This window comes from Niveibacterium sp. COAC-50, assembly GCF_013184235.1.
Classification (GTDB): domain Bacteria; phylum Pseudomonadota; class Gammaproteobacteria; order Burkholderiales; family Rhodocyclaceae; genus Niveibacterium; species Niveibacterium microcysteis.
The window spans coordinates 114,104-171,774 of record NZ_JABCJM010000005.1 but is presented as its reverse complement, the minus strand read 5'-3'; the positions used below and the strand labels follow the sequence as shown (position 1 = coordinate 171,774).

48 protein-coding genes and 1 tRNA gene (2 of these 49 running past the window's edge) are annotated in these 57,671 nt (G+C 65.0%); 26 read left to right on the top strand and 23 right to left on the bottom strand.

The window, feature by feature from the left end:
• The 4 genes from HH302_RS17980 to HH302_RS17965 form a co-directional block, all read left to right on the top strand.
• Positions 1–515 carry the 3' portion of a class I SAM-dependent methyltransferase gene (locus HH302_RS17980; protein WP_172203641.1) on the top strand. 298 nt of this gene lie to the left of the window's left edge, so the window shows 515 of its 813 coding nt (coding positions 299–813); the start codon falls outside the window, past its left edge; it ends in the stop codon at positions 513–515.
• Positions 516–842: 327 nt separating this feature from the next.
• Positions 843–1,166: a hypothetical protein gene (locus tag HH302_RS17975; RefSeq protein ID WP_172203640.1), complete on the top strand. Its 324-nt coding sequence runs from the start codon at positions 843–845 to the stop codon at positions 1,164–1,166.
• A 97-nt stretch (positions 1,167–1,263) separates the two neighbouring features.
• A complete protein-coding gene (locus HH302_RS17970; protein WP_172203639.1) occupies positions 1,264–1,605 on the top strand; it encodes a YciI family protein in 342 nt (113 codons plus the stop codon).
• A 511-nt stretch (positions 1,606–2,116) separates the two neighbouring features.
• Positions 2,117–4,087 carry a phosphatase PAP2 family protein gene (locus tag HH302_RS17965; protein ID WP_172203638.1) on the top strand — a complete coding sequence of 657 codons (1,971 nt, stop codon included), beginning with the start codon at positions 2,117–2,119 and terminating at the stop codon, positions 4,085–4,087.
• Between the two features lie 271 nt (positions 4,088–4,358).
• On the opposite strand, the gene HH302_RS17960 is transcribed toward HH302_RS17965, so the two are convergent.
• Complete coding sequence (locus tag HH302_RS17960) at positions 4,359–5,231, bottom strand: LysR family transcriptional regulator (RefSeq protein WP_216661968.1); 873 nt, start codon at positions 5,229–5,231, stop codon at positions 4,359–4,361.
• A 112-nt stretch (positions 5,232–5,343) separates the two neighbouring features.
• On the opposite strand from HH302_RS17960, the gene HH302_RS17955 reads away from it, so the two are divergent.
• Positions 5,344–6,786, top strand: a complete 1,443-nt coding sequence (locus HH302_RS17955; RefSeq protein ID WP_172203637.1) for a glycoside hydrolase family 1 protein — start codon at positions 5,344–5,346, stop codon at positions 6,784–6,786.
• A gap of 58 nt (positions 6,787–6,844) precedes the next feature.
• Here HH302_RS17955 and HH302_RS17950 read toward each other — a convergent pair whose 3' ends face one another.
• Together HH302_RS17950 and HH302_RS17945 are read right to left on the bottom strand one after the other, a co-directional pair.
• Complete coding sequence (locus HH302_RS17950) at positions 6,845–9,649, bottom strand: hypothetical protein (protein WP_172203636.1); 2,805 nt, start codon at positions 9,647–9,649, stop codon at positions 6,845–6,847.
• A 100-nt stretch (positions 9,650–9,749) separates the two neighbouring features.
• Positions 9,750–11,585, bottom strand: a complete 1,836-nt coding sequence (locus HH302_RS17945) for an ABC transporter ATP-binding protein (RefSeq protein WP_371814731.1) — start codon at positions 11,583–11,585, stop codon at positions 9,750–9,752.
• A 103-nt stretch (positions 11,586–11,688) separates the two neighbouring features.
• On the opposite strand from HH302_RS17945, the gene HH302_RS17940 reads away from it, so the two are divergent.
• Positions 11,689–13,002, top strand: coding sequence for a hypothetical protein (locus tag HH302_RS17940; protein WP_172203634.1), 1,314 nt, complete (start codon positions 11,689–11,691; stop codon positions 13,000–13,002).
• Here HH302_RS17940 and HH302_RS17935 read toward each other — a convergent pair.
• Positions 12,999–14,429: a rhomboid family intramembrane serine protease gene (locus HH302_RS17935; protein ID WP_172203633.1), complete on the bottom strand. Its 1,431-nt coding sequence runs from the start codon at positions 14,427–14,429 to the stop codon at positions 12,999–13,001. The two genes, HH302_RS17940 and HH302_RS17935, sit on opposite strands and share 4 nt — an antisense overlap.
• Positions 14,430–14,565: 136 nt before the next feature.
• Between HH302_RS17935 and HH302_RS17930 the strand changes: the two genes are divergently transcribed.
• Entirely contained in the window at positions 14,566–15,948 is a 1,383-nt protein-coding gene (locus HH302_RS17930; protein ID WP_172203632.1) for a DUF805 domain-containing protein, read from the top strand.
• Between the two features lie 51 nt (positions 15,949–15,999).
• On the opposite strand, the gene HH302_RS17925 is transcribed toward HH302_RS17930, so the two are convergent.
• The 3 genes from HH302_RS17925 to HH302_RS17915 form a co-directional block, all read right to left on the bottom strand.
• Positions 16,000–16,656: a GntR family transcriptional regulator gene (locus HH302_RS17925; protein ID WP_172203631.1), complete on the bottom strand. Its 657-nt coding sequence runs from the start codon at positions 16,654–16,656 to the stop codon at positions 16,000–16,002.
• A gap of 95 nt (positions 16,657–16,751) precedes the next feature.
• Entirely contained in the window at positions 16,752–18,110 is a 1,359-nt protein-coding gene (locus HH302_RS17920; protein ID WP_172203630.1) for an aspartate aminotransferase family protein, read from the bottom strand.
• Positions 18,111–18,119: 9 nt separating this feature from the next.
• Positions 18,120–19,457 carry a glutamine synthetase family protein gene (locus HH302_RS17915; protein WP_172203629.1) on the bottom strand — a complete coding sequence of 446 codons (1,338 nt, stop codon included), beginning with the start codon at positions 19,455–19,457 and terminating at the stop codon, positions 18,120–18,122.
• A gap of 311 nt (positions 19,458–19,768) precedes the next feature.
• Between HH302_RS17915 and HH302_RS17910 the strand changes: the two genes are divergently transcribed.
• Positions 19,769–20,323, top strand: a complete 555-nt coding sequence (locus tag HH302_RS17910; protein WP_172203628.1) for a hypothetical protein — start codon at positions 19,769–19,771, stop codon at positions 20,321–20,323.
• Between the two features lie 57 nt (positions 20,324–20,380).
• Here the strand turns inward: HH302_RS17910 and HH302_RS17905 are convergent, their stop codons facing one another.
• Together HH302_RS17905 and HH302_RS17900 are read right to left on the bottom strand one after the other, a co-directional pair.
• Positions 20,381–20,911 carry a peroxiredoxin gene (locus tag HH302_RS17905; protein ID WP_172203627.1) on the bottom strand — a complete coding sequence of 177 codons (531 nt, stop codon included), beginning with the start codon at positions 20,909–20,911 and terminating at the stop codon, positions 20,381–20,383.
• A 1-nt stretch (position 20,912) separates the two neighbouring features.
• The gene (locus HH302_RS17900; protein WP_253946202.1) at positions 20,913–22,067 is read right to left on the bottom strand and encodes an MFS transporter; all 1,155 of its coding nucleotides are present in this window, start codon (positions 22,065–22,067) and stop codon (positions 20,913–20,915) included.
• A 71-nt stretch (positions 22,068–22,138) separates the two neighbouring features.
• Here HH302_RS17900 and HH302_RS17895 point away from each other — a divergent pair.
• From HH302_RS17895 to HH302_RS17885, 3 genes are all read left to right on the top strand, one after another.
• Positions 22,139–22,213, top strand: a tRNA-Arg gene (locus tag HH302_RS17895).
• Between the two features lie 15 nt (positions 22,214–22,228).
• The gene (locus HH302_RS17890; RefSeq protein WP_172203626.1) at positions 22,229–23,104 is read left to right on the top strand and encodes an ABC transporter substrate-binding protein; all 876 of its coding nucleotides are present in this window, start codon (positions 22,229–22,231) and stop codon (positions 23,102–23,104) included.
• A gap of 116 nt (positions 23,105–23,220) precedes the next feature.
• Positions 23,221–24,858, top strand: coding sequence for a methyl-accepting chemotaxis protein (locus HH302_RS17885; protein WP_172203625.1), 1,638 nt, complete (start codon positions 23,221–23,223; stop codon positions 24,856–24,858).
• 48 nt (positions 24,859–24,906) lie between these two features.
• Here the strand turns inward: HH302_RS17885 and HH302_RS17880 are convergent, their stop codons facing one another.
• The 6 genes from HH302_RS17880 to HH302_RS17855 form a co-directional block, all read right to left on the bottom strand.
• Entirely contained in the window at positions 24,907–25,359 is a 453-nt protein-coding gene (locus HH302_RS17880) for a ClpXP protease specificity-enhancing factor (protein WP_172203624.1), read from the bottom strand.
• A gap of 144 nt (positions 25,360–25,503) precedes the next feature.
• Positions 25,504–26,100, bottom strand: coding sequence for a glutathione S-transferase N-terminal domain-containing protein (locus HH302_RS17875; protein ID WP_172203623.1), 597 nt, complete (start codon positions 26,098–26,100; stop codon positions 25,504–25,506).
• 111 nt (positions 26,101–26,211) lie between these two features.
• Complete coding sequence (locus HH302_RS17870; RefSeq protein ID WP_172203622.1) at positions 26,212–26,967, bottom strand: cytochrome c1; 756 nt, start codon at positions 26,965–26,967, stop codon at positions 26,212–26,214.
• 8 nt (positions 26,968–26,975) lie between these two features.
• A complete protein-coding gene (locus HH302_RS17865) occupies positions 26,976–28,358 on the bottom strand; it encodes a cytochrome bc complex cytochrome b subunit (protein WP_172203621.1) in 1,383 nt (460 codons plus the stop codon).
• A 3-nt stretch (positions 28,359–28,361) separates the two neighbouring features.
• Positions 28,362–28,958, bottom strand: a complete 597-nt coding sequence (petA, locus tag HH302_RS17860) for a ubiquinol-cytochrome c reductase iron-sulfur subunit (protein ID WP_172203620.1) — start codon at positions 28,956–28,958, stop codon at positions 28,362–28,364.
• Positions 28,959–29,078: 120 nt separating this feature from the next.
• On the bottom strand, positions 29,079–30,272 hold the full coding sequence (locus HH302_RS17855; protein ID WP_172203619.1) for a CaiB/BaiF CoA-transferase family protein: 1,194 nt from the start codon (positions 30,270–30,272) through the stop codon (positions 29,079–29,081).
• Positions 30,273–30,450: 178 nt separating this feature from the next.
• Between HH302_RS17855 and HH302_RS17850 the strand changes: the two genes are divergently transcribed.
• Complete coding sequence (locus HH302_RS17850) at positions 30,451–31,362, top strand: LysR family transcriptional regulator (protein ID WP_172203618.1); 912 nt, start codon at positions 30,451–30,453, stop codon at positions 31,360–31,362.
• 33 nt (positions 31,363–31,395) lie between these two features.
• Here the strand turns inward: HH302_RS17850 and HH302_RS17845 are convergent, their stop codons facing one another.
• From HH302_RS17845 to HH302_RS17835, 3 genes are read right to left on the bottom strand one after another with little or no spacing between them, the layout of a single operon-like run.
• Positions 31,396–31,764, bottom strand: coding sequence for a hypothetical protein (locus tag HH302_RS17845; RefSeq protein WP_172203617.1), 369 nt, complete (start codon positions 31,762–31,764; stop codon positions 31,396–31,398).
• 13 nt (positions 31,765–31,777) lie between these two features.
• A complete protein-coding gene (locus HH302_RS17840; RefSeq protein WP_172203616.1) occupies positions 31,778–32,752 on the bottom strand; it encodes a quinone oxidoreductase in 975 nt (324 codons plus the stop codon).
• Between the two features lie 52 nt (positions 32,753–32,804).
• Positions 32,805–35,099 (bottom strand): NADP-dependent malic enzyme, encoded by a 2,295-nt coding sequence (locus HH302_RS17835; RefSeq protein WP_172203615.1) that lies wholly within the window; start codon positions 35,097–35,099, stop codon positions 32,805–32,807.
• Positions 35,100–35,409: 310 nt separating this feature from the next.
• Here HH302_RS17835 and HH302_RS17830 point away from each other — a divergent pair, with 310 nt between their 5' ends.
• A complete protein-coding gene (locus HH302_RS17830; RefSeq protein ID WP_172203614.1) occupies positions 35,410–35,859 on the top strand; it encodes a cache domain-containing protein in 450 nt (149 codons plus the stop codon).
• Positions 35,860–35,930: 71 nt separating this feature from the next.
• Here the strand turns inward: HH302_RS17830 and HH302_RS17825 are convergent, their stop codons facing one another.
• Positions 35,931–37,049: an ABC transporter substrate-binding protein gene (locus HH302_RS17825; protein ID WP_172203613.1), complete on the bottom strand. Its 1,119-nt coding sequence runs from the start codon at positions 37,047–37,049 to the stop codon at positions 35,931–35,933.
• Between the two features lie 242 nt (positions 37,050–37,291).
• Between HH302_RS17825 and HH302_RS17820 the strand changes: the two genes are divergently transcribed.
• Positions 37,292–38,074 (top strand): ParA family protein, encoded by a 783-nt coding sequence (locus HH302_RS17820; RefSeq protein WP_172203612.1) that lies wholly within the window; start codon positions 37,292–37,294, stop codon positions 38,072–38,074.
• 12 nt (positions 38,075–38,086) lie between these two features.
• Here HH302_RS17820 and HH302_RS17815 read toward each other — a convergent pair whose 3' ends face one another.
• The gene (locus tag HH302_RS17815) at positions 38,087–38,863 is read right to left on the bottom strand and encodes an alpha/beta fold hydrolase (RefSeq protein WP_172203611.1); all 777 of its coding nucleotides are present in this window, start codon (positions 38,861–38,863) and stop codon (positions 38,087–38,089) included.
• A gap of 262 nt (positions 38,864–39,125) precedes the next feature.
• Between HH302_RS17815 and adhE the strand changes: the two genes are divergently transcribed.
• On the top strand, positions 39,126–41,792 hold the full coding sequence (gene adhE, locus HH302_RS17810; RefSeq protein ID WP_172203610.1) for a bifunctional acetaldehyde-CoA/alcohol dehydrogenase: 2,667 nt from the start codon (positions 39,126–39,128) through the stop codon (positions 41,790–41,792).
• Between the two features lie 114 nt (positions 41,793–41,906).
• On the opposite strand, the gene fdhD is transcribed toward adhE, so the two are convergent.
• From fdhD to HH302_RS17795, 3 genes are all read right to left on the bottom strand, one after another.
• Complete coding sequence (gene fdhD, locus HH302_RS17805) at positions 41,907–42,737, bottom strand: formate dehydrogenase accessory sulfurtransferase FdhD (protein WP_172203609.1); 831 nt, start codon at positions 42,735–42,737, stop codon at positions 41,907–41,909.
• 62 nt (positions 42,738–42,799) lie between these two features.
• The gene (fdhF, locus tag HH302_RS17800; RefSeq protein WP_172203608.1) at positions 42,800–44,947 is read right to left on the bottom strand and encodes a formate dehydrogenase subunit alpha; all 2,148 of its coding nucleotides are present in this window, start codon (positions 44,945–44,947) and stop codon (positions 42,800–42,802) included.
• A 36-nt stretch (positions 44,948–44,983) separates the two neighbouring features.
• Complete coding sequence (locus HH302_RS17795; RefSeq protein ID WP_172203607.1) at positions 44,984–45,529, bottom strand: 4Fe-4S dicluster domain-containing protein; 546 nt, start codon at positions 45,527–45,529, stop codon at positions 44,984–44,986.
• 308 nt (positions 45,530–45,837) lie between these two features.
• On the opposite strand from HH302_RS17795, the gene hypA reads away from it, so the two are divergent.
• From hypA to hyfE, 11 genes are all read left to right on the top strand, one after another.
• Positions 45,838–46,212: a hydrogenase maturation nickel metallochaperone HypA gene (gene hypA / locus HH302_RS17790; protein ID WP_172203606.1), complete on the top strand. Its 375-nt coding sequence runs from the start codon at positions 45,838–45,840 to the stop codon at positions 46,210–46,212.
• 72 nt (positions 46,213–46,284) lie between these two features.
• A complete protein-coding gene (gene hypB, locus HH302_RS17785) occupies positions 46,285–47,130 on the top strand; it encodes a hydrogenase nickel incorporation protein HypB (protein ID WP_172203605.1) in 846 nt (281 codons plus the stop codon).
• Positions 47,130–49,487 carry a carbamoyltransferase HypF gene (gene hypF / locus HH302_RS17780; RefSeq protein WP_172203604.1) on the top strand — a complete coding sequence of 786 codons (2,358 nt, stop codon included), beginning with the start codon at positions 47,130–47,132 and terminating at the stop codon, positions 49,485–49,487. The genes hypB and hypF overlap by 1 nt, the downstream gene beginning before the upstream one ends.
• Before the next feature lie 155 nt (positions 49,488–49,642).
• Positions 49,643–49,897, top strand: coding sequence for a HypC/HybG/HupF family hydrogenase formation chaperone (locus HH302_RS17775; RefSeq protein WP_172203603.1), 255 nt, complete (start codon positions 49,643–49,645; stop codon positions 49,895–49,897).
• Positions 49,898–49,899: 2 nt separating this feature from the next.
• Complete coding sequence (hypD, locus tag HH302_RS17770) at positions 49,900–51,042, top strand: hydrogenase formation protein HypD (RefSeq protein WP_172203602.1); 1,143 nt, start codon at positions 49,900–49,902, stop codon at positions 51,040–51,042.
• A complete protein-coding gene (hypE, locus tag HH302_RS17765) occupies positions 51,039–52,079 on the top strand; it encodes a hydrogenase expression/formation protein HypE (RefSeq protein ID WP_172203601.1) in 1,041 nt (346 codons plus the stop codon). The genes hypD and hypE overlap by 4 nt, the downstream gene beginning before the upstream one ends.
• A 342-nt stretch (positions 52,080–52,421) precedes the next feature.
• Entirely contained in the window at positions 52,422–53,051 is a 630-nt protein-coding gene (locus tag HH302_RS17760) for a 4Fe-4S dicluster domain-containing protein (RefSeq protein ID WP_172203600.1), read from the top strand.
• Positions 53,048–55,069, top strand: coding sequence for a hydrogenase 4 subunit B (gene hyfB, locus HH302_RS17755; RefSeq protein WP_172203599.1), 2,022 nt, complete (start codon positions 53,048–53,050; stop codon positions 55,067–55,069). Before HH302_RS17760 ends, hyfB begins: the two co-directional genes overlap by 4 nt.
• Positions 55,070–55,078: 9 nt before the next feature.
• Positions 55,079–56,017, top strand: a complete 939-nt coding sequence (locus tag HH302_RS17750; RefSeq protein WP_172203598.1) for a respiratory chain complex I subunit 1 family protein — start codon at positions 55,079–55,081, stop codon at positions 56,015–56,017.
• Positions 56,018–56,025: 8 nt separating this feature from the next.
• A complete protein-coding gene (locus tag HH302_RS17745; RefSeq protein ID WP_172203597.1) occupies positions 56,026–57,465 on the top strand; it encodes a hydrogenase 4 subunit D in 1,440 nt (479 codons plus the stop codon).
• Positions 57,466–57,474: 9 nt separating this feature from the next.
• Positions 57,475–57,671, top strand: partial view of a hydrogenase 4 membrane subunit gene (hyfE, locus tag HH302_RS17740; protein ID WP_172203596.1) — the beginning only. 454 nt of this gene lie beyond the right edge of the window; 197 of the gene's 651 nt are visible here — the first part of the coding sequence; it begins with the start codon at positions 57,475–57,477; the stop codon falls past the right edge of the window.

Genomic DNA, 57,671 nt, shown 5'->3' with positions numbered 1-57,671 from the left:
ATCTGCCTTTCGACGACGCCACGTTCGACGTGGTGTGCTGCCAGTTCGGCGCGATGTTCTTTCCCGATCGGGTCGCCGGCTACACCGAAGCGCGCCGCGTGTTGAAGCCCGGCGGCCGTTTTGTCTTCTGCGTGTGGGACCGCATCGAAGAAAACGCCTTTGCCGACGAAGTCACCCAGGCGGTCGCCGCGGTGTTTCCGCACGACCCACCGCGATTCCTCGCCCGCACCCCGCACGGTTATCACGACGTCGCACGGATTCGTGACGATCTGCGCCGCGCCGGCTTCGCCGACATCAAGATCGAAACGCGCGAAGAGGTCAGCCGCGCGGCCTCTGCCCACGACGCCGCCACCGCATACTGCCAGGGCACGCCGCTGCGCAACGAAATCGAAACCTGCGACGCCAGCTTGCTTCAATACGCGACCGACCTTGCCGCAGCCGCGATCGCCAACCGGCATGGCAACGGACCGGTGGCAGGCAAGATCCAGGCGCATGTGATTGTGGCCGCCGGATAGCGGTACCGACCGCCACCGACGGCGGGTATTCGCTGTGCAGGGCCCTCAGCGCTCCACGCCGAAGGCTTGCACCTGACGAGCGATGCCTGCCGGCCAAATGCTTGATCGGCGCCAGCACGTTGCCCCCTCGGCGAGGGCACACCCAAACATTCTTGAGCCGCTTGCCGTGATCGGATGAGCCACTTCGCCTGCGGCCTCGATCGATCGCAGCCAGTCGGATAGCTGACGTGGACGGATCGGACCCGCAACAGGCGAGCCCCCAGACATCCCGCCGGGCGCTAGGATGGAGTTATTCACTGCACGCCCAATCGGTCGAAGCGCTATTCGATGCCGCGTCACCACCATCACGTCTACGTCATCGAACTCTCGCGGCGAGTGCTCGCCGAGCCGCGCTTTCTAAAAGCAAATCCCCATTACCTTGGCGATAAACCTTGCGTTTATGTCGGCATGACGGGCCAGTCGCCGGATACACGCTTTGACAAACACAAGGCAGGGTTGAAAGCGAACCGGTTTGTGAAGGAGTACGGCTTACGCCTGATGCCGGAGCTCTACGAATGCTTCAACCCGATGCCGTACGAGGCGGCACGGGAGATGGAAGTGGAGCTGGCGATCGGGCTACGCGAGGACGGGTACGCGGTATGGCAAGCATGAGTATCCGATCTGCGTGTCACGGTGTCGGCCCGGCTGCGAGCCAACAATGGAATCGGCGGGCTGCCGTGCCCGCTCGTCGTTAGAAAGGAGCAACGCCATGCCCCGTTACTTGATCTCGTTTGACGACGGCTCGATGGACCACATTCCCGAGGCGCACTTGCCCGCTGTAAGCGAGGCCGCGCACGCGGTACTCCGCGAAGCGAAGTCCGCCGGAGTCTGGATTTTCGGAGGTGGCCTCCAACGCCAGCAGTCGAGCATCGTGAATGCCGATGGAAGCGTCACCAACGGGCCCGTGCCGGAGACCAAAGCGGTCCTCGGCGGTTTCTCGATCATCGAGGTGCCCTCGCACGCCGATGCGCTCAGGTGGGCGGCAAAGATCGCCCAAGCGTGTCGGTGCGCCCAAGAAGTCCGCGAAATCATGTTTGATCCAGAGTCCTGATCGGCGGGTGGGTATGCGCCGCGATCGGGGCTTGATCAGCGACTGACTCGCTTGCGGCATCCGCTGACTGCGACGAGTCCCGTGTCTGCCGCGTCGGTCGGCGATTCGATTCGACACCGGGGTCGACTCATCGCAAGTGGCGCCGCGGTCTGATCGACAAGCACCGTCGCGCCGTCGCGTTAGGCAGGCGTCATGCGGCTGCGATGAGCCGGAATCTTCCGCCCATTTCCCTCGTGGCACGGCCCCTCGAACACGACTCGGCGAGTCGCCCGGCTTTGGCACGTGCTTCGTCGTGTTTGCCACAACGTTAGCAAGGTCCGCCAATTGAGTGGCCAGCCACACTGAGCATACGGAACCCGCGCCAAAAGCCGACCAAACGCCCCCGCACTCACCCAGTTCGTAGGGCATTCCCAGACCAAGGCCACTGCGAACGCCCGACCCTAAATACTTTCGTAACCCCGTCAAACTAAAGTGCGCGCTCCACAATATTCGTTACTGCCGGAGCAGCTGCATGCAGATCCCAACCCCTTTCCGTACAGCCGCGCTATTCGCCGCCATCGTTTCAGCCCTGAGCCTCGTCGCTTGCGGCGGCAACGACAGCGTTGACACGACTGCAGCCACACCAGCCACACCGTCAGCGCCAACTGCGCCGACGGGTCTTGGCAAGGAAGACACCGCCCCCGTCGCAAGCAACGTAGCGGCTTACGTTGACAACGGCGCAACCAACGTGCGCGGCGACGCCTGTCATGCCACCGTCGATACCAACGCCGGCGTACGGGTGGTGTCTGGCTTCCTGGATATCTGGACGCCGCGCAGCCTGCTCGTTGACGCAGGCCAGACGGCAGCTGCCAACGGCACGTGCGCTGCGATCACCGCGTCCGACTGGAGCGGCATCCCCGGCAGCGCGACCGACGGCGTGGTGAAGAACGCCACGGTGCACGCCGCCAACATCGCCTACGTCGAAACCGCGACCGCCGCCCGCACGGCCGACCAGGAACTCGCCGCCTATCTGGACGACCGTCGAGCAAAGGGTTACAGCGTCTCGGACGGCATGGGCCCCTTGACCAGCGCCTGGCGCACCGGTGCCCAGCAAACAACCACGATCACCAGCATCGCGGCCGATGCGAGCACCGTGAAATACGACGACAGCGGCAATAACCTGGGCGTCGGAAGCGCCAGCAACACGAATCTTGGCCTTGCCGTGGACTTCATCGCCGCCATGAGCGGTGACGGTTCCACCGAGCCCGCGAAGCGCTTCTTCAAGTACGGCCGTCCGTGGCGCTGGAGCAGCAAGGTCGTGGTCGCGCCGTCGCTGGTGCCGGCAAAAGGCACAACGCCGGCGACCGACGGCGGCTTCATCAGCGGCCACACGGCCGAAGGCTGGCGCGACGCGCTGGCGATGGCCTACCTGGTGCCGGAGCGCTATCAGGAAATGCTGACCCGCGCGATGGAACTGGGCGAGAACCGCATCCTCGCCGGCATGCACTCGCCGCTGGATGTCATCGGTGGCCGCATCCAGGGTACCGCCGTGGTGGCCTACAACCTCAACAAGGCGGCCAATGCCAGCCTCAAGACCACCGCGGTCACGCAGGCGCGCAGCTGGCTGCAGACCCAGGCCGGCGTGAACTCGGCAGCAGACCTCAATACCTATGCGCATGCCGCAACGACCAGCAGCGACCGTTTCGCGGACTACGCGACCAACAAGGCCAATTTCACCAAGCGCCTGACCTACGGCTTCCCGCAGATCGCCAGCGCGAACGCAGCCGCAGTCGTGCCCAAGGGGGCCGAAGTGCTGCTTGAAACCCGCCTGCCTTACCTCAGCGCCGAGCAGCGCCGCGTCGTGCTGATGACCACGGCGATCGCATCGGGCTACCCGGTCATGGATGACGCAGAGGGCTGGGGACGCCTGAACCTGTTCGCGGCGGCCGATGGCTACGGCGCCTTCAATGGCGATGTCACCGTGACGATGGATGCCAGCCAGGGCGGCTTCAACGCCGCCGACACCTGGAAGAACAACATCAGCGGCGCGGGTCTGCTGACCAAGAAGGGATCGGGCGCACTGGCCCTGGCCGGCGTCAACACCTGGACCGGCGGCAGCGTCGTTTCCGCCGGCACGCTGACCGGCGTATCCACCACCGCGTTCGGCAAGGGCGATGTCTATGTCAGTGGCGGCACCGTCAAGATCGCCGCGCCCAGCACCTTGACCATCGCAGGCAAGTACTCGCAACTGGCCAACGGTAACCTCGAACTGGCCTTGGGCAACGGGTCGCGGGGTCGCCTCGCGGTCAACGGCGCGATGACCCTCGTCGGCGGCGCGCTGAACATCAGCTTCGCCAATGGCTACCAACCTGCGTTGGGTGACACGATCAACCTCATCACTGCAGGCAGCGTCGCCGGCAAATTCAGCAGCGTCAGCATGCCGGGCTACAAGGTCACGCCGATCTACACCGCTACCTCGGTGCAACTGCGCATCGACGGCTAAGCGGCTTGCTCCCTGCCGCGCGGGGGCGTTGGTGCTTCGCGCGGCATTTCTTTGCCAGTTCATCTCAAAGCCAAAATCATCGGCACCGAAGGCGCCGGGCCAACGGCGCGCCCCCTGAGCGTTTCCCGGCGATTGCTGGCCCGGCACGCTGGCGCCCCTCTCCAGCTGTTGATCGCCCTAGGGCGAACGGGCCGGGTGGCGGATTCTCGCCGCCACCTCATCGGCGGTGCGCGGCCGATGAGGTGGAAGGGCAAGGGCCAAGTCGGCACGCTCAGCGAACACTGTCGCAAAGACGCTCCGCAACCTGCCAGAAGACCTTAACAAAGGGCCCCGGCTCGCCCGGAGGCCGCATCAGACCGACTTGCCAGCCAGCCTCGGCGGCAGAGAGCGGCTCGGCCCGCACCAACGGCTGATCAATCGCAGTCGACGAGGGCACGATGGCCCACGCCACGCCTGATGCCGCGAGAGCAACCGCTGAGGCAAAGTCCGACACGGTCTGCAGCTCACTCACTCGGACGCCGGTACCGGCGAAGTAGCTCATCAGGTGGTCGTAGAAGGCCGGTGCGCCGGCGCGCGCGACGGTGGCGAGTGGATGCCGCGCGAAGTCGGCGAGCGTGCCACCCACACCCCAGGCTTGCGGCACGACGGCGACGAAGCAGGCCTCGGCCACCGGCAGCACCGGCCAGCCTGACGGTGCGGGCAGGCGACAGAAGCCAAGGTCGAGCCGGCCAGACTGCAGCAGCTGGATCTGGCGGTGGGTAGAGAGGTCGAGCAGCTCGACCCGCACATCGGGCCGCAGTTCGCGGAAGCGTGCGATTGCGCGTGGCACGATGTCCTTGCTGGCGACACCGAAACCGATCCGCAGCACGCCGGCCACCCCCGCCACCACGTCGCGCGCTTTGCGGTCGAGGGTGCGGACATCGTCTAGCAGGCGCTCGGCGTCCGCCAGCAACGCCTCACCGAGCGGCGTCAGCCGCGTCGCCGCCGCGCTGCGCTCAAAGAGCGCGCCGCCCCAGGCGTCCTCCAACCGCCGGATCTGCTTGGACAGCGCAGACTGGGTGAGGTGCAGGCGCGTCGCGGCCTGGCCGAAGTGCAGCAGTTCGGCCAGGGTAACGAAAGCACGCAGGTCTCTCAGATCCATCATTCCCCGAAGGAATCGCTAGACAGAGCATTCATCATCGGCAGGAATTCTGCGCGCGAACCACACTGTTTGTCAGATAGCCCGCGAAAACGGGCCGCCCGCCCGGAGACCAACCATGCAACACCGTGAACGCAAACCCTTCCCCGCCGACTTCCTGTGGGGCGCCGCCTCAGCCGCCTACCAGGTGGAGGGCGCGTGGGACGCCGACGGAAAAGGGCCATCGGTGTGGGACATCTTCACCCGCGAACCCGGCCGCACCTTCCAGGGCAGCAACGGCGAGGTGGCGGTCGACCACTATCACCGCTTCGAGGAAGACGTGGCACTGATGGCCGAGATGGGGCTCAAGGCCTACCGCTTCTCGGTGAGCTGGCCGCGCATTTTCCCGACCGGGCGCGGCGCGCCTAACGAGGCCGGGCTGGCCTTCTACGAGCGCCTGATCGATGCGCTGCGTGCGCACGGCATCGAGCCGGTGCTGACGCTCTACCACTGGGACCTGCCGCAGGCGCTGCAGGACGAGTACGGCGGCTGGGAGAGCCGGCGCATCATCGCCGACTTCGCGCACTACTGCGTCACGCTATTCCAGCGCTTCGGCGGCAAGGTGAAGTGGTGGGTCTCGCTCAACGAGCAGAACTACAACCTCACCAACGCCTACCAGCTCGGCACGCACCCGCCCGCGGTGCAGGACCGCAAGCGCTTCTTCGCCGCCAACCACGTCGCCTTCCTCGCCAACGCTACAGTCATCGCCGCCTTCCGCCGCCACGTGCCGGACGGCCGCATCGGCCCGAGCTTCGCCTACTCGCCAGCCTACCCCGCGAGCTGCGACCCGGCGGACCTGCTCGCTTTCGAGAACGCCGAGGAATTCACCAACCACTGGTGGCTGGACACCTACTGCTTCGGGCGCTACCCACAAGGCGCGCTCGCCTCGCTGCGCGGAACCGGTGAGGCACCCGAGATCATGCCCGGCGACGAGGCCATCCTGCGCGCCGGCACGCCGGACTTCGTCGGCATCAACTACTACCAGACGCTGACCTACACGACCAACGCGCTCGACGGCGTGACGATGCAGCGCATCAACACCACCGGCGAGAAAGGCACCACACCCAGCAGCGGTGTACCGGGCCTCTACCGCACCATGCCCAACCCGCGCGTCGAGACCACCAACTGGGACTGGGCCATCGACCCGGTCGGCCTGCGCATCGGTCTGCGCCGCGTCGCGAGCCGCTACGCGCTGCCGATCCTGATCACCGAAAACGGCCTCGGCGAATTCGACACGCTGACCGAAGACGAGCGCGTGCACGACGACTACCGCATCGAATACCTGCGCCGCCACGTCGAAGCCTGCCGCGACGCGATCAGCGACGGCGTGCAACTACTCGGCTACTGCGCCTGGTCCTTCACCGACATCCTCAGCTGGCTCAACGGCTACCAGAAGCGCTACGGCTTCGTGTACGTAAACCGCGACGAACGCGACCCGCGCGATCTGCGCCGGGTGCGCAAGGACAGCTTCTACTGGTACCGGCGAGTGATCGCGAGCGGTGGGGAGGACGTCGGATTCTGACTCGCCCGGCTAGCGGCAGGCCTCCCGCGCAATGCCCGGAAGGCCGCCGACTCACCGCCTATCGAGGTGCCCGCATTCTCACGATCGCCGGCCCAAGTAGCCGTTGGCCGGATGCCGTTGATTGAGTCTTGCCACGAACCCGGGAAGCGACCTTTAGTTCTGGTGGCAGTACCGCAATTGCCACACCTCGCGGCCCCAGCACGAAAGCGTTGCGCGCAAGCGGATCGACGATGACGTGAGCGCGGTGATCACAAGTCTCTCCGCTGGCGCGCGGCAATCCGCATCCAGGAACGCCATCCAGACCGAGGGTTGCAATCACTAATGGCTTGTCGCCACCGGCCCAATTGAGACCACGCAGGTCAAGGACAGAAAGTGTTGGTTCACCGGCGACAGCGCCAGGTTCGGAGCCCGTCATCCGATACGAATAGATCAACGCGAAGTGTCCGTCTGCGGTCAGTCCGTACCCCGCAGCGGTATGCCCCGACGGTACCGCGCGCGTCAGGTCGTTGCTCAGCGTGCCGTCCAGTCTTGCGAAGCCGTCGTCCGTGATGGTTACTCGACCGTCGTCCGACACTGCAGACAGCGCACGGCGCGCCGGCGCTGAGAAGGTGAAGGAATGGCGGGTGATGCTCTCTGCAAGGTTCATCCACACAGAGAACACACCATCGCTACGCGCGGGGGTCGCCATGACCACACCGCGGCCAGCACTGCCAAGCATCTGGATTGCGCTTACCGAGCCAAACAGAATGCCGCGCGACGTATTCAGCGTTGTCGTGTAGGACGAATCCGAACCGCTGCCGGTGGCTAGCAAGGCGACGCTGTAGCCATCGATCGTGCCCCCCGTCGTGCGCACGACCTCGGCCCAGGTATTCCCATCATAGGTATGGAAGATCGACTTTGAATCGAACTGTCCCAATCCGCCGAAGGCGTAGCTCGCCCCGTATTCAATCTGCTGCAACGCGGCCGAAGACCGTTCGGTCAGATCTGCGGCGTCAAGCTCGGTGTATCGACCCAACGAGAGGGTTGCAACCCGCGCCTCTGATAGCAACGGGTCAACATCGATAACACCGGGAGCTGACACCGATTGAAGCGCCCATGTGCTACCTGTCAAACCCAAGCGGAAGACACGGTCAGCTGCAGCAAAGAAAAGGGCATCCGACCTCGCAGAAAACGACGGCGGCTTCGTTTGAGCAAACGCCTTCGCAACGAATCCCGACGGATATGCGGCCGAGTCCTTTACCGCGAGGGATTGGCGTGACGCGATCAAGGCGCCGTTATAAGCCACCTCAACCCTTCCCCCCGGTACGGCATCGCTGACATCCAGCTGAAGCACCCGTGTCTCACCAACATAGAACGAGTCACTGACCAGCTTCGCCGACTTGAGCGTTGCCCCCGTGACGCTGAGTTTGCCATCCGTCAGGATGCTCGAGGGCAAGACCCCATCGAGATAGATCCGCCCCGAAGACCCAATCAGGGCGCCGGGCCAGATGCGCTTGAGCACAGGTACGCTGATCGAAAGCGGTAGTCTGAATTCTTGTGACGGAACACCTGGACGATCGACCGAAACGGTCAGCTTCGCCTCTGCAGCAGACGCGAAGGCAGCTAGCTGCGGGTCAACCTCCAGCTCAATACTGTCCCTACCAGTTATTCCGCTCGCTCGCAGTAGACGCAACCACGGAACATTGGTCGTCACTGACCATGGAGTGGCAGCACCATCCGCCATGACAACTTGGGCCGTGCGCCGAAGATCCGAGGCCAGTACATCGCCGGATATGCCGAACGGTCTGATCTCTTGAACATTGAACGCGAGGCCCACATCGACGAGCATCGTGCTACTGACCGTGCCACCAAACTCGCCCGCAGAGAATTTGACGTCGCACAGGTACGATCCGACCGCGTGGCCGGCAGAGTCGAACGTCAGCTCCCAAGAATCCGAGCCCGTTGACAGCAATCGGAACGCCGGATCGCAGCTCGCTGCCAACTGTGGTGCGCTGAAATCATTGGTCCATGTCGGGCGGGTCACCACGATCCTCTGCAGCGCCTTTTGCCCCAACGGTACCGAGAAAGCCCGCCCCGGGAAGGTCTCGACAGCGAAGCTTTTCTCGCCACCCGGCGGCGGCAGTACATCGTAGCGAATCGCCCCCCTAGCGTGATATCGCGAGTCCCGGCCGGAGACATTGAGCATCGCAACGTAGCTGCCCGCGCGCACCGGATAAGTCTCCACGATGATGCGGCCACCCTCGACGAACGCTCGCATCGGAGTGCCGGCCTGATCAAGGCTGACAACAACGTCGCCCGCCTCAACAGGCAATTCGGCATCGAGCACATAACGTGGAGCAGGCTCCGCGCCCGACCGACTGATGCGTACCTCAGCAGGCAGATGGATGTTCGGCTTGACCGTCACGACGAGGTCGGTCGAGAACGGGCTGCCAGGATAAGGCTTTCGGCAAGCCTCATCCTCACAGATATGTAGTTTCAGGGTATCCCGATACGTTCCCGGCGCAAGCTTGTCGCTTACCGTGAGCGCCACCGTCAGATAAGGGTTGATTGTCCCGGTACTGAGTTCCGCGTTCAGCAGCAGCGCCTCACCCCCCTGGACGCCAACCCACACTTGAGTGCCCTCAGCCAACCCGGTGAGCCTACCTGTCACTCCCGTATAGGCAACGCTCCCCTCGACAGGCGCTACAGAGACAGACGGCTCTTCAAATGTGAAGGCAAAGCTAGTCGGCGGGGGCGTGTTGCCCGAGCCACCGGCCCCATCGCCGCCTCCGCCCCCGCCGCACGCAACGAGGAGAAAGGGCGCCAGCAGGAGCACCAGCCCAAAGGAAGCGATCCGTTTTTTCGCACCAAGCACGTCAAACATCTGCGAGCTTTCACTAATGAAGTCGCTCGGCAGGATATCTGCTCAGACCGCCAAACCATGTGACTTATCGCAGCACACCGCTCCAATCGGCGCAACGCGTTCACGCGTCAGCCTCTCCGCCCAGAAAACCCCCGCTCTGGTGCGCCCATAGCCGCGCATAGAGGCCGTTCTGCGCCAGCAGGCTGCGGTGGTCGCCTTCTTCGACGATGCGGCCGCGGTCGATCACGACGAGGCGGTCCATTGCTGCGATGGTGGACAGGCGGTGCGCGATCGCGACCACTGTCTTGCCTTCCATCAGCGCATAGAGGCTGCTCTGGATCGCGGCCTCGACTTCGGAATCCAGCGCGCTGGTGGCTTCGTCGAGCAGCAGGATCGGCGCGTCCTTGAGCATCACGCGTGCGATTGCGATGCGCTGGCGCTGCCCGCCCGAGAGCTTCACGCCGCGTTCGCCGACATGGGCGTCATAGGCCTGGCGCCCCTTCGGGTCGGTCAGCGTCTGGATGAAGTCGTGCGCCTCGGCGCGCTTGGCGGCGGCGATCATCTCGGCATCCGACGCATCGGGTCTGCCATAGAGGATGTTGTCGCGCACCGAGCGGTGCAGGAGCGAGGTGTCTTGCGTGACCATGCCGACCTGCGCGCGCAGGCTGTCCTGAGTGACCCGCGAGACGTCCTGCCCGTCGATCAGCACGCGCCCTTGCGGTACATCATAGAAGCGCAGCAGCAGGTTCACGATGGTCGACTTGCCTGCACCGGAACGCCCGACGAGGCCGATCTTCTCGCCCGGCCGAATCGTCAGCGAAAGGTGTTCGATCACGTTTCGTTCGCCGCCGTAGGCAAAGCAGACATCCTCGAAGCGGATCTCGCCGCGGGTCACGACAAGCGGTTTGGCGTCCGCCCGATCGACGATCGCGTGCGGGCGTGCGAGCGTGTTGATGCCGTCCTGCACCGTGCCGATGTGTTCGAACAGCGAGGCCATTTCCCACATGATCCAGTGCGAGATGCCGTTGAGCCGCAGCGCCATCGCTGTCGCAGCGGCAACGGCGCCGACACCCGCGAGATCTCGGCTCCACAGCCAGAGCGTCGCCCCGGTGGTTGCTACGATCAGCAGCATCGACAAGGTGTGGTTGACGATCTCGAAGCCGCTGACCAGGCGCATCTGCGCATGCGCCGTCTGCATGAAGTCCTGCATCGCGGCGCGCGCAAAGCCGGCCTCGCGCCTTGCGTGCGAAAACAGCTTCACGGTTGCGATATTGGTGTACGCATCAGTGATGCGCCCCGTCATCAGCGAACGGGCATCCGCCTGGGCCTGCCCGACCTTGCCAAGGCGTGGCACGAAGAACCATAGCGTGGCCAAATACAGCACCAGCCAGCCGAGAAACGGCAGCAGCAGGATCAGATGCAGATTGCCCACTACGGCCACCATCGTGACGAAATAGATCACGACGAAGACCAGGATATCGGTGACCACCAGCACGGTATCGCGCACCGCCAGCGCGGTCTGCATCACCTTGGTCGCGATGCGCCCGGCGAACTCGTCCTGGTAGAAGCTCATGCTCTGCCCGAGCATCAGCCGGTGGAAGTTCCAGCGCAGACGCATCGGGAAATTCGCCGCCAGCGCCTGGTGCTTGATCATCGTCTGCAGTGCGATCACCAGCGGGCTCGCCAGCAGGATCAGCGCGAGCAGTATCAGGTGGCGCCCCTCTACTTCCCACAGTCGCGCGCGGTCGACATGTGCCAGCCAGTCGACGATGCGCCCGAGCATGCTGAACAGCAGCGCCTCGAATGCACCGATAGCCGCGGTCAGCAAGGTCATGCCGAGGATGAAACGGCGCAGGCCGACCGTGCCTGCCCACAGGAATCCGAAGAAGCGTGCCGGCGGCGTGGCCGGCGGCGTATCGGGGTAGGGATGAACGAGTCGTTCGAAGAAGCTGAACACGCGGGGAGTCTCCACTGCCCGCGCAGAAGGCGCCCGCGCAGGACCCGCCAAGCGTAGACGATTTGCGTCCGACAGCGCGAAGTGCTGCCGCGCCGGCGCGGCCATGCAGCGCTATGCTGTCGCTTTGCCCCCAACGACCCACACGCCGCCGATGTCCGCCCCCCGTATCGCACCGTACTGGACGCGCTTTCCGTCCTTCTTTCTCTACCCGCTCAGCGGGGAACCGCTGCTTGCCTGTATCGGAATCGCGTTGATCGCGACCGCCGCGCAATTGCTGCCGCCTTTGCAGATCCTCGTTTTCGCCGGCAGCGTGCGTTACGGATTCCTGGTCCTGGAACGCACCGCCCGCGGCCATATCGACGACAGCATGGTGCTGTTCAATTCGCACCATGGCGGCAAGCATCTGCCGTGGAAACAGGTGGCCGTCGTACTGCTAGGCGCGATCGTGGTCGGCATGACTGCCGGCGTTGCGGGCCGCAATGCCGCGATGCTGGTGCTGGTGCTGCTCGGGCTGCTGTGGCCGGCGAACACGATGGTGCTGGCGGTCACCAACGACATGGGCGAATCGATCAACCCCGCACGGCTGTGGCAGGTCGCCTCGCGCATCGGCATGCCCTATCTGGGACTGTGCGGCTGCCTGCTGTTGCTGTTCTTCGGCAGCGGGCAGTTGCTCACCCACCTCGCACCCGTAGTGCCGCGCGCGCTGTTCCCGACCATCGCCGGCTTTGTCGGCACCGCGTTCACGATTGCGATGTATCGCATGATGGGCTACGTGCTGTACGAGTATCACGAAGAACTCGACATTGATGTTCAGGTGGGCTTTGAGCGGCAAGCCGAACGACTGCCCGAGCCCGACCAGAAGGCTGCGCGTGCAGCGCGCATCGCAACACTGCTGCGCGAAGGGAAGAGCGACGAGGCCCTGCAGGAAGCACGCGCGGCGGTGTCCGAAGCGCCCGACGATCACGATGCACGCTTGCGTCTGCACAAGTTGCTGCTGGCCCTACCGGGCCAGGAAGCCGCGCTTGCAGGCAACGCGCGCACGTGGTTGCCGGTGCTGCTGCGCGGAGGCCGCGCAGCACTGGCGACCGAAGTGCTGGAGGCGGTTCAGAAGCACGATGCGGCCTTCGCGCCCGCCGTTCCGGGTGACGTCCTGCCGCTCGCCACCGCAGCGTTCGATGCGCATCGATTCGAGGCCGCCACGCGGCTGCTGCGCGGCTTCGATCAACGCTACCCCGGCCACCGCGACACCGCGGCGGTCTACCTCCTGGGCGCGCGCCTGTTGATCGAACACCGGCGCGACGAAGCGCAGGCCGAACGCGTGCTCGCCGCGCTGCGCAGCCGCTTCCCGGATCACCCTGCCTCGGGCGAGGCGGAAAAACTGCTGGGGCTGATCGCGCGCCTGCGCGCGGCGAATTAGAGCGTGACCAGCTGCGGATAGCGCTGCTTCAACAAGCGGCGCGCACGCTCGGCGCGTTCCGGCTGACCGGCCTCCTGCAACGCCCGCACCAGACCATTCAGCACCTTCGGCGCAGCCTCGCCCGCTGCGTCGCGCGAGACAAGGCGCAGCGCCAGCGCTTCGGCCGCGTCGAACTCTTCGCACGCCAGCAGGCGCATCGCCACCCGCGACCACGCCCCCAGCGACATGCGCGGTGGTGCGGCCTCCGCGAGCGTCAGGGCCTGCGCAAGGACCGCACCGTCCATCGTCGTCGCGAGCCGCGACGCAGATTTCAGAACGAGTGCAGCCGCCTCGCGTTGCAAGCCTGCGTCGCGCGCCAGGCCGGCCACCCGCAAATGCTCGGCCAAGAGCCCCTCGTCGTCCGGCAAGCGCACAACCAACTGTCGATAGCACTGTGCCGCGCGCTCAAACTGCAGACCGGACACCAGCTCCACCGCACGCGCCCGCAGCTGCGCGGTGGCGGCGTCGGCATCCATGCGTTCGACGGATTGCGCGGTGCCACCGGCCTTGCGCCACCGATAGAGCCCGGCCAACAGCGCACCGCTCACGAAGCCGCCGAAGTGCGCGAGGTAGTTCACTTGCCCATGCGGATCAAGCACGAAGCGCTGCAGTAACTCGTTGCCGATCCACACCGGCAGGATCGCCAGTGCCGGCCAGCTCACCGTACCGAAGACAAAGATCAGCCAGTAGAAGAAGCGGATCTTGCGCAAGCCGAACAGCACGAGGTAGGCGGCCATCACCGCGGAGATCGCCCCCGATGCGCCCAGCGAATAGCCCACCCGATCACCCGCGAAAAGCAGGTCCGGCACCGCGGCGCCGAGCCCTCCGACCAGGTACAGCGCGAGAAAACCCCAGGCGCCGAGCGCCGCTTCGACGGTATAGCCGACGATGAACAGCACGACCATGTTGCCGGCCAGATGCATGATGTCGCCATGCAGGAACATGTGCCCCAGAAGCGAGCCTGCGCGCGGCTCACCCGGCTTGAGACTCCAGCGCTCGGTGAATACCTTGCCACGCAGGGCCTCGTAACGCTGGCGCGCGTCGCGCCAGGCTTCGTAGCCCTGGTCGCTGGGCTTGATCACCTGGTCGGCGTGCAGCCGCTGCATGAAGGCGCGGTCGAATTCCATCGTCTCCAGCACAAGGCGGCCTTCGCCCCCCTTGAGAGCGGTTTCCAGCTTGTGCGCCTGTACGTCGCGCCCACGGCTGCGCAGGTCGGCGAGATAGGCCGGCAGCTCGGTATCCGGCAACCCGGCGCTGCCGTAGTACTTGATCGCAGCCGCTTCGCGCTCGTCGTCGCCGCCTTGGCCGAACACGAAGATCAGGATGCACGCGAGCATCAGCGCAAGCGTGACGACCGGTGGTCGCGACCAGTCAGGGCGGGGGGGCAAGGGCAGTATCAGCATGGGAGTCGGTGAGCAGGCACTGGCCGCGGAGTATGAACGATTGCAAAGCAGTCATAGTGCGCGGACGCTTGAAACACAGGCAGGGATAATGCCCGCACCGACCACCCTGCCCCCACAGAACATGTCCGACCTATTTCGCGTCGTCCTCACCGGCAATGTCCTCGCCGGCCATGACCCCGCTGCCGTTCGCGATCGCATCGCGCAAACCTTCCGCCTCGATGCCACACAGCTCGACGTGGTGTTCTCCGGGCGCCGCGTTGCCGTGAAGCGCAACGTAACCCAGGCCGAAGCCGACGCATTGACCCAGCGAATCGTGGCGCTGGGGCTGAGTGCCGAGTCAGAACCGATGCCGGAGGTCGCGCCGGTGCCGGTGGCCGCTCCGGTTGCACCGATGGTTGCGCCGGTGCCGGCCAAACCTGTGCCGGCGCCGGCGCCAGCCGCCAGCGCATCGGACGAACTCTTCAGCCTTGCGGCACCGGCGGCGCCCGCCCCAACGCCGACAGCCGGTAGTGCGACGAACCCAACGGCGGCCGATGCCTCGGTTGAAACCGTGACCTGCCCGCAATGCGCCGAAGTGCAGCCCAAGCGTACGCTTTGCCGCGCCTGCGGCATCGACATGCCGCGCCTGCGCGCAGCGCGCGCCGAAGCAAGCCGCGATGCGAACGAAACCCGCCTTGGCATCAACAACGGGCCGAAAACCACCTTCGGCCCGGCAACGGTTGCGGCGCCGCAGCGCTACGCCGGCAGTGAGGATACGTCGATGCTCGGCTTGGGTTTCTCCGGCCGCTTCAATCGATCCACGTATCTGGCGTCTGCCTTTTTCAGTACGGCGCTGATGTGGGTGCTGCTTGGCATTGGGGCCTACAGCGGGCAGATGTGGCTCGCGGTCGTCGGATTCGTGTTGGGCACGATCTACGGCCTTCGCTGCATGGTGTTGCGGCTGCACGACATGGGGCGCACTGGCTGGATGTCGCTGCTGATGATCGTGCCGGTGGTCAACTTCATCCTCGCGGTGATGCTGCTCTTCGTCTCCGGCGATGATGATGACAACGCCCATGGCCCTGCCCCCGAGGGCGGTGGCGCGAAGCTGGTGTGGTTCTCGATCGCGATGATGGTGCTGGCGAGCGGATTCGCGTCCAAGGGCATCGCGAGCAACCCGGCGGCGGTGGTGGCCATGGCGAATCAGTATCGCCACCATGGCACGCAGCACGCTGACGAGGACTCCGACGAGGACACCAACTTCGCCGCAGACAACGTGGTGGTGATGTATTCCATCAAGGGCTGCGAAGACTGCGCCAAGATGCGCACCTGGCTGGACGCGAACGGCTTGCAGTACACCGACTACTCCGTCGACACCGATTCGCGGGCTGCCGACCAGCTCAGCAACAAGATCGCAGCGAAGGGTGGCGCGAACGTGCGGCTACCCGTCATGGAGGTCAATGGCGAGCTGTTGATGGACAACCCGTCCACCGCCACGGTGCGCGCGCACCTGCGCGGCGAGTAGCGCGGTCACCGGCGAGCTGCGGCGCGCCGGCGCGGCCCGCATGTCGCGACATCAAGCCGCCGCGTTGCAGACCGTCCGAAGTTGCTGCGCGGCGTAGAACAGGTCGCGCTCGATCGCGCGGCGCACGCCAGCGCTGTCACCCTGCTCGGCTGCTGCAACCACGTCTTCATGCGCGTCGTTCAAGCGCAATGCAAACGCCGGATCCTCGAACAGCCGGTTCGAGACCGGCCCGACCTGTAACCAGACGGTCTCGATCAGCTCAAGCAGCAACGGCGACCCGCAAGCGCGATACAGGATCAAGTGGAAGCGCTCATTCGCGTCGAGATAGGCCTTGGCATCCTGCTTGTCGAGCGCCGCCCGCATCGCCTCTGACAGCGCACGCAGCTCGGCCCGCCCGGCGTCGTCGAGGCGGTGCGCGCCCTTTTCCGCCGCCTCGCCCTCGAGCATCAATCGGACCTGCAGCACATCGTCGAATTGCGCGCGAGAGAGCTGCGGCACCGTGACACCGCAATTGGGCACATTCACCAGCGCCCCCTCGGCCGCCAACCGCTGCAGGGCCGACCGTACCGGCATCTCGCCGACACCGAGCGCCTCGGCAACCTGGCGGATCTTCAACCGCTCGCCGGGCAGAAACCGGCCCACCGTGAGCCAGCCGCGCAGCGTTGCGTAGGTGTCGTCCTGAAGGGTGGTGCCGGTCGGTGTCTTCATGGGTCAGGATTCTACGGAAACCCGCTCAGGATCGGCCGCATGGCGCTCGGGCCGCGCCCATGTGCGCGAGCCAACTTCTCGCTCGATGAACATGCTCACACGATCGCGGCAAGCACTTCATCAAACGCCGCGATCAAGCGGTCCACGTCGGTGGCGGTGGTGTCGGGGCACACCAGGATCATGTTGTGGAACGGCGTAATCAGCAGGCCACGATTGAGCAAGTAGAGGTGGATTACATGCTCGAGTTCACTGTCGAGAATGCCCTCGGCCTCACTGCCATTGCGCGGCGGCGCCGGCGAGAACTGAAACTCGGTGCGCGCGCCAACCTGCGTGACACACCAGGGCACGCCGCGGCGCTCGATCACACTGCGCAAGCCCTCGGCCAGCCGCTCGGCGAGCGCGAACATGTGGGCGTAGGCGGCCTCGGTCATCACCTCGGCGAGGGTTGCGCGCATCGCCGCCATCGCAAGCAGATTGGCGGTCAGCGTTGTGCCGACGCCGCTGTGCCCCGGCGGCGCGTTGCGCTTGGCGGCCTGCACCCGCTCGGCAAGCTCGGCCGAGAAGCCATACACCGCGCAAGGCACGCCACCGCCGATCGGCTTGCCCAGCACGAAGGCGTCGGGTGCCAGGCCATGGGCGCGCGTAAAGCCACCGGGGCCGGTGCTGATCGTGTGCGTTTCGTCGATGACCAGCAGCGTGCCATGGCGGCGGATGATCGCCTGCGCCGCCTCCCAGTACCCGGGCTCGGGCAACACCATGCCGATGTTGGTCATCGCCGGCTCGGCCAGTACGCAGGCGACTTCACCATCGGCCAGGGCCGCTTCAAGCGCTTCAAGGTCGTTGAACTCGACGACGCGGGTGTGCTGCGTGAGGTCGTAGACCTGGCCCAGCAGGCTGTCGCGTTGCCTCGGCCTTCCATCGACCAGATCGACGAACACATCATCCACCGTGCCGTGGTAGCAACCGTTGAATACCAGCACCTTGCTGCGACCGGTGGCCGCACGCGCCCAGCGCAGCACGAAGCGGTTCGCGTCGGTCGCGGTCATCGCGAACTGCCAGAACGGCAGGCCGAAGCGGCGTGCGAGTTCGCGCGACACCCACACCGCATCCTCCGACGGCAGCATCGCCGTGAGGCCTTTGGTGCCCTGCTCGGCCAGCGCACGCGCAACCGGAGCCGGCGCATGGCCGAACATCGCGCCGGTGTCGCCAAGGCAGAAGTCGGTGTAGTCGAAACCATCGACATCGCGGAAGCGCGCGCCCTTGGCGCGATCGACATAGAGCGAGAATGGCGTGGACCAGTCGTTCATCCAGTGCAGCGGCACGCCAAAAGCGAGATGCTCGGCCGCTTGTCGCGACAGTTCGCGCGAGCGCGGCCGTTGGGCAGCAAAGGTCTCGCGCTCAGCCTCGAACAGCGCCTGCGCCTTGTTCCAGTCGATACCGTGGCGGGTGCTCATGTCGGGGCCTCAAACGGTCAGTTGCAGATGTTCGCGCTCCCAGGCGGTGATGCCGCGCTGGAAGGTTTCGAGTTCGGTTTCCTTGACCGCGCAGAAGGCCTGTACGAACTCGGCGCCAAGGATCTGATGCAAAGCATCGCAAGCGCTCAGCGCATGAATCGCCTCTTCCAAGCTGCGCGGCAACTCGTAGTCCAGGTTGTAGGCGCTGCCCGCCAGCGGATCTGACGCCTCCAGCCCCTCCGCCATGCCGAGGTAGCCGCACGCGAGCGTGGCCGCCATCGCAAGGTAGGGGTTCACGTCTACGCCCGGCACACGGTTTTCCACCCGCCTTGCGGCGGGGCCGGAGTTCGGGATACGGATGCCGCAGGTACGGTTGTCGTAACCCCAGCGCACATTGATCGGCGCCGCGGTATGGCGCGACAGGCGGCGATACGAATTCACATACGGCGCAAACAGCGGCATCGCTTGCGGCAGGTACTTCTGCATCCCGGCGATATGGCTGAAGAAGAGCGGGCTCGCGGTGCCATCCGCGTTCGAGAAGATGTTCTGGCCATCGTCGATACGCACGATGCTCTGGTGGATGTGCATCGCGCTGCCCGGCTCGTGCTCCATCGGCTTGGCCATGAAGGTGGCAAATATCTTGTGGCGGTAGGCGGTCTCGCGTACCGCACGCTTGAACAGGAACACCCGGTCCGCGAGGTCCAGCGCGTCGCCGTGGGTGAAGTTGATCTCCATCTGGCCGGCACCGACCTCGTGGATCAGCGTTTCGACACCCAGGTTCATCGAATCCGAAAAGGCCGACAGCTCCTGAAAGAAGGGGTCGAAGTCGTTTACCGCGTCGATCGAGAAGGATTGCCGGCCCACTTCGGTTCGGCCGTTTCGGCCCGGCGGCGGCCGCAGCGGTTCATGCGGATTGGAGTTCTGCGCGATCAGGTAGAACTCCATCTCCGGCGCCACCACCGGCCGCCAGCCGCGGTTCTCATACAGCTTGAGCACCTTGCGCAGCACCGCGCGCGGCGAGATGCCGACCGGGCGTCCATCAAAGTCCTGGCAGTCATGGATCACCACCGCCACCGGCTCGATCGCCCAAGGGGCCCAGCGGATCGTGTTGGGATCGGGCACGCAGACCATGTCCGGGTCGCTCGGGCCAACGAAACGCTCGAAATCCGCGAACTCGCCATTCACCGTGATCGTCAGCACCGCCTTGGACATCTTCATGTTGTCCTCGGCCATGAACAGCGCGCGCGGCAGGATCTTGCCGCGCGCCACGCCGGTCATGTCCGAGATGATGCACTCGACCTCATGAATGCTGTTTTCCCGCAAAAACTGATGCAACGCCTCACTCATGACGACACCTTTTGATCATATCCAACACCATGAACACAGACTCGACTCACCACGCCAGCCAGAAATATCGACAAGAAAGTGACCAACAGATCCGCGCAAGATTTGATCAAATACTAAGGCGCCATCCACTCAAAATCAAATTTGATCAAATACGGGATCACAACAGGCGCCTGTCACATACCGCGCAATGCCTCACACCCGGTGCCGGCAACGCGCCCCCGGCAGGCCGGCCGCTGCGTATGATTCCGCTCCTGAATTGGCCACCCGCCATGCCATCGAGATAACCCGGAACCATCAGCCAGGAAGACGCCATGCCCGCCATCCGCATCACGCCCGTAGTCATCGCCACCGCCTTGCTCATCACCGCCTGCGGGAAAGTCGAAGAGAAGGCGTCCGAAAAACTCGCCGAAGCGGCGATCGAATCTGCGATGAAGAAAGATGGCGCCAGCGACGCCAAGGTTGACCTCTCGACCGGCGGCGTAAAGGCCACCGTCACCGACAAGAACGGCAAGTCACAAACGCTCGAACTGAACAACGCCAAGGTCACCGAGCAGGACGCCGGCATCCCGTTCTATCCGGGCGCAACGCCGATCGAAGGCTCGTCCTCGCGCATCAGTTCGGCAGAAGGTAACGCGGTGAGCACCACGCTTAGCACCGGCGACGCACTCGACAAGGTGGTCGCCTTCTACTCGCCGCAGATCAAGCGCCTCGCGGCCGGCAAACAGATGATCGAATCATCCGAGGGGGGCGAGTATTCGTGGATGGTGAGCGGTGCGAGCGGCACCGCAAACGACAGCCTGATGGTTCAGGCCAGGCGCAATGGCAACGCCACAGAGATCATGATTCACGCCACGCACGCGAAGTAGGGCTCGCGGCGAGGCGGGCAAGGGCCGCCGCGCGCGGCCCAGCACGATCCACGGGCGCTAGCGCGCCGAGCGTTGCTTAAGTGCGGCCATGACTTCGGCCGCGTGGGTATCCGGGTCCACCTTCAGCCATTTCTCGCGGATCACCCCTTGCGGGTCGATCAGGAAAGTCTGCCGCTTCGCGAACTTCACCAGGGCGAGGTTGGTGAGCGCCCCGTAGCGTTCGGCCACCGCGCCGTCCGCATCGGCGAGCAAGGTGAAGGGCAGCTTGTACTTTTTGGCAAAGGCGAGATGTGAGGCAGTGTCATCAACACTGACGCCCAGCACCTGTGCGCCGAGTGCTTTGAGCTGGCCGTAGCCATCACGGAAATTGCAGGCTTCGGTCGTGCAGCCGGGCGTATCGTTCTTGGGATAGAAGTACAGCACCAGCCATTTGCCCCGGTAGTCGGCCAACGCATGTATCGCACCGTCCTGGTCGGGCAGCGAGAAGCCGGGAGCCGGCTGGTCCACCGCAGGCGACTCTGCCCACGCGGGCACCAACAGCACGCTGCTGAGCAGCAGCGCAAAGATCGTTCTCAGCCAGGCGTTCATCTCAATTCCGCTCCTTTAATCCAAGACTTGCGGCGGTGCAGGCAAGCGCCAGCGTCGCGACCAGCATAAACGCAAGTGCCGCCCCGCCACGCTGCCAGATCGCACCGAAAATCAGCCCCGCGGGGATCGCCACTGCGCCCGAAAGCAGGTAGTACCAGCCGAAGGCGAGGCCGCGCGATGCGGAAGGTGCGAGCACACCAACAAGCGTGCGCTCCACGCCCTCTGACAGTCCGGCCAGCAAACCGTAGCCGACCGCTGCGAACCAAAGCCCCTGTGGCGCTTCGATCAGGGCAAGCAACGCATAGCCCGACGCCAACGCGAGCCATCCGACACGCAGCATGGCCAACGGACCGATGTGGTCCGCAATCCAACCGCCCAGCATCGAGGTGACACTCTTGGCCAGGCTCATCAGCGCCCAGAGCACCAGCAACTCGGCGCTGCCACACCCGATCTCATGACCGCGCCACATCACAAAGGTTTCTGACACCCGCGCGAGGCCGAAAACCGCAACGACCGCCAGGTAGTGTCGCAAGCCGGCAGGCATCGCACGCCAGCGAAGCGGCGGGCGGGATGCGGCGGGCGCCGCGGCGTGGGGTTGCTCATGCAGCGCGAGGATGATCACCACCACACCGGCCAAGCCGGGCAGTGCCGACCACAGCATCACCTGCGGCAAGGCCATGCCACCCCAGGCCACCGCGGCGGCGGCGAGCAGCGCGCCGAGGCAAGCGCCACCGTTGTCCATCGCTCGATGAAAGCCGTAAGCGGTACCGCGCAGCGCCGCGGGCATGGCATCCGCGACCAGCGCATCGCGCGGCGCGCTCCGCAGCCCTTTGCCCACCCGATCAATCGCACGCAGGCTGACAAGCACCGGCCAGTGCCCAGCCAAACCAAAGAAAGGCCGCACAAGGTTCGACAGCAGGTAACCGCCGAGCACCCAGGGTTTGCGCCGGCGCCCGTCCGAACGCCCGCCGGACCATAGCTTGAGCCACGCGGAGACTGCCTCCGCCACGCCTTCGAGCAGGCCCAGCACAATCGGCCCTGCCCCCAGGCTCCCCGCCAGCACGAGCGGGATCAGGGGCGTGACCATCTCCGACGCGAGATCGTTGAAGAAACTGACGAAGCCGAGTGTCACGACGGTAGCTGGCAAGCGCAGCATGAGCCCCCCATTCTTCAAACCGCCCCGCGCGCGAGGCCGCCGGCTCCGATGGTACAATCCGCGCCCTCGGTGCCACCGTAGTTCAATGGATAGAACGGCCGCCTCCTAAGCGGCAGATACAGGTTCGATTCCTGTCGGAGGCACCACACCCGAAATTCCTGATGCGCCTGGGTGGCGGCAAGTATGCGACGACAGGCCTGCGTGCGGGCCAATCGCTCACCCGGCGCAACGATGCAGGGGCTGCCGTGTTCAAGCGAATCACCCTCGTCTGCCTTGCAGCATGCCTCACGGCGCTTCCGGCGTTTGCGGCCGAGACCCCGGTTCGTGTTGTCGGCGTTGAGTTGCCGCCGCTGATCATGAGCACACCGTATGGCAGCACCGGGATCATCGTCGATATCGTCAAGACGGCGTTCCGACGCGCCAACCTGAAAGTCGACATCGCGATCGAGCCCTGGGCGCGCGCCTATGCCAGCGTCCGCGACGGTGAAGGTGACGCCCTGATTCCGACGATTCGCTCGACTGAGCGCGAGGCGCTGTTCGACTTCCCGGACGAGCCGGTGTTCAAATCGGAAATGTCTTTCTTCCGCTCGTCACGCAAGCCCATCGCGTGGAGCGGCAAACTTGCGGACGTGCAGGCCCGTCGCTTCGTGAAATTGCGCGCAGCCTTGTTTGCGCCCGAGTTCGATGCAGCGGTGCGCGAGGGGCGGATTGCCTGCGAGGAGACCAACTCCTTCGCGTCGGCGATCCGAATGGTCGATGCCGATCGTGTCGATCTGGCTGCAGTGCCCAAGCTCGCGGGGCTGCAGATCATCGCGGCAGAGGGCTTGCAAGGCCGTGTCGCCGCGCTCGACCCGGCCTTCTATGTGCAGAACTTCTTCATCGCGTTCTCGCGCAAGAATGCGCTGACCTCTCAGCGGCAGAAGGTCGACAGCCAGCTTGCCGCAATGTGGAAAGACGGCACCATCGCCGCGATCATCGACGACTACCGCAAGCGCAACTGGCTGCCGCCGTCCACCTCCGAAGCCCTGCCGCACTGAGGAAATGCGCCGTGATGGTGCATTGCTCAAGTCGCCGACCAATGCAGCCGTAATCCCCGCATTACCCGGAACACGCAGCATGGGCTGCCATAACCGGGACATGCAGGGAGGCTGCAATGTCACTCCGAAACAAGCTGCTGCTGCTCGCCGCAATCGGCGCTGCAGCCCTGGTATTCCTGTCCGGTTACGCCCTGTGGCAGTTCCGCACGGTGAGCAATCAGCTGCACCACAGTCTCGGATCGATGAAGGTCGCCACACGACTGCTGCTTGAGGTCGATGGCGCGAACCTGGCTTTCAAGACCCAGGTGCAGGAGTGGAAGAACATCCTGATCCGCGGCAACGACGCCGCCCAGCACGACAAGTACCTCAAGCAGTTTGGTGAGGAAGAGGAAAAGGTCGCCGCGCATCTGAAGAGCGCAGGCGCTGACCTGCAGGCATTCGGAATGGATCCGAAGCTCGCGGAACGGGTGCTCGCCGAACATCAGCAGCTAGGCACGAAGTACCGCGAGGCGCTCAAGGGCTTCGATGGCGCCGACCCGGAAACAGGCAAGAAGGTCGATGCCGCCGTGAAGGGCATGGACCGCCCAGTATCGGCCGCGATCAAGGAGCTCTCCTCCGCCGTTGAGAAGCAAGTCACCGCACGGGCGGCATCGAGCGTGACGGCGTCGGAGCAGGCGATCGCCAGCACCACGCTGTGGCTGATCGCCGGCGGCGCGGTGTCGCTGGTAGCGATGCTGGCAGCCAGCCTGCTGATTTCGCGCGCCATCGTGATCCCGGTCCGCCAGCTCGATCAGGTGATGGCGCGCGTCGCCACTGACTGGGACCTGCGCAATCGCGCGGCACTCACGGGCCGCGACGAAATCGCCGACTGCGGCCGCGCGCTGGACACCATGCTCGAGCGCTTCCAGCAAACGATCGCGGCGCTGCATGGTGAATCGCGCAAGGTGCGCAACGAGACGCACGACGTGTCGCAAGCGCTCTCGGACCTCGCGATGAACGCCGACAACCAGAGCGATTCAACCTCGTCCGTCGCCGCTGCAATTGAGGAACTGACGGTCGCCGTTAGCCAGGTGCGCGATTCGGCAGAAGAAGCTCGGCGCCTCGCGCAGAGCTCGCATCAACTCTCTGCTCGCGGCCGCGAACTGATCGGCGCCACCGCCGCGGAGATGGGCGCTATCGCAACGCGTGTCGAAGAAACCGCCCACACGCTGGACGACCTCGGCGCCCAGTCCGAAGCCATCAGTGGCATCGTCAACACCGTCAAGGAAATCGCGGACCAGACCAACCTGCTGGCCCTCAACGCCGCGATTGAGGCGGCACGCGCGGGCGAACAGGGCCGGGGCTTCGCCGTGGTGGCCGACGAGGTCCGCAAACTGGCCGAAAAGACCGCCCATTCGACGCAGGAAATCAGCGGCCTGGTGCAGAAGATCCAGGCAAGCACCTCGCGCGCGGTGGCCGACATCAACGCGGTCGTCAAGAACGTCCGGCTGCAGCGCACCCGAACCGGTGAGGCGGACGCCGCGATCGGCTCGATCGAAGATGCAGCAACCCAGTCCAGCATGGCAGCCTCGCGTATCACGGAAGCGCTGGCCGAACAATCCACGGCGAGCCAGCTGATCGCGCAGCAGGTGGAGCGCATCGCGCATATGTGCGAAGAAAACACCTCCGGGGTGCACCAGATCGGAGGCAATGCCGGGCAACTCAGCGCGCTTGCCCAGCGGCTGGAGGACGAAGCGGCGCGCTTCAAGGTCTGAAGCGACTCGCAGCACAAAACAGAAGCGGCCCGATCGGGCCGCTTTGCTTTACTTGATCACCCTCAGATGCGGGCGCCCGCCTTCGGGTGGTGTCGGCGAATCATCGCTGTCCGCAGATTCTGCCGGCGCGGGCACCGCTGCCGGCTCGCTATTCACCGGCGCCGCCGTGGCCGCGCCGTCGAGCTTGGGTTCCACTTCAAACGCCATGCCCTGCCCGTTCTCACGCGCATAGATGGCCGCGATATTAGCGATCGGCACGTAAAGCATCTGCGCCACACCGCCAAACCGCGCCTGACAGCTCAGGGCTTCGTTATCCAGATTGAACTGATGGGTCGCGTCCGGTGCGATGTTCAGCACGATCTGCCCGTCACGCACGAACGCTCTCGGCACCCGCACGGTGTCATCAACGACGACCGCAACATGCGGTGTGAAACCGGCATCGACGCACCATTCGTACAGCGCGCGAACCAGGTAAGGCTTGGTGGACGGAATGTTGCTCATTTCAGCTGCTCATCGACAAACAAGGACGCAATCGACGCATTTCGGCAATCAGCGCGCGCCGCCAAACGGGGAGCCCAAGAGCCAATACGACCCTGGGCGCATCCCCGAACGCAGCTGCGGGCGCCAGGCGCCGCGCGACAGGTGTTACCGGCGCATCGCGCGCTCGGACGGCGTCAATGCGTCAATGAAGCCCTGGCGGGAGAACACGCGCTCGGCGTACTTCGCCAGCGGCGCGGCGGTCTTCGGCAGGTCGATGCCGTAGTGCTCAAGGCGCCACAGCAACGGGGCGATCGCCACGTCGAGCATCGAGAACTCTTCGCCCAGCATGAACTTCTGCTTCACGAACATCGGAGCGAGTTGCACCAGCTGATCGCGAACGAGGGCGCGGTTCTTCTCGACACCCTTGGCGTTCTTTTCCAGCGCTTCGATGTGGGAGAAGAGTTCCTGCTCGAGCGAGTGCAGCAGCTGACGCGCCTTGGCACGCATGATCGGGTCGGCCGGCATCAGCTGCGGATGCGGAAAGCGCTCGTCGATGTATTCGTTGATGATGTTCGGCTCATAGAGCACCAGATCGCGATCGACCAGCACAGGCACGCGGTTGTACGGATTGATAACCGCAATGTCCTCGGGCTTGTTGAACAGGTCGACGTCGATAACCTGGAAGTCCATGCCCTTTTCGTAGAGCACGATCCGGCAGCGGTGGCTGAAGGGGTCCGTCGTACCGGAGTACAGGTTCATCATCGTAGGCAATCCCCGCGAAGTAGTTAAATCAGAAATGGACGACGCGCCGCACAGGCGGCGCGTCGTTCGCACAGCGTAACGGCAGGCGCGAGCCCGCCGCCTCTGGCTGGTTTAGTGAACGTCTTTCCAGTAGGCCTTCTTGAGCAGGAAGGACACCAGAGCGAGCAAGGACAGGACGGCAATCACGAAGAAGCCGATCTGCTTGCGCGTCTGCTGGGCCGGCTCGCCCATCCAGACGATGAAGGACACGAGGTCGGCCACGTTCTGGTCGAACTGCGCCTTGTCCATCTTGCCGGGCTTGACCAGTTCGAAGCCTTCAAAGTGCTTCGTCTTGTTGCCGTGCCCGTCGTCTTTCTCGGCGAATTTCGCGACCTGCTCGCCCTGCAGCTCCCACAGCACATGAGGCATGCCGACGTTCTCGAACACCACGTTGTTCCAGCCCGTCGGGCGTTTCTCGTCGTGGTAGAAGCTGCGCAGGTAGGTATAGAGCCAATCAGCGCCACTGCCAAACTCAGATGCACGGGCACGGGCGATAACGGTCAGGTCCGGCGGCGCAACGCCAAACCACTGCTTCGCTTCGTCACGTTGCAGCGCAACCTTCATCTGCTCGCCCACCTTGTCGGCGGTGAACATCAGGTTGTCGCGGATCTGGTCCTCGGTCAGCCCGATGTCCTTGAGCCGGTTGTAACGCAGATAGCTCGCACCGTGGCAGTTCAAGCAGTAGTTGACGAACAGCTTCGCGCCGTTTTGCAGCGACTTGTTTTCAAAGCTGACCGGCGCCTTGTCCAGGTGCAGCTCGGGGCCGCTCGCGAAAGACGCCAGCGGCGTGGCGAAGGCGGCAACCGCCAGCGTGCGCAGGAATTTCATCGTGCGGCTCATTTCCAGGTCACCCTTTCCGGTTCCGGTTTGGTCTTGTCCAGCTTCGAGTAGATCGGCATCAGCGCGAAGAACAGGAAGTAGATCACCGTGCAGATCTGGGCCGTCAGGTTACGGCCCGGGGTCGGGGGCAGTACGCCCAGGTAACCCAGGATCACGAAGGCCACGACGAAGATCGCGATCGCAAGCTTGGTCAGCGCGCCCTTGTAGCGGATCGACTTGACCGGGCTCTGATCGAGCCAGGGGAGGAAGGCGAGCACCACGACACCGGCACCCATCATCACGACACCCCAGAACTTGGCGTCGATGAAGAACATGCCCGGAATCACGATCACGGCGACCGCAGTGGCGATGGCCTTGCCCAGCACCGGTGCGCGCAGCAGCGCCCACACCCAGATCGCCGCAACACCCGCTTGCAGCACGATCAGGAAGTCAGAGGTCACCGCACGCAGGATCGAGTAGAACGGCGTGAAGTACCAGACCGGCGCGATATGCGGCGGGGTCTTCAGCGGATCGGCCGGGATGAAGTTGTTGAACTCCAGGAAGTAGCCGCCGCCTTCCGGTGCGAAGAAGATGATCGCGGAGAACACGATCAGGAAGACCGCGACACCGAAGATGTCCTTCACCGTGTAGTACGGGTGGAACGGGATGCCGTCGAGCGGAATGCCGTTGGCGTCCTTCTTCTTCTTGATCTCGACCCCGTCCGGGTTGTTCGAGCCGACTTCGTGCAACGCAACGAGGTGAGCAGCCACCAGACCCAGCAGCACCAGCGGCACCGCGATGACGTGGAAGGAGAAGAAGCGGTTCAGCGTCGCGTCGCTCACCACGTAGTCACCACGGATGAACACGGACAGGTCCGGCCCGATCAGCGGAATCGCGGAGAACAGGTTCACGATCACCTGCGCGCCCCAGAACGACATCTGGCCCCACGGCAGCAGGTAGCCCATGAAGGCTTCGGCCATCAGGCACAGGAAGATCAGCGCGCCGAAGATCCACACCAGCTCGCGCGGCTTGCGGTAGGAACCGTAAAGCAGGCCGCGGAACATGTGCATGTACACGACGATGAAGAACGCCGAAGCGCCGGTCGAGTGCATGTAGCGGATGATCCAGCCGCCCGGCACGTCGCGCATGATGTACTCGACGCTGGCGAAGGCCACCGGCACGCCGGCCGCATTCAGCGACGCATCCGGCTTGTAGTGCATGACCAGGAAGATGCCGGTCACGATCTGGATCACCAGCACCAGCAGGGCCAGGGAGCCAAAGAAGTACCAGAAGTTGAAGTTCTTCGGTGCGTAGTATTCGGCCAGGTGGGCCTTGTAGGTCGACGTAAGCGGGAAGCGCTCGTCGATCCAGTTCAATAGTGCCTGCGACTTGGTCGTCATGGCTTAGGCCCCCTTGCTGTCGTCGCCGATCAGCAGCTTGGTGTCGGCGAGGTACTTGTGCGGCGGGATCGGCAGATTGTCCGGCGCCGGCTTGTTCTTGAACACGCGGCCCGCGAGGTCGAAGGTCGAGCCGTGGCAGGGGCAAAGGAAGCCGCCCTTCCAGTCCGCGCCCATGCCGCTCTCGGCGCCGGGCTGGAACTTGGAACTCGGCGAGCAGCCGAGGTGGGTGCAGATGCCGATCGTGACGAGGTACTCGTCCTTGATCGAGCGATACGTGTTCTTGCAGTACTCGGGCTGCTCGGAGCGTGCGGAATCCGGATCCGCCACCTCGCCCTTCACTGCCGCCAGCGAAGCCAGCTGTTCCTTGGTGCGGCGCAGAATCCAGACCGGCTTGCCGCGCCATTCCACAGTCATCATCTCGCCCGGCTGCAGCTTGCTGATGTCAGCCTCGACGGGCGCCCCCGCCGCCTTGGCTCGTTCGGACGGCGAAAGGCTGGCCAGAAATGGCACCGCCGCGCCGGCCACTGCACCGCCACCGACCGCAGCCGTGGCAATGACCAGTGTTCTCCGGCCGTTGTCCGTATTTTTGTCGTCGCTCATGACCCTCTATCCCCGGTGATACGTCCCGAAAGCACAAAAACCGCAGAAAAACCGCGGGATTATACCGGAGCGGCACCCCCTATTAGAAGCCCGCCGACGCGCTTGCAGGTGCAGAGCGGCTCAGATGGCGCCGGATTCGCGCAACGCGGCGATGTTTTCAGCCCCCAGACCGAGGGCCGCCAGCACACTGTCGGTATGCTCGCCGAGCCGCGGCCCGAGCCAATCGGTCGCGCCGGGTGACTCGGTCAGCCGCGGAACCACACCCGGCACATGGAACGCCGCGCCGTCGGGCAAGGCCGCCTCCTCCAGCATGCCGCGGGCGGCGTATTGTGCGTCGCGGAAGATGTCGGCAATCGAATAGACCTTGGTCGCCGGCACGTCGGCCCGCTTCAGAACGTCCAGTACGTCGCCGACATCGTGTGCGCCGACCCAGGCGTCGATGGCGGCATAGATTTCGTCTGCCCTCGCGCTGCGCCCTGCGTTGCCGGCCAGCGCGGGATCCTCGGCCAGATCGCTGCGCCCGATCGCCAACATCAGGCGTTTGAAGATGGCGTCGCCGTTCCCGCCCACCACGACGTGCTCGCCATCGCGCGTGGTATGGGTGTTCGACGGCGTGATGCCGGGCATGATGTTGCCGGTGCGTTCGCGCACATGGCCGCCCATCGAGTACTCGGGAAGCAGGCTTTCCATCATCGCGAACACTGCTTCGTAGAGCGCGACGTCCACAACCTGACCGCGTCCGCCATTCATCTCACGATGCCGCAACGCCATCAAGGCGCCGATCGCGCCCCAAAGGCCTGCAATCGAATCGCCGATCGAGATGCCAGACTTGACCGGCGGCCGATCCGGAAAGCCGGTGACAAAGCGCAACCCGCCCATCGATTCGCCGATTGCGCCAAAGCCTGGCTGCTGCGCCATCGGGCCCGTCTGGCCGAAACCTGACAGCCGCACCATGACCAGGCCGGGGTTGTCCGCCGACAGCACGTCCCAGCCGAGACCGAGCTTCTCCATCACGCCCGGACGGAAGTTCTCGATCACGATGTCGGCATTCGCGCAGAGTTTGCGCGCCAGCGCGACGCCATCCGGATGCTTCAGATTCAGGGTCACCGACTTCTTGTTGCGCGCCTGCACATACCACCAGAGCGAGGTGCCCTCGTGCAGCTTGCGCCACTGCCGCAGCGGATCGCCGCCGTCCGGCGACTCCACCTTGACGACCTCGGCGCCGAATTCGGCCAGCACCCGTGCGCAGAAAGGCCCAGCGATCAGCGTGCCAAACTCGACGACCTTCACGCCCTGCAACGGTTTCTGGCTCATTTCCGGCACTCCGAACGCAGGGCCGATTGTTTGAGGCTTGTGGCAACGATATGCATGGCGAGCGCCGAGACTGAACGGGCCGGCATCTTAGCCGGCGCGGCGAGCGTGCGTCACGGCCCACTGCTCGCCTAGAATCGACGCCAGACATCTCGCGCGCACGGCCAACCGGGAAACCCACATGAAGATTTCGCTTGAAGCGCTGGCCATGCTGGACGCGATCGAAGCACGCGGCAGTTTCGCCGCCGCTGCGGACGCGCTGCATCGCGTGCCTTCCGCGCTGACCCACGCCGTCAGAAAACTCGAAGAGGATCTCGGCTTCGAGCTGTTCCAGAAAGTCGGGCGTCGCGCCGTGCTGACGGCCGCCGGGCGGACCTTGCTCGACGATGGCCGGGCGTTGCTGCGAGCCGCAGGCGATCTTGAATGCCGCGCCCGGCGGATTGCCACAGGGTGGGAATCCGAGTTGCGTATCGCGATCGAAGGCGCGCTGGACGCCGCCGCCTTGAACCCGATCATCGCGGAGTTCTACGCAAACTATGGAGGTACCCGCCTCAAGCTGATGTACGAAGTGCTTGGCGGCACCTGGGATTCCCTGGCAACCGGGCGGGCTGATCTGGTGATCGGCGCCGTCGGCGATCCGCCACCGGGTGCCAGCTACGCCACCCGCAGCTGGGGCACGCTGGAGTTTGCCTTCTGCGTGGCGCCCCACCACCCGCTGGCCGATGCACCGGAGCCGATCCCGGCCGACCTGGCTCGCCAATACCGGGCAATCGTCGTGGCGGACACCTCGCGTCAGTTGGTCGCTCGCACCGCTGGGCTGCTCGACGGACAAGACACGCTGACGGTGCCGGATATTGCGGCCAAAGCGGCAGCACAGCGTATCGGCCTGGGCGTTGGCCACCTGCCGATAGCGCTGGCTGAAAGAGAGGCCGCAGCGGGGCGGTTGAAGATCAAGAAACTCGACGCCCCAAAGCCCATCGCGCCGCTCTGGCTGGCTTGGCAGTCGAACCAGCGCGGGCGAGCGCTCGACTGGTTCGTCGAGCGTCTGCTGGAGCCCGGCTGCGCAGCGCTGCTGCAGCGGATTGAGGACTAGCGCCCGCGGCGCAGCTCAGCCGCCTGATCCGCCTTAGCGCAGGCGCGCTGCTTCGCGCGCGGCGGCCACAGCCTTGCGCCGCTCAGCCTCCGCGGCGTCAACCTGGGCGCGGATCGCCTCCGGGAACTCGGCGCCACGCTGATGCTCGAGCGTGGTCACGACCCGCACAGCGGGGTTCGAAATGCGGCCTTCGGCTGGCATCACCTTGCGGATCGAGGCCTCGGAACTGCCAGTTATCCGCGCAACGTCGCGCACGAAACGGTCATCGGCCTTGCGTGTTTCAGCCTTGAAGAATGCCGCCTGGGCCGGCGTAAACGGCGCCTCCGGTGGCACTTCGGCCGCGCGCGCCGTCGCAGCAAAGGCCGCGACGACAAGGATCAGGCGATAGAACAGGTTTCGCATGGGCAGCAGAGGATCAGGGCAGCAAGATTGTCGAGCCAGTCGTCCGGCGTGCTTCAAGATCGCGATGCGCCTGCGCAGCGTCCGAAAGCGGATAGCGCTGGCGGATCTCGATTTTCACGGTGCCATTCTGCACTACCTCGAACAGCTCCGCCGACATCGCGAGCAGGTCTGATCGTTTCGCGGTGTAAGTGAAAAGCGTCGGTCGCGTCACGTACAGCGAGCCCATTTTCGCCAGCAGGCCAAGATCGAGCGGCGGCACCGGGCCCGTGGCATTGCCGTAGGTCACCATCGTGCCCAGCGGACGCAGGCAGGCGAGCGAATCCATGAAGGTATCTTTGCCGATCGAGTCATAGACGACGGCCACACCGGCACCGCCGGTGATTGCTTTCACCTGGTCGGCAAAACGCTCACGCGTATAGACAATCGCATGGTCACAGCCGTGCGCTTGGGCGAGCGCGGCTTTTTCGTCGGACCCAACTGTGCCGATCACCGTTGCGCCAAGCGCCTTCGCCCACTGGCACAGGATCAAGCCAACCCCGCCTGCGGCGGCATGCACGAGGATCGTGTCGCCGGCCTGAACGCGGTAGGTGCGTCGCAACAGGTATTGCGCAGTTAGCCCTTGCAGCATCATCGCCGCGCCGGTTTCAAACGAAATCGCATCCGGCAGGCGCACCAGGCGGTCCGCCGGCAGATTACGGACCTGCGCGTAGGCTCCGACTGGCCCGCCAGCATAGGCAACGCGATCGCCGACCGCGACATCGACCACGCCGGGCCCTACGGCCACCACTTCGCCGGCGCCCTCAACACCGATGCCGCTCGGGAGCGTCAGGGGATAGAGGCCATTGCGGTGATAGACGTCGATGTAGTTCAGTCCAACCGCGTGATGACGGACCTGAGCCTCACCCGCAGCGGGCGGCGCGACATCCACAGCCTGCCATTCGAGCACTTCAGGGCCACCGTGGCGGGGAATGCGAATTGCCATCGACATGCGAATCTCCTTGCGAAAGCGGGCGGCATGCTTGATGCCGCCCAGCTGCGTTTTAGCGGTCGCGCACCGTCGCTGCGGCCGCATCCACCACCGCGAGGGCGGTGATATTTACCAGACGCCGCACGGTCGCCGAGGGCGTCAGGATGTGCACTGCCTTGGCTGCACCGAGCAGGATCGGGCCAACCGTCACACCGTCACCGCCAGACATCTTGAGCAGGTTGAACGCGATGTTAGCCGCATCGAGGTTGGGCATCACGAGCAGGTTCGCTTCACCCTTCAGCGTCGATTCCGGATGCACACGCTCGCGGATCTCCGGCGACAGCGCTGCGTCACCGTGCATTTCGCCATCCGCCTCAAGCTCGGGCGCGAGCTCGGCAAGGCGCTCGCGCGCAGCACGCATCTTGCGTGCCGAGGCGGAGCGCGAGCTTCCGAAGCTGGAATGCGACAGTAGCGCAGCACGCGGCTCGATGCCGAAACGGCGCAGCTCTTCCGCCGCCATGCGGGTGATCTCGGCAATCTCTTCGGCGTCCGGGCTTTCGTTCACGTAGGTATCGGTGATCGCCATCATGCGCGCCGGCAGCAAGAGCAGGTTCATCGCCGCGAACAGCTTCGCACCGGTGCGCAGGCCGATGATGTCGGACACGCGGCGCAGGTGGTTCTCGTAGGCGCCGTAGGTACCGCAGACCAGCGCATCGGCGTCGCCCTTATCCAGCAGCATGCAGCCGATCAGCGTGGTGTCGCGGCGCAGTTCGGCCTTGGCGATATCGGGCGTTACGCCGTCGCGCGACATGCGGCGGTAGTAGCGTTGCCAGAGGTCGCGATAGCGTGGGTCGGACTCGGGGTTCACCACCTCGAAGTCTCGGCCGAGCGTCAGGTTCAGGCCGAAGCGCTCGATACGCTTTTCGATCACCGCGGGGCGCCCGACAAGGATCGGGTGCGCCAGGTTTTCGTCGACCACGACGCGTACCGCACGCAGCACACGCTCGTCTTCACCCTCGCAATACACCACCCGCTTGCGGTTGGCCGCCACGCGCTTGGCCGCATTGAAGACGGGCTTCATCACCATGCCCGAGTGGTACACAAACTCAGTCAGATGCTGGACGTAGGCATCCATGTCGGCGAGCGGGCGCGTGGCAACCCCGGAGTCCATGGCCGCCTTGGCCACCGCCGGCGCAATCCGCACGATCAGCCGCGGGTCAAAGGGCTTCGGGATCAGGTAGTCGGCACCGAAGCGCAGCTCCGCGCCGCCGTAGGCCATCGCCACGACGTCGCTCTGCTCTGCGCGCGCGAGTTCGGCGATGGCTCGCACACACGCCAGCTTCATCTCGTCGGTGATGCGCGTAGCCCCAACGTCCATCGCGCCGCGGAAGATGAACGGGAAGCACAGCACGTTGTTCACCTGGTTCGGATAGTCCGAACGACCGGTCGCAATGATGCAGTCCGGCCGAACCGCCTTGGCCTCCTCCGGCATGATCTCGGGCGTCGGATTTGCCAGCGCGAAGATCAACGGGCGCGGCGCCATCTTGGCGACCATTTCCGGCTTCAGCACGCCAGCCGTGGACAAGCCGAGGAAGACGTCCGCCCCCTCGATGACCTCGGCCAGCGTCCGCGCGCTGGTCTCCTGCGCGTAGCGGGCCTTGTTCGGCTCCATCGTCGCGTCGCGCCCACGCCAGATGACGCCCTTCGAATCGCAGACGTACACGTTCTCGCGCCGCAGACCGAGGCGGCACATCAAGTCCATGCACGCGATTGCAGCGGCACCTGCGCCGGAGCAGACCAGCTTCACCTCGTCGATGCGCTTGCCGACCACCTCCAGCCCGTTGATCAGCGCCGCAGTGGAAATGATCGCAGTGCCATGCTGGTCATCGTGGAAGACCGGGATGTTCAGCCGCTCGCGCAGCTTCTGCTCGACGTAGAAGCATTCGGGCGCCTTGATGTCTTCGAGATTGATGCCGCCCAGCGTGGGTTCGAGCGCCGCGATGATGTCGATCAGCTTGTCGGGATCGTTCTCGTTGAGCTCGATGTCGAACACATCGATGCCGGCGAATTTCTTGAACAGGCAGCCCTTGCCTTCCATCACCGGCTTTCCGGCGAGCGGGCCGATGTTGCCAAGGCCAAGAACGGCGGTGCCGTTGGTGATGACGCCGACGAGGTTGCCGCGCGATGTCAGCTCTGCTGCCTGGGCCGGGTCCGCCACGATGGCCTCGCACGCGGCTGCGACGCCGGGCGAGTAGGCAAGCGCAAGATCGCGCTGGTTGGTCAGCCCCTTGGTCGGCGTGACCGAGATTTTCCCGGGCGTGGGATAGCGGTGATAGTCGAGCGCCGCAGCGACGAAATCCTTGTCCATTGTTCTTGCCTCGCGTGATTGTCTGAATGCAATGCCCGCCGCAGCCACTCTAAGTGGGGCTGACGACACTGGGCGTGCTGCACGTGACACCGGTGCGGAGCAGACCTCCGGACACACACCGGCAAGCCGTTGTCCCGATCGGACAACGCTGGGGGGAAGGACGTAGCAGTACGTTCGGCGCGATTCTACCGCAGTGCGTCATGGCCGGTACGCCACGCGGCACATATCACCCTAAAGTAGGAAATGGCAAGTGCCGTTGTAACAGTTACACGTCGAAGAACGTGCGGTAATCAGACTCGGGAGAATCGTAATGAAGAGCAGCCTAATCGGACTTGTCATCATCGGCGCCGCAGCAGCCGCGGTGTCTTTCAAGCCGCAAGCCACCAAGGAGGACGCACAGGCCGCGATGGATCGTGCCACCCGTTACGCGGCCAGCAACGGCAACGAGGCGCTCGTAAAGAGCCTGCAGAAGGCCAACAGCCCGCTCCATGCTGGCGCGACGCGCGTGCTGGTGCTGGACATGGCCGGCAACGTCGTCGCCGACCCAACCCAACCCCAGCGCGTCGGTCGTAACGTGCTGGATCTGAAAGACACCCACGGCAACTACCTGTTCGTGGATGCGCTGCAGGTTGCCAACGCGAGCGGCGAAGGCTGGGTGTATTACAAGACGCGCAGCCCGATGACCCGCGCCGAACGCCGCGAGGCCGCACTGGTGAAGCGCCAGGGCGACGTGGTGCTGCTGGCGACGCTGAACGACTGAACGACGCAGATCCCCAAACAAAACGGCGACCCGCGGGTCGCCGTTTTCACGTCTGGATAGCGTTTAGCGCGTTAGCGCGTCACGCGCCCTTCGCGGTCAATCACCGACATCTCGATGTACTTCGCGCCACTGCGCGACGCACTTCCGAAGGTGTAGCTCAGGCCGCCAACGTCGTAGCCGGACATGCTCGCGATGCCACGCGCCAAGCCGGCCTTGCCGCCGCCACGCTTGAGGCCTTCGGTGACAACCTTGGCGGCGAGATAGCCTTCCATCATCGCCTGCGTCGGCTCCTCGGTGTAGGGGCCGTACTTGCGGTAGTTGGTCGTGAATTCACGCACCACCGCGTACGCCTCATTGCGCGGATTCGGCGCGACCTGCACGAGTGCTACGCCACGCGCAGCCTTGGCACCGGCAAGCTCCGACAAGCGCACGCCTTCAACCGTGGAGAGCCCCACCAGCTGACCTGCGCCACCCTGCTCGCGATAACGCTTGACGAAGGCGGCAGCAGCCGGCGCCTCAACCGCCAGCAACACGGCCTGGTGCTCCTTCTCAAGCACGGCGTCGGCCAGCGCGGCGATCTTGTTGAGCTCTTTCGGCTGCGCAACCGCGGCCTCGACGGTTTGCCCCTGCTTCGCGGCCACCGACTTTGCCAGGTCACGGTACTCAAGACCGGCCTGGTCTTCGGAATAGAAAACCACGAACTTGCGGATGCCGATCGTCGCCAGCTGCTTCATGACCTTGTCGATTTCATCCGCGTAGCTCGGGCGCGTCAGGAAGACCATCGACGCCGCCTTGTCGTTCGCGATGAAACCAGCGCCGGTGCGCGGGCCAACCAGCGGAACCTGGGCGCTGTCGAGCACCTTGTCGGCCACAAGCTTCTGTACTGCCGCGGCACCAACGGTGCCAAACAGCGCGGCGGGCTGATGCTCCTTGATCAGCGCCTTCGTTTGCGCGGAGATATCCGCACCCTCATCCACCGCCATTAGCTTGATCTGCTTGCCGCCAACGCCGCCGCGGACGTTGACTTCATCGAACCAGCTCTTGGCTCCCATCTGGATCTGCCAGCCGACACTGCCTTCCTTCGTCGCGCCCGGCGCAACCTGAAGTACCACCAGATCTTCGGCCCCTGCCTGCGGAGCAATCCCCCCAAGGGTCAGCGCCACGAACAGCGCGTTAAGACTGCGCCTCACCATCCACCTCCTGATTTTTGTGCCGGACTCTTGGTCCGCATTCTGTTCTTGGAATTCGGGCAATTCACGCCGAACGTGAAAAGAGTAACTGAGTTTCACAAATTTCGGTTGCTTCGCGTTTGTAAAACTACATCAAACGGAAATTGCTGTCAGACCCCTCAGCCAAACCCCATATCGCCCTGCCCCATCACCTGTGCTTTTGGCACAATGCCGTGGTGCACCAATCAGACAAGGATTCCATTGTGCGACGCGTCGTGTTCAACCAAAAAGGGGGCGTGGGCAAGTCCACGATTACCTGCAACCTGGCCGCCATCGCCGCCAGCCGCGGCAAACGGACACTGGTCGTCGACCTGGATCCGCAAGGCAACAGCACGCATTACCTGATGGGCAAGGCGGCCGACACGCTGGAGAAGACGCTCGCCGACATGTTTGACCAGACCCTGCGTCTGCGCCTGCTGAACGACCGCGTCGAAAGCTATGTCCACCGCACGCCGTTTGAGCGGCTCGACATCCTGCCGTCGGCCCCCGCGCTGGAAGAGCTGATGAGCAAGCTCGAGTCGCGCTACAAGATCTACAAGCTGCGCGACGCGCTCGACGAACTGGCCGACGACTACGACATGGTGTTCATCGACACGCCGCCGGCGCTCAATTTCTACACCCGCTCCGCGCTGATCGCCGCGCAGCGCTGCCTGATCCCGTTTGACTGCGACGACTTCTCGCGCCGGGCCTTGTACGCGTTGCTTGAGAATGTGACCGAGCTGAAGTCCGACCACAACGGGGATCTCGAAATCGAGGGCATCGTCGTGAATCAGTTCCAGCCGCGTGCCGCGCTGCCGCAGCGCATCGTTCAGGAACTCCAGCAGGAAGGTCTGCCGGTACTGACCAGCTTCCTGTCAGCGAGCGTGAAGATCCGCGAGTCGCACGAACAGGCCAAACCGATGATCCACCTGGACCCCAGCCACAAGCTGGCCAAGGAGTTCACCGCGCTTTACGACTCGCTGCAGGGGCGGCGCGCCGCCAGCTGAGCACCCGACTGGCTAGCGCAGAAAGTCGAGCAGCAGGCGATTGAACACCGCCGGTTGCTCGACGTTCGAGAGGTGCGCGGCCTGTTCGATCACGCGCAGTTCGGCCCCCGGAATGCCCTCGGCCAAGGTTCGAGCCATCGACACCGGTGTGCCGACATCCTGCTCGCCAACCAGCACGAGTGCCGGCGTCGCGATCTGCGATAGACGGTTGGTCGTGGCGAGCCCCGCAATGGCGTGGCAGCAGCCCGCATAGCCCTGCCGCGGGGTCGTTTCGATGATGCGGCCGATCTCGCAGACGCGCTCGGCGTGGCGTTCGCGATAGGGTGCGGTAAACCAGCGCTCCAGGGTCGCCGGCACCAGCCCGTGCAAACCCTCTTCGAGCACCGTCCGGATCCGCGCCGGCCACTGGGCGGCCGCCTCAGGCGGGTAACCGCTGGAGGTGTCCGCCAGTACCAGGCGTCCGATACGCTCCGGCCACCCCAGCGCGAGGTGCTGCACGATGAAGCCGCCGAGCGAAATCCCGACCACATGGCTTTGCTCGACATGCAGTGCGTCCCACATCGCCACGATGTCTCCCGCCAGCATATCAAGGCTGTAGGCGCCCGCCGGCGCATCGCTGCGGCCATGCCCGCGCAAGTCCGGCCGCAGCACGGTGAAGCGCTGCGCCAGCGCTTCGGCCTGCGCGTCCCAGATCGCGTGGTTCGCACCCAGCGCGTGCAACAGCGTCACACAGGGGCCGTTACCCTCTTTGCGGACATGCAGTCGCAGCCCGTCGAGTTGAAGATCCATGCTCCCGACTCCCTGGCGTTTGATGAGGCCGGAACCTTTGCCGGCGCGAAGTGCCTGAGGGCTGCGGCGCTGCTTGTTTGACGAGGATTGCTGCGGCGCCACAGCGACTGACCTAGATCATATTCATTTTCTGCACGATCCTTATACTCCGCGGAAAACATACGCAGGCCGCTGCCGCCAACCGATACGCGCACATCCCCGCGTGGATCCCGAAGGCTCCCCCGACACTGCGCCCGATTCCCCTTGATGCAGGAGCATTGTAATGACCGTTACGAATGTCGCCGAGCTCGACGCCCTCTTGGTTCGAGTAAAGGCTGCCCAGCAGAAGTTCGCCAGTTTCTCCCAAGAGCAAGTTGACCTGATCTTCCGCAGCGCAGCGCTGGCCGCCGCCGATGCGCGCATCCCGCTGGCGAAGATGGCCGTCGAGGAAACCCGCATGGGCATCCTGGAAGACAAGGTCATCAAGAACCACTTCGCATCCGAGTACATCTACAACAAGTACAAGGACGAGAAGACCTGCGGCGTGCTGGACGAAGAGCCGGAATTCGGCATCATGACGATCGCCGAACCGATCGGCATCATCTGCGGCATCGTCCCGACCACCAACCCGACCTCGACCGCCATCTTCAAGGCGCTGATCGCACTGAAGACCCGCAACGGTATCGTCTTCTCGCCGCACCCCCGCGCCAAGAAGGCCACCTGCTATGCAGCCAAGCTGGTGCTGGATGCAGCTGTTGCCGCCGGCGCCCCGAAGGACATCATCGGCTGGATCGACGAGCCGACGGTTGAGCTGTCGAACGCGCTGATGCGTCACCCGGAAATCAACCTGATCCTTGCCACCGGCGGCCCCGGCATGGTCAAGGCAGCCTACTCGTCCGGCAAGCCGGCGATCGGCGTCGGCGCGGGCAACACCCCGGCGGTGATCGACGAAACCGCCGACATCAAGCGCGCCGTCGCGTCGATCCTGATGTCGAAGACCTTCGACAATGGCGTCGTCTGCGCATCCGAGCAGTCCGTGATCGTCGTCGACAAGGTGTACGACGCAGTGCGTGAGCGTTTCGCGCACCACGGCGGCTACATGCTGAGCAAGAAGGAAACCGAGGCTGTCCGCAAGGTCATCCTGGTTGATGGTCACCTGAACGCCGCTATCGTTGGCCAGTCCGCGATCAAGATCGCCGAGATGGCCGGCGTCACCGTGCCGCCCTTCACCAAGGTGCTGATCGGCGAAGTGACCGACATCAACGACGCAGAAGCCTTCGCTCACGAGAAGCTGTCGCCGTGTCTGGGCATGTACCGCGCCAAGGACTTCTACGACGCCTGCGACAAGGCTGTCGCACTGGTCACCATGGGCGGTATCGGCCACACCTCGGCCCTCTACACCGACCAGGATCTGCAGCAGGATCGCATCCGCCACTTCGGCGACAAGATGAAGACCGCTCGTATCCTGATCAACACCCCGTCGTCGCAAGGCGGTATCGGTGACCTCTACAACTTCCGGCTTGCACCCTCGCTGACGCTGGGTTGCGGTTCGTGGGGCGGCAACTCGATCTCCGAGAACGTCGGTCCCCAGCACTTGATCAACAAGAAAACCGTTGCGAAGCGAGCCGAGAACATGTTGTGGCACAAACTTCCGAAGTCGATCTACTTCCGCCGCGGCTGTCTGCCGTTCGCCCTTGACGACCTGCAGGGCAAGAAGCGCTGCCTGATCGTGACCGACCGTTACCTGTTCGAAAACGGTTATGTCGATGAGCCGGTTCGCCTGCTCAAGAGCCTGGGCATGGAAGTCGAAGTGTTCTTCGAAGTGGCTGCCGACCCGACACTGGCCGTCGTGCGCAAGTGCCTGTCGCTGGCCAACGCCTTCCAGCCGGACGTGATCCTGGCGCTGGGCGGCGGTTCGCCGATGGACGCTGCGAAGATCATGTGGGTGATGTACGAGCATCCGGAAGTCGCGTTCGAAGACCTGGCGCTGCGCTTCATGGACATCCGCAAGCGCATCTACAAGTTCCCGAAGCTGGGCGTCAAGGCGATGATGGTTGCCGTGCCGACGACCTCGGGTACCGGCTCGGAAGTCACCCCGTTTGCCGTCGTGACCGACGAAGTGACCGGCGTGAAGTACCCAATCGCCGACTACGAACTGACGCCGAGCATGGCGATCGTCGACGCGAACCTGGTCATGAACATGCCCAAGTCGCTGACCGCCTTCGGTGGTATCGACGCTGTGACCCACGCGCTCGAAGCCTATGTGTCGATCATGGCCAACGAGTACTCGGATGCACAAGCCCTGCAAGCGCTCAAGCTGCTGAAGGACTACCTGCCCTCCGCTTACGAGAATGGCGCCAAGGATCCGAAGGCCCGCGAGCAAGTGCATAACGGCGCGACCATCGCCGGTATCGCGTTTGCCAACGCCTTCCTGGGTGTTTGCCACTCGATGGCGCACAAGCTGGGTGCCGAGTTCCACATCGCTCACGGTCTGGCCAACGCACTGCTGATCTCGAACGTCATCCGCTACAACGCGGTCGACATTCCGACCAAGCAGGCTGCGTTCTCGCAGTACGACCGTCCGAAGAGCGTTGCCCGTTACGCCCAGATCGCCCGTCACCTCGGCATCGAAGCGTCGCGTGACCATGAGCGTGTCGAGAAGCTGGTCGAGTGGGTTGATGGCCTGAAGAAGACCCTCAACATCCCGGCATCGATCCAGGCTGCTGGCGTGTCCGAAGCCGACTTCCTGGCCAAGGTCGACAAGCTGGCCGAAGATGCGTTCGACGATCAATGTACCGGCGCCAACCCGCGCTACCCGCTGATCAGCGAACTCAAGCAGATCCTGCTCGACAGCTACTACGGTCGCGCCTACGTCGAAGCGTACGAACGCGAAGAAGAGACAGAAGCCGCTCCGGTGGCTGCCAAGAAGGGCGGCAAGAAGGTTGCCTGATCGCTTCGGTTGAAGTCGTAAAGAAAAGCCCCGGGTGCGAACCCGGGGCTTTTTGTTTTCAGTGGCTCAAACGCCAGCGCCACCTGCACGGCAGCCAAGCTGCGCGTGATCGAATCAGCGGCTTGGCGTCACATCCGTAGCGGGGTATTCGACGAAACCGTTTTGGCGGCAGAAGCTCAGCAGGCGAATGCCGGCCGCGTGCGCGATCCGAATTGCCAGCGTCGTGGGCGCCGATATGGTTGCCAGCACCGGCACGTTCATGCGCGCACACTTGCGCACCAACTCGTAGCTCGCGCGGCTCGTGAGGAAGACGAGACCGCTCGACGGCGCAACGCCGGATTTCGCCATCCAGCCGAAGAGCTTATCGAGCGCGTTGTGCCGCCCGACGTCTTCGAACACACGCACGATCTCGCCTTGCGCATCGCACCAGGCGGCCGCGTGTGCGCATCCGGTCGCGCGCGTCAGCGCCTGTTGCGCCGGCAAACCTTCAAGGATGCGCTGCAGGCGCGGATGATCGAGCTCGAACGTCGGCGCCGCACTCACCCGCTCCGGTGTCAGATCGAGCAGCCCCAGACTCTCGGTGCCACACACGCCACAGCCGGTGCGCCCGGTGAGGCTGCGTCGATGCGCTTTCAAACAGGCAAATGCGGACTGCGCGATTTGGAGCTGCACCTCGACGCCGTCTGCATGTGGCAGCACCTCGATATCGAAGACCTCGTGCCGGTCCTTGACGATACCCTCCGACAGCGCAAAGCCCAGTGCGAAACAGTCCAGGTCGGCGGGTGTCGCCATCATCACTGCATGCGAGATGCCGTTGAACACCAGCGCGACCGGAACTTCTTCCGCGACCTCGTCGGCGCAGTCCTCCACGCCGCCTGGCGAGTGGCGCAGGATGCGGACCTCCTGCAAGGCGTCCGGAAGGCTCTCTAACACATCGTCGGACATGAACGCCCTTCTGTTGGAGCGAAACGCGGCGACCGGGCGGTTAAGCCCGGCCGCCGCGGCGGTCAGTCGGCCATGGCCGCTTTGCGCATGCCGGCCTTCATCTTGCTGTACTCAGTCTGGACATACTTCTCAGCCCAGGCCTGATCCGCGATCGCTTCGACCTTGACCGCGCTGAACTTGTATTCCGGCGTTTTCGAGATCGGATCGAGATGGTCCACGGTCAGCTCGTTACAGGCGCCAATCCACCACTGGTAGGTCATATACACCGCGCCCTTGTTGACCCGATCGTTATGGTTGGCGCGGGTGATCACCTTGCCGCGGCGCGACGACACCCAGACCAGGGCTTGATCCTTGACGCCGTAGGTCTTCGCATCATCCGGATGGATCTGCACATAGCCCGGCTCGTCGGCCAGGGTCTGCAGCGCGGTGCAGTTGCCGGTCATCGAGCGGCAGGAGTAGTGGCCGACCTCGCGAACGGTACAGAGGCCCAGCGGGTAGTCGGCATCCACCTTCTCCAGCGGCGGGCGCCATTCGGTGCCAAAGAGCAGCGCCTTGCCGCTCGGCGTGTCGAACTTGTTGCCCTTGTAGAGCCAGGGCGTGCCAGGGTGATCCTCGCTCTCGCAGGGCCACTGCACATAGCCGAGGTCGGCCATCTTCTCGTAGGTCGCACCGGTGTACAGGTGGCACAGCCCGCGCAGTTCGTCCCAAATCTCTTGCGCGTTGTTGTACTTCATCGGGTAGCCCATGGCCGTCGCCATCAGGCTGTGGATTTCCCAGTCGTCCTTGACGTCGCCCTTCGCGTCCACCGCCTTGTAGCAACGCTGGAAGCCCCGGTCGGCGCTGGAGAACACGTTCTCGTGCTCGCCCCACGAAGTGGCCGGGAAGATCACGTCGGCCATCATCGCGGTCTTCGTCATGAAGATGTCCTGCACGATGATGAGTTCGAGCTTCGAGAAGGCCTCGCGCAGCATGCCCAGATCCGGGTCGGTCTGCAGCGGGTCTTCGCCGAAGATGTAGTAGGCCTTGAGCTTGCCTTCGTGGATCTTGTGCGGCACTTCGGTGATGCCGAAGCCCTTCTCGGCAGGGATGCTCGGCACGCCCCAGGCCTTGGCGAATTTCTCGCGCGCTGCTGCATCGGTCACCGGGTAGTAGCCCGGCAGCGTGTTGGGCAGTGCGCCCATGTCGCAGGCGCCCTGCACGTTATTCTGGCCGCGCACCGGGCCGACACCGACGTTCGGCCGGCCGAGGTTGCCGGTGATTGTGGCAAGGCTGGAGAGCCCCTTGACCACATCCACCGCCTGCCCCCACTGCGTCACGCCCATGCCCCAGAGGATCGTCGCGCTCGGCGCACCGGCGTACATGCGCATCGCATCGCGCACCAGTTGCGGATCAAGCCCGGTGATCTCGGCGGTGTATTCCGGTGTGTACTTGGCGACCGCCGCCTTGTATTCCTCGAAGCCCTCGGCGTACTGCGCGACGAAATCGGGTTTGTAGAGGTTCTCGTTGATCAAGACGTTGGCGAAGGCGTTCACCAACGCCATGTTGGTACCGTTCTTCAGCGGCAGGTACAGATCGGCGAGGCGCGCGGTTTCTATGTAGCGCGGGTCGCAGACGATGATCTTGGCGCCCTTCTCCTTGGCCTTGATGATGCGGCGCGCGACGATGGGGTGCGAATCCGCCGCGTTGTAGCCGAACACCAGGATGCACTTGGTGTCTTCGATCTCGTTGATCGAATTGCTCATCGCGCCGTTGCCCAGCGTGACCATCAGGCCGGCCACCGAGGGGCCGTGGCAGACGCGGGCACAGCAGTCGATATTGTTGGTACCGATCACCGCACGGGCGAACTTCTGCGCGATGTAGTTCGATTCGTTGCCGGTGCCGCGCGACGAGCCGGTGACCATGATCGAATCCGGCCCGTGCTTGTCCTTGATCGCCTTCAGGCGCGTCGCGGCGAAGTCGATCGCCTCATCCCAGGACACCGCCTCGAAGCCGGCACCGCGCTGGCGGCGGATCATCGGCTTGGTCAGGCGCGGCGTCAGCAGCTTGGTGTCGTTGAGGAAGTCCCAGCCGTAGTAGCCCTTCAGGCACAGCTCGCCCTCGTTCGTAACACCGTTCGCGCCTTCGGCGCCGACGATCTTGTTGCCTTCGACCAGCAGGTTGATCTTGCAGCCCGAACCGCAGTACGGACATACCGTAATGACCTTCTTCATCTCACAAGTCCTTTTCCGGAGGGATTCGAATTCAGTTCAGAACTGCACGCCGGCAGCCAGGTCAAGCGCCGCCTGCGCCTGACGCTTGCGCAGCGTCGCGGCCATGCGGTCCTTGTCGATCAGGTGCAGCGCCTTGGTCGGGCAGGAGGGAATGCACGCCGGGCCTTCGGCACGATCGATGCAGAGGTCGCATTTCTGCGCCTCGGATTTGGTCTTGCGCGACGCCAGCACCGTGTCCGAACCGGCCGCCGCAGGCACCGTCACCACCGTCATCGCGCCGTAGGGGCAGGCCACCACGCAGGTCTTGCAGCCGACACAGCGCTCTTGCAACACCTGGACGCTGTCCTGCTCGTAAACAATTGCGCCGCTCGGGCAGGCGCGCACGCAGGGTGCGTCATCGCATTGGCGACACAGGATCGGCGTCGTGATCGTGCCACTACGCACCACCGTCAGACGTGGCGCGAAGCTCCGTGGCGTCAGCCCGTCGGCTGCATCGCCGGCCGGGTGCGCCATCGCACAGGCAATCTCACAGGTACGACAGCCGATGCACTTGCTCGCCTCGGCGATGACAAACCGGTTCATGCGTAAACTCCTGACAAGGTGAAGGAAGCCGCCAGCTGGGTGAGCGTCGCCTGCGCGCCTCAAACTTTCATCATCAGCGCATTCCGATCGCCACAAATAGACAGGGATCAATGTTTCCGCGCCGACAATTCGCTGATTCGAGGCGAGGGCGAGGGTCGGGGCCGTCAGCCCTCAGGGCACGCCATATAGATATCTGCGCGCACGGACCGGCGCGCGCAAGCACCACTCACCGCTGCTGCCGATACTTGCCCGGGACGCACTTGACCACGGTCAGATCAGCGCCAAGCTGCCGCGGCCGCTGGCAGTGGATGGTGGACAATGCGCCGATGCATGAACTGTCCCTGGCCGAACGCGTGATCGGCATCGTCGAAGGCGCTGCTCGCAAAGCCGGCGCGCGGCGCGTGACCCGCATCGCGCTGGCGATCGGCGCGCTCGCGCATGTCGAGGCCGAGACCCTGCAATATTGTTGTGAGGTCGTCAGCCGTGGCACGCTGGCCGAGGGCGCCAGGATCGAGGTCGAGCGCACGCCGGGCCGGGCGTGGTGCGAAACCTGCCAGGCGGAAGTCGAACTGGAACAGGTCGGCATGCCTTGCACGACATGCGGCGGCTTCCGACTGAAGGTGACGGACGGCGATCAGATGCGCGTGGTCGATGTGGTGATCGAGCCGGGCGCTCCGGCCTGACAAGGTAGTACCGCTGCGGAACGCGGCCCGCGTGGCCCGTGTCGCAGCCTGGAAGATTTGGAGAACTGTGCGATGTGTGTGACCTGCGGATGCGGGGGCGGCGACGCCCACATTGACGGACACGGGATGCGTTACGCTCGCCCGCGGCGCGGTGCCGCCACGCCCCCAGCGGCCACATCGTTCAGACCCGCCCACGGTACGCTCGACGCGCGCCACGCGCCGGGCACCAGCGAGGCGCAGATCCTGCGCATCGAGCAGGACATCCTCTCCGACAACGACACGCAGGCCAACGCCAACCGCAGCCGCTTTCTTGCGCGCGGGCTGTTCGTGCTGAACTTCGTATCCAGCCCGGGCTCCGGCAAGACCACGCTGCTGGTCGATACGATCCGGCGTTGGGGCACGCGCTCACCGGTGGCTGTGGTCGAAGGTGATCAGCAGACCGCCTTCGATGCCGAGCGCATCCGCGCGACCGGCGCGGCGGCGGTACAGATCAACACCGGCAAGGGCTGCCATCTCGACGCCCACATGGTCGCGCAAGCGGCTGATCAGCTCGCCGAGCAGGCGCAGCTGCCCTCGGACGGGCTATTGCTGATCGAGAACGTCGGCAATCTGGTGTGCCCGGCAGCGTTCGATCTCGGCGAAGCGCACAAGGTCGTGATCCTCTCGGTCACCGAGGGTGAGGACAAACCGCTGAAGTACCCGGACATGTTCCGCGCCGCCGACCTGCTGCTGATCAGCAAGATCGACCTGCTGCCGCATCTGGACTTCGATGTCGATCTCGCCGTGCGCTACGCGCGGCAGGTACGGCCGGATCTACCTGTGATCCAGCTCTCGACACGCAGCGGTGAGGGCTGCGAGGCCTGGCTGGACTGGCTCGCGGCCGGCGTGGCCGCCGTTACGAAGGCCCCGGCCGCTTGATGATCCGCCGGCGGCTGCGCGTCACCGGCATTGTTCAGGGCGTCGGCTTCCGGCCCTTCACTCATCGCCTCGCGCACGCGCTGCAGCTCAGCGGCTGGGTCCGCAACGACGCAAGCGGCGTCACGATCGAAGTACAGGGCGATGCGCCCGCGCTGGACGCCTTCGCAGCGCGCCTGCGTACCGATGCGCCGTCTTCCGCACAGATCGACACGCTGGAGGTCGAACCCTGCGAACGCCTTGGCGACGGGGCGGGCTTCCAGATTCTCGCCAGCGAAGCCGGCGGCACGCAGCGCGCGACAATCGGGCCGGACCTCTGCATCTGCCCCGCCTGCCTCGCCGAGCTCTTCGACCCAGCCAACCGCCGCTACCGCTACGCCTTCATCAATTGCACCGACTGCGGTCCGCGCTACACCATCGCCGCGCGCCTGCCCTACGACCGCGCCAACACCAGCATGGCGCGCTTCGCGCAATGCCCGGCGTGCCTGGCTGAGTACCGCGCGCCGGGTGACCGGCGCTTCCATGCCGAGCCGAACGCCTGCCCCAGCTGCGGCCCGCAACTGAGCTTCTTCCGCGCAGCGGACGACGGCAAGGCGCTGCCCGTGAGCCGGGCCGTCGATCCAGTGGCGGAAGCGCTCGCGCACCTGCGCCGCGGTGACGTGGTGGCAATCAAGGGTCTGGGCGGCTTCCACCTTGCCTGCGATGCGCGCAACGTGAGCGCGGTGGAGAAGCTTCGCACGCGCAAGAACCGCGAAGAAAAGCCGCTCGCCGTGATGGTCGCCAACCTCGCCTCGCTCTCCGAGTTCGCGGCGTTCGGCGCCACGGAAGCTGCCGCGCTGAATGATGTCGCCCGCCCGATCGTGCTTCTGCCTAAGCGCGGGGACACCGATGCACGCCTGCCCGGCGTCGCGCCCGGCCTCGGCTGGCTGGGCGCGATGCTGCCCTACACACCGCTGCAGTACCTGCTGTTCCACGAAGCCGCGGGTCGGCCTGCCGGCACCGACTGGCTCGCGGAACCGCAGCCGCTGACGCTGGTGATGACGAGCGCCAACCCGCACGGCGAGCCGTTGATCACCGACGACGACGAAGCGCTGGAACGCCTGCGCGGCATTGCCGACGCCTGGCTGCTGCACGACCGGGAGATCCTGATCCGCTGCGACGACAGCGTAGTGCGGCCGTTTCCGGCTCAGGCAACGCCACAGTTCCTCCGCCGCGCCCGCGGCTACACGCCTCGCGCGATCCCGCTCGCCGCAGCGGCCTCACGCCACGACGTGCTCGCACTGGGCGGATTCTTCAAGAACACGTTGTGCCTCACCCGCGGCGATCAGGCCTTCCTATCCCAGCACATCGGTGACCTCGACCGCGTCGCAAACTGCCGCGCGCTGGAGGCGGCGGTCGATCACCTCACCGGGCTGCTGCAGGTGAAGCCCGAGGGGCTCGCGCACGATCTGCATCCGGACTTCTTCAGCACCCGGCTCGCGCTGCAACTGGCCGAGCGCTGGCAGGTGCCGGCGCTCGGCGTGCAGCACCACCATGCCCATATCGCCGCGGTGCTGGCGGAACACCGGCTCGACGCGCCGGTGCTCGGCCTGGCGCTGGACGGCGTCGGCCTTGGTACCGACGGCCAGCCCTGGGGCGGCGAACTGCTGCGGGTCGACGGCACGCAGTTCGAACGGCTCGGCCACCTGCGTCCGCTGCCCATGCCGGGCGGCGACCGCGCCGCACGCGAACCCTGGCGCATGGGGGCCGCTGCGCTGGCGCTACTTGGCCGCCAAGACGAGATCACAACCCGCTTCGCCAAGGAACCCGGCGCCGCAGCGGTCGCACAGATGCTGCGCGGCCACGCACCGGCAACGACCAGCATGGGGCGTTGGTTCGATGCCGCCGCTGGCCTGCTGGGCATCCAGCCCCGCATGAGCTTCGAGGGGCAGGCTGCCATGCGACTGGAAGGCTTGGCTCAGGCCGTCGGCCCGCTGCGCCTCGCGGCGCCGCTACATCGGATCGACACCGTCGCGGGCCGCATGCAGCTGGATCTTTCCCCCGCGCTGGCCGAACTCAGCGAGATGACAGACGTCAAGCAGGCCGCCGCGCTATTCCACGCGGCCTTGATCTATGCCCTGGCGGACTGGGTCGGCGCTGCGGCAGAGTCGCAGGGAATCCGCACCGTGGTGTGTGCCGGCGGTTGCTTCCTCAACGCGATCCTCGCGCCGGGGCTGCGCAGCGCGCTGCAACACCGCGGGCTGACGATGCTTGAAGCACAGGCCGCACCGCCCGGCGATGGCGGCCTCGCGCTGGGTCAGGCCTGGGTTGCCCGACGCATGATTGAACAACCGGGCGCCTGGAAAAACGCTGGTTTCTAAGCGAGACAAGGCGCGAACGGAAAATTGCGACGCCGCATATGGCTGATATGCAAGACGGAATATTTCGTGAGCTACGCAGTATCGCGACGAAAGCAGGTGTTTTTCGAGGTACCCAACACGACCGGCCCGAGGCCGGCGCCCCAAGAGGACTGACCATGTGTCTTGCGATACCTGCCCGCGTCGTCGAACTGCTCGCTGACGACCGCGCGCGCATTGAACTCTCCGGCGTCCAGAAAGAGGTGTCGCTGGCGTTGGTGGAAGACGTGGCGGTCGGCGACTATGTGATCGTGCACGTCGGCTTTGCAATCGGGCGGCTCGACCCGGAGGAAGCCGCGCTGACGCTGGCTACCTTCGCCGAACTGGATGCCGCCATGGCGGGCGAACGCCTGCTGACGCCGCCGCTGGCCTGAGCATGAAGTACATCGACGAATTCCGCGACGGCGACATCGCCCGCAAGCTCGCCGCGACGCTCGCAACCGAAGTGCAGCCCGGTCGCAGCTACCGGCTGATGGAGTTCTGCGGCGGCCACACCCATGCGATCTCACGCTACGGCCTGCTCGATCTGCTGCCGCCCGGCGTGCAGATGATCCACGGCCCCGGCTGCCCGGTCTGCGTGCTGCCGATCGGGCGCATCGACAGCGCCATCGAGTTGGCGCGCGACAAGGGCGTGATCCTCTGCACCTATGCCGACACGCTGCGCGTGCCGGCGTCCGGCGGCCTCTCGCTGATGCGGGCGAAGGCGCAGGGGGCGGACGTGCGCATGGTGTATTCCTGCGACGACGCGCTGCGCATCGCGCGCGAACACCCGGATCGCGAGGTGGTGTTCTTCGGCATCGGTTTCGAGACGACCACGCCGATGACGGCGGTGGTGATCCAGCAGGCGGCCGCGCTCGGCCTCACCAATTTCAGCGTGTTCTGCAACCATGTGCTGACGCCGGCCGCGATGGTGCACATCATGGAATCGGAAGGCGATCCGTCGCGCGTCGCGCTCGACGGCTTCGTCGGCCCGGCCCATGTCAGCACCGTGATCGGCTACGGCCCCTACGAGGGCTTCGCGCAGCACTACCGCAAGCCGGTCGTGATCGCGGGCTTCGAGCCGCTCGATGTGCTGCAGTCGATCCTGATGCTGGTGCGCCAGATCAACGAAGGGCGCGCCATCGTGGAAAACGAGTTCACCCGCGCCGTGACGCGTGAAGGCAACCGCAAAGCGCAGGCGCGCGTCGCGGAAGTCTTCGAGCTGCGCGAGTGCTTCGACTGGCGAGGCCTGGGCGAAGTGCCGGACAGCGCGCTGCGCATCCGCGCCGAGTACGCCGCGTACGATGCCGAGCGCCGCTACGGCATGGCCTACCGCCAGGTGCCGGACCCGAAGGCCTGCGAGTGCGCGGCAATCCTGCGCGGGCACAAGCATCCGCGCGACTGCAAGGTGTTCGGCACAGTGTGCACGCCGGACCACCCGATCGGGGCCTGCATGGTCTCGTCCGAGGGCGCCTGTGCGGCGCATTACACCTATGGCCGCTTCAAGGAAATCCCGTTGCGCGCGGAGGTGAGCGCATGAGCTACACCCGCCCGCTGGACCTCAAACACGGCCGTGTCGACCTCAGCCACGGCAGCGGCGGACGCGCGATGGCGCAGCTGATTCACGACCTGTTCCTACGCCACTTCGACAACGACTACCTGCGCGCGCAGAACGACGGCGCCTGCTTTCCGCTGCCAGCCGGCACCGGCCGCATGGTGATGGCGACCGACAGCCACGTGGTCTCGCCGCTGTTCTTCCCCGGCGGCGATATCGGCTGCCTGTCGGTGCACGGCACGATCAACGACGTCGCGATGGCCGGTGGCAAGCCGCTCTATCTCGCGGCCGGCTTCATCCTCGAAGAGGGCTTCCCGCTCGCCGACCTGCAGCGCATCGTCGTGTCGATGGCCGAAGCGGCGCGTGAAGCCGGCGTGCCTATCGTCACCGGCGACACCAAGGTGGTCGAGCAAGGCAAGGGTGACGGCGTGTTCATCACCACCACCGGCATCGGCGTGGTGCCGGACGGCATCCTGCTCGACCCGCGCCGCATCCAGCCCGGCGATCGCATTCTGGTGTCCGGCTATCTTGGCGACCATGGCGTGGCGATCATGTCGCTGCGCGAGAACCTGTCGTTCGACACCGCGATCCAGTCCGACACTGCTGCGATCCACGGCCTTGCTGCCGACATGCTGGCCGCTGTGCCGGGGCTGCGCGCACTGCGCGACCCGACGCGCGGCGGGCTCGCCGCCGTGCTCAACGAATTTGCCAGCGCCGCCGGCTGCGGCATCGTGATCCGCGAAAAGGCGGTGCCGGTGCGCGACGAAGTCGCTGCGGCCTGCGAGTTGCTCGGGCTCGACCCGCTCTACGTCGCCAACGAAGGCAAGCTCGTCGCGGTCTGCCCGGCCGAGGATGCCGAGCATCTGCTCGATGTCATGCGTAGCCACCCCCAGGGCCGCGATGCCGCCATCATCGGCGAGGCCATCGTGGACCCGAACGGCTTCGTACAGATGGAAACCACCTTTGGCGGACGCCGCATGGTGGATTGGCTCACCGGAGAACAACTACCCCGCATCTGCTGAAGCCGACGGCGACGCCCCCCGAACTACGTCGCCCGCCCCCTCCTGCCTACCGCTGCTCGCGCAAGTCACCACCGCCCAATCATGCCGGTGACATGCGCGTGAGAGCCTCCTTTTCGCCGGCCTCTCGGCGCCCGTAACGATCTCGTCCCCCAACCGCATCGAAACACGATCAAGTCAACCAAGACTGTCGTCCAAGTTTGATGCGCCCCAAATGTTCGCCCTCGAAGGCACGTTGTAATGGGCGGCGTTTTTTGTGTCGTGCCACGCAGATGCTGATGGCCGCAGTGAGCCAACCGTGGATCCGACACCGGTGATGCCTTACACCCCGAGGAGGAAGGCTGGATGAACCGTTTCGTGATCGCGGAACCTGCACGATGCATCGGCTGCAATACCTGCATGGCCGCATGCTCGATGGTGCATAGGGCCGCGGGTCTGCAGAGCCAGCCACGGCTGACCGTGACGCTGCATGGCGGCAAGACAGCACCCGTGCTGTGCCGCCAATGTGAGGATGCGCCGTGTGCGCGGGTGTGTCCGGTCAACGCCATCACGCACGCCGACGATGCGATCGTGCTGAACGAGACGCTGTGCATCGGCTGCAAGCTCTGCGCCATCGCCTGCCCCTTCGGCGCCATCACCCCGTCCGGCACGCCGGCCTCCGGTGTCGTGCCCTGCGGCCGCGACTATGTGTCGCCGGACATGCTGACCGCCACCGAACCCGCACTTGAAGGCTCGGACAGCGCAGCGACACTGCATCCGATCCTGGTGTCCGTCACCGGTGTGCGCAGCATCGCAGTCAAATGCGACCTTTGCGACTTCCGCGCTGAAGGCCCCGAGTGCGTGCGGGTCTGCCCGACGCGCGCGATGCATGTGGTGGACAACCGCGCGCTGGACAACGCCGGCGACCTGCGTCGCAAGCAGGCAGCCACCGCGCTGGCCGCACACACCCCGTTCGGCGGGGAGCAGGAGCAATGATGAACACGCCTCTCGGTCTCCTGCTGCTGTCTGTCCTGCTCTATCTTGCTGGCGCGCTCGGTTCGCTTTTACTGGCACGACGCGAATCGCTCGCAATCCTCTGCTCGGGCATCACAGGCCTGCTTGGCGGCCTGGTCGGCGTCGCCGCCAGCCTGCCCGTGCTGCTGAGTGGTACGACCCATCGTTACCTTGCTGACGGCCCCTTCGCCTTCGCGCACTTTGCGATTCGCCTCGATCCGCTTGCCGCGTTGATGGTGTTCGTAATCTCGGCGCTGGTTGCGGTGTGCTCGCTGTATGCCACCGCCTATGTGCGCGAGTACGCCGGGCGCGGCGCCTGGGCGATGGGCTTCTTCATGAACCTGTTCGTCGCGTCGATGGTCGCGCTGGTGGTCAGCGACAACGCGTTCTACTTCCTCATCTTCTTCGAGATGATGTCGCTCGCCTCCTACTTCCTGGTCATCTTCGACCAGCATGAAGAGGCAGTCAGTGCGGGCTTCCTGTATTTCCTGATCGCGCACGCCGGGTCGGTGCTGATCATGGCGGCCTTCTTCATTCTCTACAGCTACAGCGGCAATCTGGACTTCGACAGCTTCCGCACGCTGCACCTGACCGGGCCGATGGCCTCGCTGGTGTTCCTGCTGGCCTTCGTCGGCTTCGGCGCCAAGGCCGGCATGGTGCCGCTGCACAGCTGGCTGCCACGCGCCCACCCGGCGGCGCCGTCGCACGCGTCCGCACTGATGTCCGGCGTGATGGTGAAGATCGGCGTATTCGGCATCATCAAGGTCGGCATCGATCTGCTCGGCGCCACCGCAAGCTGGTGGGGCCTGCTGGTGCTGGCCGTGGGCGCGATCTCGGCAGTCCTCGGCGTGCTCTACGCGCTGGCCGAGAAAGACCTCAAGCGCCTGCTCGCGTACTCCACGGTCGAGAACGTCGGCATCATCCTGATGGGTGTCGGCGCCGGCATGGTTGGTATCGCAAACCACCTGCCCCTGCTCGCCGCGATCGGCCTGCTCGCTGCGTTCTACCACTTGCTCAACCACGCGGCCTTCAAGGGCCTGCTGTTCCTCGGTGCCGGGGCCATCCTTTACCGCACACATACCAAGGACATGGACCAGCTCGGTGGGCTCGCGCCCCGCATGCCCTGGACGGCCGGCGCCTTCCTGATCGGCGCGATGGCGATCTGCGCGCTGCCGCCGCTCAACGGTTTCGTCAGCGAGTGGTTCACCTATCAAGCGCTGTTCTCGATGGGCAGCTCCAGCGACATCTTCGCCCGCCTCGCCGGACCGGTCGGCATGGTCATGCTGGCGCTGACCGGCGCGCTTGCCGCGGCCTGCTTCGTCAAAGCCTACGGTCTGAGCTTCTCCGGCCTGCCGCGCAGCGCCCATGCGGAGCATGCGCAGGAAGCGCCCCTGCCGATGGTGATCGCGATGCTCTTGCTGGCAGGGCTCATCGTACTCTGCGGCATCGGCGCCGCCTGGGTAAGCCCGGTGATGGCCACGGTTGCCGCCTCGCTGACCCACTCCGCCGCCGCGCCGGTAGCGATCGGCCAGACCTTGTTCCCGGGTGACCCGGGGCAGGCGCATCTGTCGATCCCGCTGGTCACCGTGTTGCTCCTCGCGCTGCCGATGCTGCCGATGCTGCTGGTTGCCGGCCTGCGCGGCGCACGCCTCGGCCGCCGCCACGGTGGCGACGCCTGGGCCTGCGGCTATGCGCAGGAACAGGTGATGGTGCCCTCCGCAGCCGGCTTCGCCGCTCAACCGCTGGGCCACATGTTCGCGCCGCTGTACCGGGTGCGCGACACGCTGGACCCTGGTGCCGCATCGCGGCGCGCAGTGCAGTGGTGCATCGACGCGACGACGCGGATCGAACCGCTGTGGGACGCCAAGGTCGTGCAGCGGGTGGTCGATGGCGTGCAGTGGTCGGGCCGCAAGATCCAGCATCTGCAGCATGGCGACTTCCGGGTGTACTGCCTCTATGTGGTCGTCACGCTGGTCGTCCTTCTTCTGGTTGCGGTCTAGGAGCCCGCCATGCCCAGTTTCGAGTTGCTCTGCCTCGCCGTCCTGCAAGCGCTGGTGCTGCTGGCCATCGCACCGCTGATGACCGGCATTTCGCGGATGATCCGCGCCCGCATGCATTCCCGGCGCGGCCCCGGCGTGCTGCAGGACTATCGTGACATCGTGAAGCTGCTCAAGCGCCAGGATGTCGCCCCAGCCTCCGCCGGTTTCGTATTCCAGGCGACGCCGTACGTGATCCTCGGCGCGATGCTGTTGCTGGCGATGGCACTGCCGGTGTTCACCCGCCACTCGCCAGTCGGCGCCGCGGCAGACCTGATCACCTTCGCCTACGTCTTCGCGCTCGCCCGCTTCTTCTTCGCACTCTCCGGCCTCGACTCCGGCAGCTCGTTTGCCGGCATCGGTGCGAGCCGTGAGGTGACGATGGGCGTGCTGGTCGAGCCGACCATGATCCTCTCGCTGGTCGTCGTCGCACTGGTCGAAGGCAGCACCAACCTCGGCAGCATGAGCGCGGCCATCTCGGGCGGCTACCTGCAAGCGCCAATGGCGATCCTGCTGGCGATGGTCGCTTTCGCCTTCACCGTGTTCATCGAGATGGGCAAGCTGCCCTTCGACATGGCCGAGGCGGAACAGGAGTTGCAGGAAGGCCCGCTGACCGAATATTCCGGCGCCTCGCTCGCAGTGCTGAAGCTGGGCCTGGGTCTGAAGAAGATCGTGCTCGCGCAGTTCCTGCTCGGCGTGTTCCTGCCCTTCGGCAACCTGGACAGCTTCACCGCCGGCGACATCGCGCTCGCCGTCGTCGCACTGCCGCTGAAGCTGCTGACGATCTTCGTGCTCGCCGGCCTGATCGAGAACAGCATGGCGCGCGGCCGCTTCCTGATGACCTCGCGCGTGACCTGGATCGGCTTCGGGTGCGCGGTGCTGGCCTTTGTCTTCTACCTCACTGGGCTCTGAAACGGATCATGGAGAACCTTGCGCTCACGATCATTCTGTTGCCCTTCCTCGGCGCGATCATCACCGCGCTGAGTCCGCAGCGTGTCGCCAAATGGGTGGCTACTGCTTTCTCGGCACTCGCTGCTACGGCGGTTGTCGCACTCGCGATCGGCTTCGACCAGGCAGGCAAGCTCGCACGCGAAGTCGATCTACTGTCCTTCGGCCAGACATCCCTGATGGGCCTGACGATCGACCGCCTCAGCGTGTTGGTCTGCGTTGCGGTCGTCGTGCTGGGCTTCCTGGTGGTCGCCTACTCCACCGCCTACCTCACCGACGGCAATCGCGAGCATCCGCATGACGGTCGCCCGCGCTACTACGCCTTCCTGCTGCTGTTCATCGGCGCGATGGCGGGCCTGGTGCTCTCCTCCACGCTGGTCGGCCAGCTGGTGTTCTTCGAAATCACCGGCGCCTGCTCCTGGGGGCTGATCGGCTACTACGAGAAGCCGAAGGCACTGAAGTCGGCAATCAAGGCGCTGATCATCACGCACATCGCGGCAATCGGCCTCTACTTCGCGGCTGCATGGCTGTTCGTCGACACTGGCTCCTTCGCGCTCATCGGCCTCGCGCAGCTGAACGACGGCGCCAAGATCGCGGTGTTCCTCGGCATCCTCGTCGCGGCCTGGGGCAAGTCGGCACAACTGCCGCTGCACGCCTGGCTGCCGGATGCGATGGAGGCGCCGACACCGGTGTCGGCCTACCTGCACGCCGCGTCGATGGTGAAGGTGGGCGTCTATCTGTTCGCTCGTGCGCTGTACTCGGCTGGCGCGGTGCCGGAAGTGATCGGCTGGGTTGGCGTAACGATGGCGGTCGTGACCATGGTCTACGGCTTCGCGATGTACCTGCCGCAGCGCGACATGAAACGCCTGCTCGCGTACTCGACGATCTCGCAGCTGTCGCTGATCTTCATGGCGCTGTCGCTGTCGGTGTTCGGCTCCGAACTCGCCTTCAAGGGCGCGGTGGCGCACATTTTCAACCACGCCTTCGCGAAGAGCCTGTTCTTCCTCGTTGCCGGTGCGCTGAGCTACAGCTGCGGCACCCGCATGCTGCCGTCGCTGCGCGGTCTGCTCAAGCACATGCCACTGCTGGGCATCAGCTTCTGCGTCGCCGCGCTATCGATCACCGGCGTGCCGCCCTTCAACGGCTTCTTCAGCAAGTTCCCGATCTTCACTGCGGGCTTCCAGCTCTCCGCCGCCCACCTGCTGCTGTTGCCGCTGGTGGTGATCGCGCTGATCGAATCGGTCGCGAGCTTCGCCTGGTTCCTGCGCTGGTTCGGCGACACGACGCCGGGCGAGGCGTCCGAAGCGGTGGCCACGGCGCAGCCGGTACCGCTGGCGATCCGCTTCGTGCTGGTGACGCTGATCGTGATGTGCGTGGCGTCGAGCTTCATCGCCGCGAGCTGGCTTGGTTAAGGAGTTCCCATGAACGGACCATTGATCGTCAACGCGCTGGCCGGGCTGCTGATCGTCACTTCACTGCTGGTGACGATGGCCGGCAACGCGACCCGCGCAGCCCGCCTCTATGCCGCGCAATCGCTCGTGCTGGTGCTGATCTTCCTGACCCTGGCCTACACCCACGGCGCACACGAGCTGTACTGGTGGGGCCTCTCCGCCTTCGT

Excerpts from the sequence above, each read along its gene's own strand:
- HH302_RS17975 (WP_172203640.1), top strand. The coding sequence starts at position 843 with ATGCCGCGTCACCACCATCACGTCTACGTCATCGAACTCTCGCGGCGA.
- HH302_RS17970 (WP_172203639.1), top strand. The coding sequence starts at position 1,264 with ATGCCCCGTTACTTGATCTCGTTTGACGACGGCTCGATGGACCACATT.
- HH302_RS17965 (WP_172203638.1), top strand. The coding sequence starts at position 2,117 with ATGCAGATCCCAACCCCTTTCCGTACAGCCGCGCTATTCGCCGCCATC.
- HH302_RS17960 (WP_216661968.1), bottom strand. The coding sequence starts at position 5,231 with ATGATGGATCTGAGAGACCTGCGTGCTTTCGTTACCCTGGCCGAACTG.
- HH302_RS17955 (WP_172203637.1), top strand. The coding sequence starts at position 5,344 with ATGCAACACCGTGAACGCAAACCCTTCCCCGCCGACTTCCTGTGGGGC.
- HH302_RS17950 (WP_172203636.1), bottom strand. The coding sequence starts at position 9,649 with ATGTTTGACGTGCTTGGTGCGAAAAAACGGATCGCTTCCTTTGGGCTG.
- HH302_RS17940 (WP_172203634.1), top strand. The coding sequence starts at position 11,689 with ATGCAGCGCTATGCTGTCGCTTTGCCCCCAACGACCCACACGCCGCCG.
- HH302_RS17930 (WP_172203632.1), top strand. The coding sequence starts at position 14,566 with ATGTCCGACCTATTTCGCGTCGTCCTCACCGGCAATGTCCTCGCCGGC.
- HH302_RS17925 (WP_172203631.1), bottom strand. The coding sequence starts at position 16,656 with ATGAAGACACCGACCGGCACCACCCTTCAGGACGACACCTACGCAACG.
- HH302_RS17920 (WP_172203630.1), bottom strand. The coding sequence starts at position 18,110 with ATGAGCACCCGCCACGGTATCGACTGGAACAAGGCGCAGGCGCTGTTC.
- HH302_RS17915 (WP_172203629.1), bottom strand. The coding sequence starts at position 19,457 with ATGAGTGAGGCGTTGCATCAGTTTTTGCGGGAAAACAGCATTCATGAG.
- HH302_RS17910 (WP_172203628.1), top strand. The coding sequence starts at position 19,769 with ATGCCCGCCATCCGCATCACGCCCGTAGTCATCGCCACCGCCTTGCTC.
- HH302_RS17905 (WP_172203627.1), bottom strand. The coding sequence starts at position 20,911 with ATGAACGCCTGGCTGAGAACGATCTTTGCGCTGCTGCTCAGCAGCGTG.
- HH302_RS17900 (WP_253946202.1), bottom strand. The coding sequence starts at position 22,067 with ATGCTGCGCTTGCCAGCTACCGTCGTGACACTCGGCTTCGTCAGTTTC.
- HH302_RS17890 (WP_172203626.1), top strand. The coding sequence starts at position 22,229 with ATGCGCCTGGGTGGCGGCAAGTATGCGACGACAGGCCTGCGTGCGGGC.
- HH302_RS17885 (WP_172203625.1), top strand. The coding sequence starts at position 23,221 with ATGTCACTCCGAAACAAGCTGCTGCTGCTCGCCGCAATCGGCGCTGCA.
- HH302_RS17880 (WP_172203624.1), bottom strand. The coding sequence starts at position 25,359 with ATGAGCAACATTCCGTCCACCAAGCCTTACCTGGTTCGCGCGCTGTAC.
- HH302_RS17875 (WP_172203623.1), bottom strand. The coding sequence starts at position 26,100 with ATGATGAACCTGTACTCCGGTACGACGGACCCCTTCAGCCACCGCTGC.
- HH302_RS17870 (WP_172203622.1), bottom strand. The coding sequence starts at position 26,967 with ATGAAATTCCTGCGCACGCTGGCGGTTGCCGCCTTCGCCACGCCGCTG.
- HH302_RS17865 (WP_172203621.1), bottom strand. The coding sequence starts at position 28,358 with ATGACGACCAAGTCGCAGGCACTATTGAACTGGATCGACGAGCGCTTC.
- petA (WP_172203620.1), bottom strand. The coding sequence starts at position 28,958 with ATGAGCGACGACAAAAATACGGACAACGGCCGGAGAACACTGGTCATT.
- HH302_RS17855 (WP_172203619.1), bottom strand. The coding sequence starts at position 30,272 with ATGAGCCAGAAACCGTTGCAGGGCGTGAAGGTCGTCGAGTTTGGCACG.
- HH302_RS17850 (WP_172203618.1), top strand. The coding sequence starts at position 30,451 with ATGAAGATTTCGCTTGAAGCGCTGGCCATGCTGGACGCGATCGAAGCA.
- HH302_RS17845 (WP_172203617.1), bottom strand. The coding sequence starts at position 31,764 with ATGCGAAACCTGTTCTATCGCCTGATCCTTGTCGTCGCGGCCTTTGCT.
- HH302_RS17840 (WP_172203616.1), bottom strand. The coding sequence starts at position 32,752 with ATGTCGATGGCAATTCGCATTCCCCGCCACGGTGGCCCTGAAGTGCTC.
- HH302_RS17835 (WP_172203615.1), bottom strand. The coding sequence starts at position 35,099 with ATGGACAAGGATTTCGTCGCTGCGGCGCTCGACTATCACCGCTATCCC.
- HH302_RS17830 (WP_172203614.1), top strand. The coding sequence starts at position 35,410 with ATGAAGAGCAGCCTAATCGGACTTGTCATCATCGGCGCCGCAGCAGCC.
- HH302_RS17815 (WP_172203611.1), bottom strand. The coding sequence starts at position 38,863 with ATGGATCTTCAACTCGACGGGCTGCGACTGCATGTCCGCAAAGAGGGT.
- adhE (WP_172203610.1), top strand. The coding sequence starts at position 39,126 with ATGACCGTTACGAATGTCGCCGAGCTCGACGCCCTCTTGGTTCGAGTA.
- fdhD (WP_172203609.1), bottom strand. The coding sequence starts at position 42,737 with ATGTCCGACGATGTGTTAGAGAGCCTTCCGGACGCCTTGCAGGAGGTC.
- fdhF (WP_172203608.1), bottom strand. The coding sequence starts at position 44,947 with ATGAAGAAGGTCATTACGGTATGTCCGTACTGCGGTTCGGGCTGCAAG.
- HH302_RS17795 (WP_172203607.1), bottom strand. The coding sequence starts at position 45,529 with ATGAACCGGTTTGTCATCGCCGAGGCGAGCAAGTGCATCGGCTGTCGT.
- hypA (WP_172203606.1), top strand. The coding sequence starts at position 45,838 with ATGGTGGACAATGCGCCGATGCATGAACTGTCCCTGGCCGAACGCGTG.
- hypB (WP_172203605.1), top strand. The coding sequence starts at position 46,285 with ATGTGTGTGACCTGCGGATGCGGGGGCGGCGACGCCCACATTGACGGA.
- hypF (WP_172203604.1), top strand. The coding sequence starts at position 47,130 with ATGATCCGCCGGCGGCTGCGCGTCACCGGCATTGTTCAGGGCGTCGGC.
- HH302_RS17775 (WP_172203603.1), top strand. The coding sequence starts at position 49,643 with ATGTGTCTTGCGATACCTGCCCGCGTCGTCGAACTGCTCGCTGACGAC.
- hypD (WP_172203602.1), top strand. The coding sequence starts at position 49,900 with ATGAAGTACATCGACGAATTCCGCGACGGCGACATCGCCCGCAAGCTC.
- hypE (WP_172203601.1), top strand. The coding sequence starts at position 51,039 with ATGAGCTACACCCGCCCGCTGGACCTCAAACACGGCCGTGTCGACCTC.
- HH302_RS17760 (WP_172203600.1), top strand. The coding sequence starts at position 52,422 with ATGAACCGTTTCGTGATCGCGGAACCTGCACGATGCATCGGCTGCAAT.
- hyfB (WP_172203599.1), top strand. The coding sequence starts at position 53,048 with ATGATGAACACGCCTCTCGGTCTCCTGCTGCTGTCTGTCCTGCTCTAT.
- HH302_RS17750 (WP_172203598.1), top strand. The coding sequence starts at position 55,079 with ATGCCCAGTTTCGAGTTGCTCTGCCTCGCCGTCCTGCAAGCGCTGGTG.
- HH302_RS17745 (WP_172203597.1), top strand. The coding sequence starts at position 56,026 with ATGGAGAACCTTGCGCTCACGATCATTCTGTTGCCCTTCCTCGGCGCG.